Annotated in this window: 51 protein-coding genes (2 of these 51 running past the window's edge); 34 read left to right on the top strand and 17 right to left on the bottom strand. The window is 71.7% G+C overall.

Features of this window, described 5'->3' with window-relative positions:
• Nucleotides 1-298 carry the 3' portion of a VOC family protein gene (locus ABZ898_RS24315; RefSeq protein ID WP_361662604.1) on the top strand. The gene continues 95 nt to the left of window position 1, outside the view, so only the last 298 of its 393 coding nucleotides appear in the window; its start codon lies beyond the left edge, outside the window; its stop codon occupies nucleotides 296-298.
• Between the two features lie 65 nt (nucleotides 299-363).
• On the opposite strand, the gene ABZ898_RS24310 is transcribed toward ABZ898_RS24315, so the two are convergent.
• The 4 genes from ABZ898_RS24310 to ABZ898_RS24295 form a co-directional block, all read right to left on the bottom strand.
• A complete protein-coding gene (locus tag ABZ898_RS24310) occupies nucleotides 364-669 on the bottom strand; it encodes a DUF4235 domain-containing protein (RefSeq protein ID WP_361662601.1) in 306 nt (101 codons plus the stop codon).
• 28 nt (nucleotides 670-697) lie between these two features.
• Entirely contained in the window at nucleotides 698-1,714 is a 1,017-nt protein-coding gene (locus ABZ898_RS24305) for a glutathione S-transferase C-terminal domain-containing protein (RefSeq protein WP_361662598.1), read from the bottom strand.
• A 136-nt stretch (nucleotides 1,715-1,850) separates the two neighbouring features.
• Nucleotides 1,851-3,578, bottom strand: a complete 1,728-nt coding sequence (locus ABZ898_RS24300; protein ID WP_361662660.1) for an ABC transporter ATP-binding protein — start codon at nucleotides 3,576-3,578, stop codon at nucleotides 1,851-1,853.
• 369 nt (nucleotides 3,579-3,947) lie between these two features.
• Nucleotides 3,948-4,736, bottom strand: a complete 789-nt coding sequence (locus ABZ898_RS24295; protein ID WP_361662595.1) for a hypothetical protein — start codon at nucleotides 4,734-4,736, stop codon at nucleotides 3,948-3,950.
• Nucleotides 4,737-4,819: 83 nt separating this feature from the next.
• Between ABZ898_RS24295 and ABZ898_RS24290 the strand changes: the two genes are divergently transcribed.
• The gene (locus tag ABZ898_RS24290; RefSeq protein WP_361662592.1) at nucleotides 4,820-5,731 is read left to right on the top strand and encodes an aminoglycoside phosphotransferase family protein; all 912 of its coding nucleotides are present in this window, start codon (nucleotides 4,820-4,822) and stop codon (nucleotides 5,729-5,731) included.
• Nucleotides 5,732-5,782: 51 nt separating this feature from the next.
• Here ABZ898_RS24290 and ABZ898_RS24285 read toward each other — a convergent pair whose 3' ends face one another.
• The 3 genes from ABZ898_RS24285 to ABZ898_RS24275 form a co-directional block, all read right to left on the bottom strand.
• On the bottom strand, nucleotides 5,783-7,210 hold the full coding sequence (locus ABZ898_RS24285) for an alkaline phosphatase family protein (protein WP_361662589.1): 1,428 nt from the start codon (nucleotides 7,208-7,210) through the stop codon (nucleotides 5,783-5,785).
• Between the two features lie 265 nt (nucleotides 7,211-7,475).
• Nucleotides 7,476-9,617: a family 16 glycoside hydrolase gene (locus ABZ898_RS24280; protein WP_361662657.1), complete on the bottom strand. Its 2,142-nt coding sequence runs from the start codon at nucleotides 9,615-9,617 to the stop codon at nucleotides 7,476-7,478.
• Nucleotides 9,618-9,667: 50 nt separating this feature from the next.
• Nucleotides 9,668-11,929, bottom strand: a complete 2,262-nt coding sequence (locus ABZ898_RS24275; protein WP_361662587.1) for a ThuA domain-containing protein — start codon at nucleotides 11,927-11,929, stop codon at nucleotides 9,668-9,670.
• Between ABZ898_RS24275 and ABZ898_RS24270 the strand changes: the two genes are divergently transcribed.
• The 18 genes from ABZ898_RS24270 (at nucleotide 11,916) to ABZ898_RS24185 (ending at nucleotide 33,080) form a co-directional block, all read left to right on the top strand.
• On the top strand, nucleotides 11,916-12,128 hold the full coding sequence (locus ABZ898_RS24270) for a hypothetical protein (RefSeq protein WP_361662584.1): 213 nt from the start codon (nucleotides 11,916-11,918) through the stop codon (nucleotides 12,126-12,128). The genes ABZ898_RS24275 and ABZ898_RS24270 overlap by 14 nt on opposite strands.
• A 218-nt stretch (nucleotides 12,129-12,346) precedes the next feature.
• Nucleotides 12,347-13,318: a multicopper oxidase domain-containing protein gene (locus ABZ898_RS24265; RefSeq protein ID WP_361662654.1), complete on the top strand. Its 972-nt coding sequence runs from the start codon at nucleotides 12,347-12,349 to the stop codon at nucleotides 13,316-13,318.
• A 156-nt stretch (nucleotides 13,319-13,474) separates the two neighbouring features.
• Nucleotides 13,475-14,656 (top strand): ROK family transcriptional regulator, encoded by a 1,182-nt coding sequence (locus ABZ898_RS24260; RefSeq protein ID WP_361662581.1) that lies wholly within the window; start codon nucleotides 13,475-13,477, stop codon nucleotides 14,654-14,656.
• Between the two features lie 136 nt (nucleotides 14,657-14,792).
• Entirely contained in the window at nucleotides 14,793-16,310 is a 1,518-nt protein-coding gene (locus tag ABZ898_RS24255) for a sugar ABC transporter ATP-binding protein (RefSeq protein WP_361662578.1), read from the top strand.
• A complete protein-coding gene (locus ABZ898_RS24250; RefSeq protein WP_361662575.1) occupies nucleotides 16,307-17,326 on the top strand; it encodes an ABC transporter permease in 1,020 nt (339 codons plus the stop codon). The genes ABZ898_RS24255 and ABZ898_RS24250 overlap by 4 nt, the downstream gene beginning before the upstream one ends.
• Nucleotides 17,327-17,343: 17 nt before the next feature.
• Nucleotides 17,344-18,396 (top strand): substrate-binding domain-containing protein, encoded by a 1,053-nt coding sequence (locus ABZ898_RS24245; RefSeq protein ID WP_361662572.1) that lies wholly within the window; start codon nucleotides 17,344-17,346, stop codon nucleotides 18,394-18,396.
• Nucleotides 18,397-18,457: 61 nt separating this feature from the next.
• Nucleotides 18,458-19,672, top strand: a complete 1,215-nt coding sequence (locus tag ABZ898_RS24240; protein WP_361662569.1) for a Gfo/Idh/MocA family oxidoreductase — start codon at nucleotides 18,458-18,460, stop codon at nucleotides 19,670-19,672.
• A 14-nt stretch (nucleotides 19,673-19,686) separates the two neighbouring features.
• Nucleotides 19,687-20,685 carry a sugar phosphate isomerase/epimerase family protein gene (locus ABZ898_RS24235; RefSeq protein WP_361662566.1) on the top strand — a complete coding sequence of 333 codons (999 nt, stop codon included), beginning with the start codon at nucleotides 19,687-19,689 and terminating at the stop codon, nucleotides 20,683-20,685.
• A 76-nt stretch (nucleotides 20,686-20,761) separates the two neighbouring features.
• Entirely contained in the window at nucleotides 20,762-23,260 is a 2,499-nt protein-coding gene (locus ABZ898_RS24230; protein WP_361662563.1) for a PQQ-dependent sugar dehydrogenase, read from the top strand.
• A 15-nt stretch (nucleotides 23,261-23,275) separates the two neighbouring features.
• Nucleotides 23,276-24,622: a ThuA domain-containing protein gene (locus ABZ898_RS24225; RefSeq protein ID WP_361662560.1), complete on the top strand. Its 1,347-nt coding sequence runs from the start codon at nucleotides 23,276-23,278 to the stop codon at nucleotides 24,620-24,622.
• A gap of 109 nt (nucleotides 24,623-24,731) precedes the next feature.
• Complete coding sequence (locus ABZ898_RS24220; RefSeq protein WP_361662557.1) at nucleotides 24,732-25,862, top strand: inositol-3-phosphate synthase; 1,131 nt, start codon at nucleotides 24,732-24,734, stop codon at nucleotides 25,860-25,862.
• 116 nt (nucleotides 25,863-25,978) lie between these two features.
• Complete coding sequence (locus ABZ898_RS24215; RefSeq protein ID WP_361662651.1) at nucleotides 25,979-26,848, top strand: SCO3242 family prenyltransferase; 870 nt, start codon at nucleotides 25,979-25,981, stop codon at nucleotides 26,846-26,848.
• On the top strand, nucleotides 26,845-27,768 hold the full coding sequence (locus ABZ898_RS24210) for a sugar phosphate isomerase/epimerase family protein (RefSeq protein ID WP_361662554.1): 924 nt from the start codon (nucleotides 26,845-26,847) through the stop codon (nucleotides 27,766-27,768). Before ABZ898_RS24215 ends, ABZ898_RS24210 begins: the two co-directional genes overlap by 4 nt.
• Nucleotides 27,765-28,460: an EboA domain-containing protein gene (locus ABZ898_RS24205; protein WP_361662551.1), complete on the top strand. Its 696-nt coding sequence runs from the start codon at nucleotides 27,765-27,767 to the stop codon at nucleotides 28,458-28,460. Before ABZ898_RS24210 ends, ABZ898_RS24205 begins: the two co-directional genes overlap by 4 nt.
• A complete protein-coding gene (locus tag ABZ898_RS24200; protein WP_361662548.1) occupies nucleotides 28,460-29,347 on the top strand; it encodes a TatD family hydrolase in 888 nt (295 codons plus the stop codon). Before ABZ898_RS24205 ends, ABZ898_RS24200 begins: the two co-directional genes overlap by 1 nt.
• Nucleotides 29,348-29,350: 3 nt before the next feature.
• Nucleotides 29,351-30,520 carry a metabolite traffic protein EboE gene (gene eboE / locus ABZ898_RS24195; protein ID WP_361662545.1) on the top strand — a complete coding sequence of 390 codons (1,170 nt, stop codon included), beginning with the start codon at nucleotides 29,351-29,353 and terminating at the stop codon, nucleotides 30,518-30,520.
• Between the two features lie 29 nt (nucleotides 30,521-30,549).
• Nucleotides 30,550-31,950 carry a nucleotide pyrophosphatase/phosphodiesterase family protein gene (locus ABZ898_RS24190; protein WP_361662648.1) on the top strand — a complete coding sequence of 467 codons (1,401 nt, stop codon included), beginning with the start codon at nucleotides 30,550-30,552 and terminating at the stop codon, nucleotides 31,948-31,950.
• 89 nt (nucleotides 31,951-32,039) lie between these two features.
• Nucleotides 32,040-33,080, top strand: a complete 1,041-nt coding sequence (locus ABZ898_RS24185) for a sugar phosphate isomerase/epimerase (RefSeq protein WP_361662542.1) — start codon at nucleotides 32,040-32,042, stop codon at nucleotides 33,078-33,080.
• Between the two features lie 80 nt (nucleotides 33,081-33,160).
• On the opposite strand, the gene ABZ898_RS24180 is transcribed toward ABZ898_RS24185, so the two are convergent.
• Entirely contained in the window at nucleotides 33,161-34,108 is a 948-nt protein-coding gene (locus ABZ898_RS24180; protein WP_361662539.1) for a hypothetical protein, read from the bottom strand.
• A gap of 243 nt (nucleotides 34,109-34,351) precedes the next feature.
• Here ABZ898_RS24180 and ABZ898_RS24175 point away from each other — a divergent pair, with 243 nt between their 5' ends.
• Complete coding sequence (locus ABZ898_RS24175) at nucleotides 34,352-36,685, top strand: LPXTG cell wall anchor domain-containing protein (RefSeq protein WP_361662536.1); 2,334 nt, start codon at nucleotides 34,352-34,354, stop codon at nucleotides 36,683-36,685.
• Between the two features lie 101 nt (nucleotides 36,686-36,786).
• Here the strand turns inward: ABZ898_RS24175 and ABZ898_RS24170 are convergent, their stop codons facing one another.
• A complete protein-coding gene (locus ABZ898_RS24170; protein ID WP_361662533.1) occupies nucleotides 36,787-39,348 on the bottom strand; it encodes a hypothetical protein in 2,562 nt (853 codons plus the stop codon).
• A gap of 370 nt (nucleotides 39,349-39,718) precedes the next feature.
• Between ABZ898_RS24170 and ABZ898_RS24165 the strand changes: the two genes are divergently transcribed.
• The 4 genes from ABZ898_RS24165 to ABZ898_RS24150 all read left to right on the top strand — a co-directional run bounded on the left by ABZ898_RS24165 (nucleotide 39,719) and on the right by ABZ898_RS24150 (nucleotide 43,424).
• A complete protein-coding gene (locus tag ABZ898_RS24165) occupies nucleotides 39,719-39,922 on the top strand; it encodes a cold-shock protein (RefSeq protein ID WP_161147263.1) in 204 nt (67 codons plus the stop codon).
• A gap of 188 nt (nucleotides 39,923-40,110) precedes the next feature.
• Complete coding sequence (locus ABZ898_RS24160; RefSeq protein WP_361662529.1) at nucleotides 40,111-42,231, top strand: helix-turn-helix transcriptional regulator; 2,121 nt, start codon at nucleotides 40,111-40,113, stop codon at nucleotides 42,229-42,231.
• Between the two features lie 9 nt (nucleotides 42,232-42,240).
• Nucleotides 42,241-42,831, top strand: a complete 591-nt coding sequence (locus ABZ898_RS24155) for an XRE family transcriptional regulator (RefSeq protein ID WP_361662526.1) — start codon at nucleotides 42,241-42,243, stop codon at nucleotides 42,829-42,831.
• Between the two features lie 131 nt (nucleotides 42,832-42,962).
• Nucleotides 42,963-43,424, top strand: coding sequence for a calmodulin-binding protein (locus tag ABZ898_RS24150; protein ID WP_361662523.1), 462 nt, complete (start codon nucleotides 42,963-42,965; stop codon nucleotides 43,422-43,424).
• Between the two features lie 205 nt (nucleotides 43,425-43,629).
• On the opposite strand, the gene ABZ898_RS24145 is transcribed toward ABZ898_RS24150, so the two are convergent.
• On the bottom strand, nucleotides 43,630-44,547 hold the full coding sequence (locus ABZ898_RS24145) for an NADP-dependent oxidoreductase (RefSeq protein ID WP_361662520.1): 918 nt from the start codon (nucleotides 44,545-44,547) through the stop codon (nucleotides 43,630-43,632).
• A gap of 216 nt (nucleotides 44,548-44,763) precedes the next feature.
• Between ABZ898_RS24145 and ABZ898_RS24140 the strand changes: the two genes are divergently transcribed.
• Complete coding sequence (locus ABZ898_RS24140; protein WP_361662518.1) at nucleotides 44,764-45,075, top strand: hypothetical protein; 312 nt, start codon at nucleotides 44,764-44,766, stop codon at nucleotides 45,073-45,075.
• Nucleotides 45,076-45,596: 521 nt separating this feature from the next.
• Here ABZ898_RS24140 and ABZ898_RS24135 read toward each other — a convergent pair.
• Together ABZ898_RS24135 and ABZ898_RS24130 are read right to left on the bottom strand one after the other, a co-directional pair.
• On the bottom strand, nucleotides 45,597-45,923 hold the full coding sequence (locus tag ABZ898_RS24135; protein ID WP_361662515.1) for a hypothetical protein: 327 nt from the start codon (nucleotides 45,921-45,923) through the stop codon (nucleotides 45,597-45,599).
• Nucleotides 45,924-46,254: 331 nt separating this feature from the next.
• Nucleotides 46,255-46,398 (bottom strand): hypothetical protein, encoded by a 144-nt coding sequence (locus ABZ898_RS24130; RefSeq protein ID WP_361662512.1) that lies wholly within the window; start codon nucleotides 46,396-46,398, stop codon nucleotides 46,255-46,257.
• 484 nt (nucleotides 46,399-46,882) lie between these two features.
• Here ABZ898_RS24130 and ABZ898_RS24125 point away from each other — a divergent pair, with 484 nt between their 5' ends.
• Both ABZ898_RS24125 and ABZ898_RS24120 read left to right on the top strand, forming a co-directional pair.
• Nucleotides 46,883-47,704: an aldo/keto reductase gene (locus ABZ898_RS24125; RefSeq protein WP_361662509.1), complete on the top strand. Its 822-nt coding sequence runs from the start codon at nucleotides 46,883-46,885 to the stop codon at nucleotides 47,702-47,704.
• A gap of 38 nt (nucleotides 47,705-47,742) precedes the next feature.
• Nucleotides 47,743-48,753, top strand: coding sequence for an aldo/keto reductase (locus tag ABZ898_RS24120; RefSeq protein WP_361662507.1), 1,011 nt, complete (start codon nucleotides 47,743-47,745; stop codon nucleotides 48,751-48,753).
• A gap of 92 nt (nucleotides 48,754-48,845) precedes the next feature.
• On the opposite strand, the gene ABZ898_RS24115 is transcribed toward ABZ898_RS24120, so the two are convergent.
• A complete protein-coding gene (locus tag ABZ898_RS24115) occupies nucleotides 48,846-50,099 on the bottom strand; it encodes an FAD-dependent monooxygenase (RefSeq protein ID WP_361662505.1) in 1,254 nt (417 codons plus the stop codon).
• Between the two features lie 80 nt (nucleotides 50,100-50,179).
• Between ABZ898_RS24115 and ABZ898_RS24110 the strand changes: the two genes are divergently transcribed.
• Nucleotides 50,180-50,752, top strand: coding sequence for a TetR/AcrR family transcriptional regulator C-terminal domain-containing protein (locus ABZ898_RS24110; RefSeq protein ID WP_361662645.1), 573 nt, complete (start codon nucleotides 50,180-50,182; stop codon nucleotides 50,750-50,752).
• 17 nt (nucleotides 50,753-50,769) lie between these two features.
• Here ABZ898_RS24110 and ABZ898_RS24105 read toward each other — a convergent pair whose 3' ends face one another.
• Nucleotides 50,770-51,384 (bottom strand): hypothetical protein, encoded by a 615-nt coding sequence (locus ABZ898_RS24105; protein ID WP_361662502.1) that lies wholly within the window; start codon nucleotides 51,382-51,384, stop codon nucleotides 50,770-50,772.
• A gap of 128 nt (nucleotides 51,385-51,512) precedes the next feature.
• On the opposite strand from ABZ898_RS24105, the gene ABZ898_RS24100 reads away from it, so the two are divergent.
• Nucleotides 51,513-51,998, top strand: a complete 486-nt coding sequence (locus ABZ898_RS24100) for a DUF427 domain-containing protein (RefSeq protein ID WP_361662499.1) — start codon at nucleotides 51,513-51,515, stop codon at nucleotides 51,996-51,998.
• A gap of 131 nt (nucleotides 51,999-52,129) precedes the next feature.
• Here the strand turns inward: ABZ898_RS24100 and ABZ898_RS24095 are convergent, their stop codons facing one another.
• Nucleotides 52,130-52,870: a class I SAM-dependent methyltransferase gene (locus tag ABZ898_RS24095; protein ID WP_361662497.1), complete on the bottom strand. Its 741-nt coding sequence runs from the start codon at nucleotides 52,868-52,870 to the stop codon at nucleotides 52,130-52,132.
• Nucleotides 52,871-52,970: 100 nt separating this feature from the next.
• Between ABZ898_RS24095 and ABZ898_RS24090 the strand changes: the two genes are divergently transcribed.
• Complete coding sequence (locus ABZ898_RS24090; protein ID WP_361662495.1) at nucleotides 52,971-53,507, top strand: GNAT family N-acetyltransferase; 537 nt, start codon at nucleotides 52,971-52,973, stop codon at nucleotides 53,505-53,507.
• A gap of 25 nt (nucleotides 53,508-53,532) precedes the next feature.
• On the opposite strand, the gene ABZ898_RS24085 is transcribed toward ABZ898_RS24090, so the two are convergent.
• Nucleotides 53,533-54,606 (bottom strand): hypothetical protein, encoded by a 1,074-nt coding sequence (locus ABZ898_RS24085; RefSeq protein WP_361662492.1) that lies wholly within the window; start codon nucleotides 54,604-54,606, stop codon nucleotides 53,533-53,535.
• Nucleotides 54,607-54,753: 147 nt separating this feature from the next.
• Between ABZ898_RS24085 and ABZ898_RS24080 the strand changes: the two genes are divergently transcribed.
• Together ABZ898_RS24080 and ABZ898_RS24075 are read left to right on the top strand one after the other, a co-directional pair.
• Entirely contained in the window at nucleotides 54,754-55,383 is a 630-nt protein-coding gene (locus tag ABZ898_RS24080) for a class I SAM-dependent methyltransferase (protein WP_361662489.1), read from the top strand.
• A gap of 151 nt (nucleotides 55,384-55,534) precedes the next feature.
• Entirely contained in the window at nucleotides 55,535-56,128 is a 594-nt protein-coding gene (locus tag ABZ898_RS24075) for a YdeI/OmpD-associated family protein (protein WP_361662642.1), read from the top strand.
• A gap of 58 nt (nucleotides 56,129-56,186) precedes the next feature.
• Here ABZ898_RS24075 and ABZ898_RS24070 read toward each other — a convergent pair whose 3' ends face one another.
• Nucleotides 56,187-56,600, bottom strand: coding sequence for a hypothetical protein (locus ABZ898_RS24070; protein WP_361662486.1), 414 nt, complete (start codon nucleotides 56,598-56,600; stop codon nucleotides 56,187-56,189).
• A gap of 159 nt (nucleotides 56,601-56,759) precedes the next feature.
• Here ABZ898_RS24070 and ABZ898_RS24065 point away from each other — a divergent pair, with 159 nt between their 5' ends.
• Nucleotides 56,760-56,908 carry the 5' end (the start) of a hypothetical protein gene (locus tag ABZ898_RS24065; RefSeq protein WP_361662483.1) on the top strand. Its footprint extends 919 nt past the window's final position, so 149 of the gene's 1,068 nt are visible here — the first part of the coding sequence; the start codon lies at nucleotides 56,760-56,762; its stop codon lies beyond the right edge, outside the window.

Below are 56,908 nucleotides of genomic sequence, written 5' to 3'. Positions count from 1 at the left end.
CGTCGCCTCCGCCAACCTGGTGCAGATCCGCGGTGCGGACGGCTTCCGCATCGCCTTCCGCCGCGATGTCAACGCCACGCCCCCGAGCTGGCCACGCCCGGAGAACTCCCTGCAGGCCCACGTCGAGTTCATGGTGGAGGACCTGGACGCCGTCGAGCGGCGGATCGTCTCGCTCGGGGGCCGGCCGCTGGAGACCCGGGACGCCGTCGGCCCGCACGAGGAGCGCGGCTACGCCGATCCGGCGGGCCACTCCTTCACGGTGCGGGTGGACCCGCCCACCGCGCCCAAGCAGGGCTGAGCCGGGGACGAGGACCGGGGGTGAGAGCACGCCGATACGCCCCTCACCCCCGGTCCTCGTCCGCTTCAGTCCCGGCCGCCCTTGTCCGCCACGGGCCACACACCCGTCGACCGCTCGATGGCCTTGGCCCCGGTCCGGTCCACGGCACTGCGGACCACCGCGAAGATCGCGCCCTGCACGGCGGCGGCGAGCAGGATCTCGCCCCAGCCGCGGTCCCGGTCCAGCGCGTCGGGCGCGTCCTCCTCGTGCCGTATCGCCATCCACGCCTTGCGGAAGGCCAGTCCGGCCAGCGCGCCGCCGGCCCAGCTCATCACGAAGCCGGCCGGCTTGTAGGTGAGCGCGAGTTTTTTCTTGGTCTTGTTCTTCGCCATGTCACGCTTCTTCCTCGTACAGCCGCCCTCATGCAGGCCGTCCCGCCGCGCTCACCAGCTCGTGCGGGGCGACCGGGCCGGGGGCCGTCCCCTCGCCGAACGGCCGGCCGCCCAGCTCCTCGCGGTGGTGCGGGCTCAGCCAGCCGGACAGGTCCGGCCCGAGCGGCACGATCCCGGTCGGATTGATCCCGGAGTGCACCTGGTAGTAGTGCCGCTTGATGTGGTCGAAGTCGACCGTGTCCCCGAAGCCCGGCGTCTGGAACAGGTCCCGCGCGTACGCCCACAGCACCGGGTTCTCCGCCAGCTTCCACAGATTGCACTTGAAGTGGCCGTGGTAGACCGGGTCGAAGCGGACCAGCGTGGTGAACAGCCGGATGTCCGCCTCGGTGATCGTGTCCCCGACCAGATAGCGCCGCCCCGCCAGCCGCTCTGCCAGCGCCTCCAGCCGCCGGAACAGCCGGGCGAACGCCCGGTCGTAGTCCTCCTGGCCGGAGGCGAACCCGGCCCGGTACACCCCGTTGTTGACGTCGTCGTAGACCTCGGCCATCACCTCGTCGATCTCGTCCCGCAGGGCCTGCGGGTACAGCTCCGGCGCGCCCTCGCGGTGCAGGGCCGTCCACTCGGTGGCCAGGTCCAGGGTGAGCTGCTGGTAGTCGTTGGTGACCAGCTCGCCGCTCGGCACGTCCACGATCGCCGGCACGCTCACCCCGCCGGGCGCGCCCGGCTCCCGCTTCTCGTACGCCTCCGCGAGGTACCGGATGCCGAGCACCGGGTCCCGGCCGCCGGGGTCCAGCGTGAACCGCCAGCTGCGGTCGTCCTGGACCGGGTCGGTGATCGCCATGGGCAGCGCCCGCTCCAGCCCGAGCAGACGGCGTGAGATCACCGCCCGGCTCGCCCACGGGCAGGCCCGCGAGACCACCAGCCGGTAGCGTCCCGACTCCACCGGCCAGCCGTCCCGCCCGTCGGCGGTGATCCGGTCCGTGAAGTGGCTCCGGGACCGCTTGAACTTCTTGTGACCGTAGGCGCTGTTGCCGTCGCCACCCATGTCGCCTCCTCGCCGCGCGGCACCCGGCCGCGCGATGTCCGCGCCACGCCCGCGGGACCCGCGTGACGCGTGCTTCACGTTCCGCCTGACGCGTTCCCCCTTTTCGCCGGGGGACCCCTGCCGGCCACCGGCCGCCTCACCTGTCCTGGGACAGGCGCAGCAGGTCGGCGAAGGTGCCGCCGGCGTGGACGAGATCGTCGTACGTCCCCTGCTCGGTGATGCGGCCCTGGTCCATGACGACGACCCGGTCCGCGATCCTGGTGTTCTCCAGCCGGTGCGTGATCACGATCGTGATCCGGTCGGCGGAGATGGCCTTGATGTGCTCGAAGATGGCGTGCTCGCCACGCGGGTCCATCTGGGACGTGGGCTCGTCCAGGATCAGCAGCGGCGGACGGCGGTACAGCGCCCGGGAGCAGGCGAGCCGCTGCCACTGGCCGCCGGACAGCTCGGTGCCGCCGAAGATCTCGCGGGCCAGGAGGGTGTCCAGACCGGCGGGCAACTCCTCCACGGTCGGGCGCATGCCGACCGCGTCCACCGCGTCCCAGACCGGGCCGTCGTCATGGCTGCGGGGCTGGCCGAGGGTGACGTTCTCCCGGACCCGCAGCGGCCACTGGGCGAAGATCTGCGGCACCAGACCGGTGTGGTCCCAGACGGACGCCGGGTCGGCGGCGGCGAGATCGGTGCCGTTCCAGACCACCCGGCCCTTGTCCGCCAGGTAGATGCCGGTGATCAGCCGGGTCAGCGTGCTCTTGCCGGAGCCGTTGACGCCGACGACCGCGAGGATCTCGCCGCGCCGCAGCGCCAGGGAGACACCGTCCACGGCGGGCCGGTCCTTGCCCGGATACCGGTAGCTGACCTCCTCCAGCCGGATCTCCTCCACCGGCGCCTGGACCGCCACGCCTCCGCGCCGGGGCGCCCGCTCCGCGGCGTGGTCGAAGAACGCCTGCATGTCACCGAGGTAGAGGCTCGTGTGGAAGACGGCCGCGCCCTCCACGACGAGCTGCGACAGCGCGGACAGCGCCGTCTGCACCGCGACGACCGCCGTGGCGGCGACCGCGGGGGCGACCCGGCCGGTGACGGCCAGCCAGGCGAGCATCCCCCAGGTCGCGGTCAGGAAGAGACCACCGGCGAGGGAGGAGAGCAGCGAGATCCACAGCGTCCTCGGGGCCGCGGCGAGGGTGCGCCGGTCCACCCGCTCGGACAGGGCCCGGTACCAGTACAGGAGGTAGTCGGTCATGCCGTTGGCGCGGACCTCGTCACCGTACTTCGGGGTCGTCGCCCACCAGCGGGTCATCCCCCGGACGTTGCGGTCGGCGATGTTGGCGTAGTGGATGTCGTAGTCCACCCGCGCGGTCAGCACCGCGCCGACGGCGGCCGGGGCGACGGCCAGCAGGAGCAGCGGCAGCACCAGCGGGTTGAGCACGGTGACGACCGCGCCCGCGGTGACCATCCTGATCAGGGCCGACATGAAGCGCTGGGCGTCCATCACCATCACCTGGGTGCGTGTCACGCCCATCTCGGCGGCTTCCTGCCGGTCGGAGAAGCCGTCCACCGCGCACGCCGCCGCCTCCACCCGGCAGACGGCACCGACCAGGGTGGTGTCCATGGCGGTCGTCAGCGGGGGCGTGACGCGGCGCTCGGCATAACGGGCGACGGCCAGCGCGGTGCGGGCCGCGGCACTCGCGCAGGCGACGACGACCAGAGCGGGCAGGGCCGCCCGCAGCCGGTCCGCCACCTCGCCCGCGCCGAGGAGCGCGCCCATGGCCCCGGCCGTGGCGGTCAGCAGGACGGCGGCCGACGCCCCGGTCGTCGCCTGGCAGCCGAGCAGCAGCAGGACGGCACGACGGTCGACGGCCCAGGCCATGGCCGCGATCCGGCCCAGCACACGCGGGAGTTGGGCGCACAGGCCACGGAAACTGGCCTCGCCGAGCGGGTTGACGGAGTAGTGGCCGGAGTAGGTGATCTCGGCCGGGGCGGGTGGTGGGACGGTACGGGACGATGAGCTCAACTGCGCGTCTCCCTGCGTGACGGAATCCGGTGGACGATGCGGGTACCGGGGTCAACGACAGGGAGCGGGATATCGAACACACGTGTTTCGGCCGCAGCGGAGTCCGTATCGGGAGGCGTGATTCCGGGAGACCGGGAATCACGTCGTAGGACTCACCGCGTCGCGCTCATGCGCGGCGCTGTCCGAATCGCCGCGGCCGATACGCGTGTGACGGATGAGTTCCGTTCAGTCCTTCAGGCGCTCACGGTCACCCATGATCACCATGGGCCGGTCGGCGGGGTCGAGGGTGCGCAGCAGGGTCTTCATGCCGGCCTCCGGGACGGTCACACACGCCGACGTGCCGTCACCGTGGTCCAGGTGCAGCCAGATGCCGCCGCCCTTCTCCACCCCTTCGGGCCGGCTCCAGTCGTAGGGCGGGGTGCCCGCGAGCCGGTTGTAGTTGATGGCGATGACGTGGTCGAAGTCGTGCGCGTGCGCCTCGTCGTCCTGGTCCACCGAGGCCGCGTAGGCGTTGTCGTCGTACCAGTACGGCAGTTTGCTGCCGGGGCCGCGCAGGGTGCCTCCGGCGTCGGTGAGGGAGAAGAGGCCCACCGGCGAGCGCTCGTCGTCGAGCTGATGGTCGGTCGTCCAGCCCCGGCGGCCGTTGTGCGAGGGCCAGCTCGCGGACTGCTTCCAGCGGGCGCCCTGCTTCTCGTACAGCACCGTGAGTCCCTCGGCGGAGTCCCGGTCGTCGCCGTAGACGACCACGAGCTGCCGGGTGGCCGCCGGGATCTGGCTGCCCATCCGCTTCCCGACACCGGGGACGCCCGTACCGGCGTCCGGGGAGGAGGAGCCGGACACGGCGGGGTTGCCGTTGCCCGCGGCACCGCCGGAACGGGACTTCTGGCCGGAGTCGCCGCAGGACGTGGTCACCGCCAGCAGGACACCGCACAGGGCGGCCGCGGATATGGCGTGCCGGGTGCCACCGTGCCGCGCGTATCGGGGATGGGACGGGGAGTCAGTGGAGTTCCGCATGATCAGAATCCTGTGGCGCGACCGGCGGGGCGCGCATCCCGGACCGGCATCCGGCCTAAGCGTCCCCTGTACCGTGGCTCCCCATGACAGTCACCGGGACGGACATCACGGCGGAGCTGATCCGGGACCTGCTGCGCGAGCAGCACCCCGACCTGGCGGGCCGCCCGCTGAAACTCGGCGCGCTCGGCTGGGACAACCAGGTGTGGCGGCTCGGCGACGACCTCGCCGTCCGCATGCCCTGGGCGACGGAGTCGGCGGACGGCCTGCTGCGCAAGGAACACGCCTGGCTGCCCTCGCTCGCCGACGGCCTGCCCCTTCCCGTCCCCGTCCCGCAGCGGCTCGGCGAGCCGAGCGCACGCTTCCCGCGCCCGTGGCTCGTCACCACCTGGGTGCCGGGCGAGCCGGCCGACCGCGCCCCCGCGAGCCGTCCGGACCTGGCGGCCGACGCCCTCGCCGCCTTCCTGACCGCCTTTCACCGCCCCGCCCCCGACGAGGCACCGGCGGGCAGGGACCGCGGGGGCCGGCTGGCCGACACCGCTGACGGTCTCACCGGTGCGCTCGCATGGGCCGCCGGACTCGGCCTGGTCCAGGACCCGGACGCGGTCCGCGCCGTCTGGGAGGACGCCGCCGCCGCGCCCGAGTGGACCGGCCCACGCCTCTGGCTCCACGGCGACCTCCACCCCGCCAACGTCCTCACCACCGACGGCACCTTCTCCGGCGTCATCGACTTCGGCGACCTCTTCGCGGGCGACCCGGCCTTCGACCTCGCCTCGGCGTGGATTCTGCTCCCGGACGGCGCCCTCGACCGCTTCCACGCCGCCTACCGCCCGGCGCCCGACCCCGCGACCCTGCGCCGCGCCCGCGGCTGGGCGGTCCTGCGCGCCCTGGCCGGCATCCGGATCGGCCACGCGGGCGACCAGGGCCTCCCCGGCGGCAAGCCGACATGGGGGCCGCCGGGGAGGGCTGCGCTGCGCAGGCTCACCGCGTCGCTCTGAACGCCGTCCGGGTCTGAGCCGCCAGGTGGCACAGGCCCCTTCGGTCCGCCGTCACACGTGCGGCCTGCGGCCGTGCTCCTGCCGGGGGAAGGTCTGGTCCGCCCCGGGCAGCGTGGGCTTCGGCAGCGTCGCCACCTCCTCCTTCGCCTTCTCGAGCTGCTCCGCCGTGTCGTCCGGCAGGCGCGGCGGGCGTGGGCGGCCGGAGCGGAAGCGGAACGCGCTGGTGAGGTCGCCGAAGGTGCTGCGGCGCCACTCGCTGATGTTGGGCTCCTCCACCCCGGTGAAGTGCTCCAGGAACCGCAGCGCCGAGGTGTGGTCGAAGGCCTCGGAGGCCACCCAGCCGCCCACGGTCCAGGGCGAGACGACGATCGCCGGCACGCGGAAGCCGCCCCCGATGGGCAGCCCCTGCACGAACTCGTCCGGCGTCCCCGCGGGCGGCACCGGCGGCGGCACGTGGTCGAACAGGCCGTCGTTCTCGTCGTAGTTGAGGATGAACGCGGTCTTGCGCCACACCTTCGGGTTGGACGCGATCGCCTCGATCTTGGAGGCGACGAAGTCGGCGCCGGCCGCCGGGAGATAGTCGGGGTGCTCCGACTGGAAGCTGGTCGGCATGATCCAGGACACCGCCGGGAGGCGGTCGTTGCGGGCGTCGTCCTCGAAGGTGCCCTCGGGCTGCGGGCGCACCCCGCGCTCGTACAGCTCTGAGCCGGGGGCGGCGTTCCTGAACGCGGCGAACTGCTCCAGCATGTTGCAGCCGTAGTCGTCGTCCTGCTGGTACACCTTCCAGCTCACCCCGGCCGCCTGGAGCCGCTCGGCGTAGGTCGTCCAGCGGTACGGCTGCGGCGCGGAGTTCCTGATGACCGGGCCGCCCCGCGTGCCGCCGGGGTCGAGCGAACCGGTCATCCACATCAGCCGGTTGGGCCAGGTCGGCCCGAACACCGAGCAGAAGTAGTTGTCGCAGACGGTGAAGGTCTCGGCGAGCGCGAACTGGAACGGGATGTCCTCGCGCGTGTAGTAGCCCATCACATAGGGGCCGTTGACGCCGTCGGCGGCACGGTGGGCGGGCAGCCACTGGTCCATCCTGCCGCCGTTCCACGCCTGGTGCTGCACGGACCAGGCATGGCTGGTGGAGGGGATGGCCTGGGCGCTGGAGGAGTGGGTGTCGAGGTGGAAGGGCAGCAGGTAGCCCTTGGGGTTCTGCGCGTCGGGCTGGTAGAAGACGCTGCGTCCGTCGTCCAGCTTCAGGGCGTGGGGGTCGGCGAAGCCCCGGACCCCGGAGAGGGTGCCGAAGTAGTGGTCGAACGACCGGTTCTCCTGCATCAGCAGGACGACGTGCTCGATGTCGCGCAGTGAACCGCCCGGGGGCGGTCCGGCGGCGACGGCCTTCTGGACGCTCGGCGGCAGCAGGGACAGCGCCGCGGCGCCGCCCAGCGCGCCCGCGGCCGATCCCAGGACTCTACGACGGGTCAACTCGGCCATGGCTGTCCCTTCTCGAGCGCGCGCGGCGCTCCTGCGGAGTGTCGGTCCACCCGGCCCGAAGGCCGGTCCGCCGGTCACTCTCCGCCCGTTCCGGCGGGACGCGTCAGGGGAAGGCGGTGAACATGTGGCCAACGCGCGGGAACGGCTTGACCAGGTCATGACCTTCAACTCCCGTACATCACACGGCAGTTGCCAAACGTTTAAAGAGCGCGACGGAAAGGGCCCCCACCGCGGGTGCGGTGAGGGCCCTTCGCTCTCCCGTGGCCTACAACTCCTTGATGCGGATGTCGCGGTACGAGATCACGTCCGTCGTGCTGTGCACCTGGAGCCCGATGTAACCCGTCGCGTAGCGCCGGCCGTCGGTGCCGGGGTCACCCGCGCGGGGCGGGGTGAAGACCTGGCCGCCGACGTTGTCGAACTCGTTGATGACGACGCCGTTGCGCAGGACCGTGAAGTGCTGGCCCTCCGCGCGGATCTCGTAGTCGTTCCAGGTGCCCTTCGGGGTGACCCCCGCACCGCCCAGGCCCACCCGGTCGAAGCCGTAGACCGAGCCGGTCTTGTACATGTCGCCGGTCGGGCTGTCGAGGATCTGGATCTCGTGCCCGTAGTTGATGGCGACCCACTCCGGCCGGGACTCCTCGGGGTGGTTGTGGACGTTCGGGAACCGGATGAAGACACCGCCGTTGGCGTTGCCCGTGCCCGGGGCGTCGTCGCGGAAGCGGAGCTTGAGCGAGAAGTCGCCGTACTTGCGCTCCGGGAACCACAGCATGCCCATGCCCGGCACGGTCGTGCTGCTGGTGATGGCGCCGTCGCCGGTCAGCGCGAACCTGCCGCCGCCGACCTGCTCCCACCTGGCCAGGGACGACTCGGTGCCGTCGAACAGATCGCGGTACCCGGTCGTCTGGCCGGGCTTGCCGATCTTCGACTGCTTGGCCGCCTTGGTGATCTTGTTGAACTCGCGCTGGTCGATGACACCGTCCGCCAGGAGCCCGTCGAGCACGCCGTCGACGTGCTTGAGGAACAGGGCCTGTGACGACCAGTCCTTCTCGTCCTCGATCAGCTCGTTGATGGTGCACCGGGCGCGGGTCATCCGGTTCGGCACGCCCGTGTCGACGGTGCCGACGATGACCGTCAGCCGCTCGTCGTACTCGGGGCAGGAGGGCGCCGGGACCCCGCCGCCCTGGGCGACGGTGAAGGTGACGCTCTTGGCCGCGGAGGTGTTCCCGGCCTTGTCCGTCGCCCGGTAGGCCACCGTGTGGAAGCCGAGCCGGTCCACGACCACGGCGGCCGCGTACTCCAGGTAGGGGCCGCCGTCGAGGGAGTACTCGACACGGGCCACCCCGGACGCGGAGTCGGAGGCGTTGACGGTCACCTTGGCGCTGGTCACGTACGCGCCGTTCGCGTTCCTGGTGCCGCTGATCGTCGCCGAGGTCTCCGGCGCGGCCGTGTCCTCGGCCGGCGGGGCCACGACCTTGAAGGCCACGGACTTCTCGGCCGCAGCGTTCCCCGCCTTGTCCGTCGCGCGGTAGCGCACGGTGTGCGAGCCGACCGCGTGCACCATCACCGGCGCGGTGTACGACTGCCAGGCGCCGTCCGCGCCGAGCGCGTACTCGACGGTGTTGACGCCCGACCCGGTGTCGGAGGCGGTCACGGTCACCGTGGCCATCGTCAGGTAGTTGCCGTCGGCGTCCTTCTCGCCGCTCACCGTCGCGGAGGTCTCCGGGGCGGTGGTGTCGTCCGTCGGCGGGGCGACCACACTGAAGGTCACGGACTTCTCGGCGGCCACGTTGCCCGCCTGGTCGGTGGCGCGGTAGCGCAGGGTGTGCGAGCCGACCTGGTCGACGACCACCGGCGCGGTGTACGCCTGCCACGGACCGTCGGCGCCGGCCGCGTACTCGATCGACTTCACCCCGGAGGCGTCGTCCGTGGCGGAGACGGTCACCGTGGCCGAACCCACGTAGGCTCCGTCGGCGTTCTTCTGCCCCTCTACCTTCGCCGAGGCCACCGGCGCGTTGGTGTCCTCGCCGCCGGGCTCGGTCACCGTGAGGATGCCCTGCATCTGGCTGTGGCCGGGAATGCTGCAGAAGTAGCGGTACCGGCCGGGCGTCAGCGTCACGTCGACGGTGTGTTTGCCCCCGCTGTCGTCGCCGGGGTTGGCCAGGATGTTCACCGGCACGTCGTGGTTGTACTCGGGGTCCGACACGTCGAAGGTCAGTGTGTGCGGCATGCCGATGTCGTTGCCGGTCGCGGTGCTGTTCTCGAAGACGAGGGTCGCCGCACCGGCCACCGCCGTCGTCGGGAAACTCGTGTACTGGTCGGTGCGGGAACTCGTCGTCCACGTCAGCACCTGGGCCGCCGCCCGGTCGCCGTCCCGTCCGTACGCGGTCGTCGCGGTGAGCCCCAGCATCAGCAGCAGCGCGCCCAGCAGCGCGGTGTACAGGCGCAGAGGTCGATGTCTCACTGTGCCGCCTTCCTGGCCAGATCCTTCGCGGCGGGAGTGGCCTCGCCGCCCGTGTACGTCACGCGCCACAGCGCGGACTGAGAGTCGGAGGTGAAGAAGCCGCGCCCGTAGTCCAGGACGTAGAGCGAGCCGTCCGGCGCGAACTTCCAGTCCATCAGGTTGCGGATGCCGCCCTGCCCGACCGGGATGATCTTCTTCAGCGACTCCGCCGTCACCGGCAGGCCGCCCTTGCCGACCGTCTTGGGGTCGGTCAGCACCGCGTGGCGCGGGTTGTCCGCGTCGTAGAAGTCACCGACGAACCACTTGCCGTCCCAGTACCGCGGCCACGCGTTCGCGCCGGCCGTCGCCGCGTCGTAGCGGTAGACCGGGCCGTCCATGGTGGCCTGGCCGCCGCCCTTGAGCCACGGCAGCAGATAGGTGGCCTCCTCGTTCTTGTAGCTGGGCACGCCCGTCGCGTCGCGCGGGAAGTCCGGGGCGCCCCCCTGCGGGGAGTACCAGATCGTGTTCCCGGTGACGGGCGGCAGGTTCACCAGGCCGTCGTTGTTCGGGGACTCGTTCTTCGGGGCGTTGCAGTCGTACCAGCCCAGCGGCTTCGCCGGGTCGGGCAGGTTGCGGTCGCGGTAGGGCTGCTTGTTGCCCATGCAGAACGGCCAGCCGTGATTGCCCGCCTTGGTGATCGCGGCGAACGTGTCGTACTTCGCCGGGCCCCAGGTGGTGCTGGGCGCGCCCGCGTCGGGGCCGACCCAGCCCGCGTAGAGGATGTCGGTCTTCTTGTCGACGGAGATCCGCGCCGGGTTGCGCACGCCCATCACGTAGATCTCGCCGCGGGTCTTCCCGCCGCCCTCGTCCTGCTCCCTGCCGGTGAAGAGGTTGCCCTCGGGCAGGGTGTACGTGCCGTCCGGCTCCGGGTGGATGCGCAGGATCTTGCCGTTGAGGTTGTGGGTGTTGCCCGCGGTGCGGCGGGCGTCCGCGAAGGACAGGCCCTTGTAGTTGGGCTGCGGGTTGTTGCCCGAGTAACCGTCGCTGAATCCGGACGAGTTGTTGTCGCCGGTGGCGATGTACAGGTTGCCCTTGGAGTCCCAGGCCATCCCGCCGCCCGCGTGGCAGCAACTGTGCACCTGGACGGGCCACTTCAGCAGGACCTTCTCCGAGGCCAGGTCGAGCTTGTTCGTGGTGCGGTCCAACGTAAAGCGGGAGACGCGGCGTTCGGCGATCTGCTTGTCGCGGTCCAGGCCGGAGTGCGGCGTGTAGTGCAGGTAGACCCAGCCGTTGGACGCGAAGCCGGGGTCCAGCTCGATGCCGAGCAACCCCTCCTCGACCTTGATGAGTTCGTCGCCGCCGCCCTTGTTGCCGAAGACGGTCAGGGCGCCCGCGAGCGTGACCTTCTTCGTGGCGGGGTCGTAGACGTGGATCTGGCCGGTGCCCTTGCCGATGTCGGGGTTGTTCCAGTCGGTGACCACCGGCGCGCCGTTCACGCCGCCGCCCCGGCCGATGTAGAGCACCCGCCCGTCCGGCGCGACGACCATGCCGTGCGGTTCGCCGATCTGGTCCTGCTGGCCGGGCTGGTTGGGCTGAGTGACGCGTACGGCCGAGTAGTTGGCGTCGATGGTCGCCTTGCAGTCGGCACGCGAGAGCCGGGTGGTCCACAGCAGCGCGCCCCGCAGGTGGTCGCGGAAGTCGGTCTCCGCGAACGACTCCACCGTGCCGCCCATCCCCGTGTAGAAGGACCGGCCGCCGGAGTAGTCCCGGCACCAGGACACCGGGTGGTCGACGCCGTTCGCCCCGGTTCCGGGCCGGTAGCTGCTCTCCCTGACCTTGGCGACGGTGTGCACCTTGCCGGTCGGGTTGCTCGTCCAGTTGAGCCACTTGTCGGGCCGCTTCCACTCCAGCGGCAGGTCCTTCGTGGCCGGATGACTCCGGTCGGGGATCTCCACGGTGGCCCGCTGGACGGTCGTGGGGCTGGAAGCCGCCGGGCGGGCGCCGATCAGACCGGTGAACCAGTCGGAGTACGGCTCGGTCCTGGCCGCGTCGTGGATGCCGAGGAAGCCGCCCCCGGCCTTCAGGTACGCCTCCAGGCCGGCTTCCTGCTCAGGGTCGAGGACGTCGCCGCCACCGGTCAGGAAGACCACCGCGTTGAAGGTGCCGAGCCGTTTCTCATTGGTGAAGACCGAGGCGTCGTCCGTCGCCACGGTCTTGAAACGCTGGTCGGCGGGACCGGACAGGCCGATGGACTCGACGGCCTCGATGCCCGCGTCCACGGTCGGCGACTCCTCGGTGGCCGAGGCGTGGAAGACCAGCACTTTCACGTTCTGGCCGCCCGGCGGCGACGGGAGCGACGACGCCCTCGGCTCGGGTAACGGCCTGGCCGTCGCGGCGGTTCCGCCGCTCAGCAGGGATGCCGCCAGGGTTCCGGCCGCCAGGGCCGCCGCCGCTGCCCGCCGGGATCTCGACCGGTGATGTGGTGCGCTCTGCATGGGTCACCCACCCTCCGTGGTCTCAGCAACAGCGCCAGAAGCTAGACGCCTTTCAACCACCCGCCAATAGCTACGGACGGAATCTCACCAACTTTGTCCTGGGTGTGGATAAACGGGATGAGCGGCTCTACCGTGACCGTCCCCAGGGGGCTCTCGCGCCCCGACCGTCTCCTTCACAGCAATGGAGAGACCGGTATGGCTCTGGACAGAAGGACTTTCGGGCGACGGATGCTGGCCGGGAGCGTGGTGGCCGCCACCGGCACGGCGACGCTGTCGGTGGCCTCCGCCCCCTCCGCCGCGGAACCGGCCCCGCCCACGGCCCCGGCGGGCGGCCAGGTGCGCCACCTCAAGCTCTACGCCGAGAAACTGCCGGGCGGCCAGCTCGGATACGGCCTGGAGAAGGGCAAGGCGACCGTGCCGGGCCCGCTCATCGAACTCGTCGAGGGCGACACCCTGCACATCGAGTTCGAGAACGCCACCGACGCGGACGCGAGCCTCCACGTGCACGGCGTCGACTACGACATCGCCAACGACGGCACCCGCATGACGGGCAGTCACGTCGAGCCGGGCGGCACCCGCACCTACACCTGGCGCACCCACGCGCCGGGCCGCCGCAAGGACGGCACCTGGCAGGCGGGCAGCGCCGGCTACTGGCACTACCACGACCACGTCGTGGGCACCGACCACGGGACCGGCGGCATCCGCAAGGGCCTGTACGGCCCGGTCGTCGTGCGCAGGAAGGGCGACATCCTGCCGGACAAGCAGTTCACGATCGTCTTCAACGACATGACGATCAACAACAGGACCGCCGGTGAGACCCCGGACTTCGAGGCCACGGTGGGCGACCGGGTCGAGATCATCATGATCACGCACGGCGAGTACTACCACACCTTCCACATGCACGGTCACCGCTGGGCCGACAACCGCACGGGCCTGCTGACCGGCCCCGACGATCCCAGTCGCGTCATCGACAACAAGATCACCGGCCCGGCGGACTCCTTCGGCTTCCAGGTCGTCGCCGGGGAACACGTCGGCGCGGGCGCGTGGATGTACCACTGCCACGTCCAGAGCCACTCCGACATGGGGATGGCCGGCCTGTTCCTGGTGGCGAAGCCCGACGGCACCGTGCCGGGCCACACCGGCCACCATTCCGCGGCCCACCACGCCCACTGACGTCCGTGTCCGCCCCCGACCTTTGTCCTGTGAGTGGAGAAAGTGGGTACGAATTCCCGCGCTACTTCTTCCCAGTCCCGGCAGCCGCTGCTACGTTCCCCCCGGACGAACGCGACGGACGGCCTGCACCGAGGCGGGGAGGGACTCGTGAGACGCATGACGGCACGACCCGCCAACGCCCACCAGGCCCGCCTGCTGCGCCTGTTGCGCGACGAGGGACCCAACTCCCGTGCCCAGCTCGGCGACCGGGTCGACCTCTCCCGCTCCAAGCTGGCCGTCGAGGTGGACCGCCTCCTGCAGACGGGGCTGATCGTGGCCGACGGCCTCGCCGCCTCGCGCGGCGGACGCCGCTCCCACAATCTGCGGCTCGCCCCCAACCTGCGCTTCCTCGGCATCGACATCGGCGCCACCTCGGTCGACGTCGCCGTCACCAACGCGGAACTGGAAGTGCTGGGCCACGTCAACGAGCCCCTGGACGTGCGCGAGGGACCGGTCGCGGTCTTCGAACACGTCCTGGCGATGGCGGCCAAGCTCCGCTCCTCCGGGCTGGCGGAAGGCTTCGACGGCGCCGGCATCGGTGTCCCGGGCCCCGTCCGCTTCCCGGAAGGCGTGCCGGTAGCGCCGCCGATCATGCCGGGCTGGGACGGCTTCCCCGTGCGGGAGGCGCTCAGCCAGGAACTCGGCTGCCCGGTCATGGTCGACAACGACGTCAACCTGATGGCGCTGGGGGAGCAGCACGCCGGGGTCGCCCGCTCCGTCGGCGACTTCCTCTGCGTCAAGATCGGCACCGGCATCGGCTGCGGCATCGTCGTCGGCGGCCAGGTCTACCGGGGGTCCACCGGCAGCGCGGGCGACATCGGGCACATCCAGGCCGTGCCCGACGGCCGGGCCTGCGCCTGCGGCAACCGGGGCTGCCTGGAGGCCCACTTCAGCGGCGCCGCGCTTGCCCGCGACGCCCTGGAGGCGGCCGGCCAGGGACTCTCGGCCGAACTCGCCTCCCGCCTGGAGCGGCACGGCACGCTGAGCGCCGTCGACATCGCCGCCGCGGCCGCCGCGGGGGACACCGTCTCGCTCGACCTCATCCGTGAGGGCGGCACGCGTACCGGCCAGGTCATCGCGGGCCTGGTCAGCTTCTTCAACCCCGGTCTCGTGGTCATCGGCGGCGGGGTGACCGGCCTCGGCCACACCCTGCTCGCCGCGATCCGCACCCAGGTCTACCGCCAGTCGCTGCCCCTGGCGACCGGCAACCTCCCCATCGTGCTGGGCGAGCTGGGCCAGAACGCCGGAGTCATCGGCGGCGCCCGCCTCATCAGCGACCACCTGTTCTCCCCAGCGTGACCACGCCGTAAGGCACCACCCGCCGGACGGCCGCAGGAAACAGCGCCACCGCACCGCTCTGCTCTGCCCAGGTCCGCCCGACCCCGTCGGCGTACCGCCCTGAAACAGGCCCGCACGCCCGCCGAGGGGAACACACATGGCACCAGAACCACCACTGCTCAGCATGACCGGCATCACCAAGGCGTTCCCCGGCGTCCGGGCACTCGACGGTGTCGACCTCGACGTCCAGGAGGGCGAGGTCCACTGCCTGCTCGGCCAGAACGGCGCGGGCAAGTCCACCCTCATCAAGGTCCTGGCCGGCGCCCACCAGCCCGACACCGGCACCGTCCAGTGGCGCGGCGAACCCGTCACCCTCCGCTCGCCCATGGCCGCCATGCGCCTCGGGATCGCCACCATCTACCAGGAACTCGACCTGGTGGAGCACCTGTCGGTCGCCGAGAACATCCACCTCGGCCACGAGCCCACCAGGGCCGGGTTCGTCCTGCGGCGGCGGACGGCACGCGACTCGACGGCCGCGCTGCTGCGCCGGCTCGGCCACACCGAGATCCAGCCGGGCCGCCTGGTGGGGGAGTTGTCCGCGGCGCAGCAGCAGATCGTCTCCATGGCACGGGCGTTGTCCCATGACGTACGGCTCATCGTGATGGACGAGCCCTCGGCCGCGCTCGACCCCGACGAGGTCGACAACCTCTTCCGCGTGGTCACCGGGCTCACCGCCGAGGGAGTCGCGGTCGTCTACATCTCCCACCGGCTGGACGAGATCCGCCGCATCGGCGACCGCGTGACCGTGCTCAAGGACGGCCGGGCGGTGGCACGCGGCCTGCCCGCGAAGACCACCCCGACCCGCGAGGTCGTCACCCTGATGACGGGCCGCGACGTCGAGTACGTCTTCCCCGAGCGGCCTGCCCGACCGGCTTCCGAGGAACCGGTGCTGGAGGTCAGGGGACTCGCTCGCGGCGGGGAGTTCGCCCCGCTCGACCTCGTGGTGCGGCCCGGCGAGATCGTCGGGATCGCCGGACTCGTCGGCTCCGGACGCTCCGAGATCCTGGAGACGGTCTACGGCGCCCGCAGGCCCGACACCGGACACGTCCTCGTCGACGGCCGCCCCGTCCGCCCCGGCAGCGTACGCGCCGCCGTCCGCGCCGGGATCGGGCTGGCCCCCGAGGAACGCAAGGCGCAGGCGCTGCTCATGCTGGAGTCCGTCACCCGCAACGTCTCGGTGTCCTCCCTGGCCCGCTTCGCCCGCGCGGGGTGGATCGACCGGGGCGCCGAACTGGGCGCCGCGCGCGCCGCCACCCGCGACCTCTCCCTGCGCCCGGACAACCCGTCCGTGCCCGTCCGCACCCTCTCCGGCGGCAACCAGCAGAAGGCCGTCCTGGCCCGCTGGCTGCTGCGCGGCTGCCGGGTGCTGCTGCTCGACGAGCCGACCCGCGGTGTCGACGTCGGCGCCCGCGCCGAGCTGTACGCCGTGGTGCGCCGCCTCGCCGACGAGGGCCTCGCCGTGCTGCTGGTCTCCAGCGAGGTGCCCGAGGTGCTCGGCCTCGCCGACCGTGTCCTGGTGCTGAGGGAGGGCCGGGTCGTGCACGAGGCGCCCGCCCGCGAACTCGACGAGCACCGCGTACTCGACCTCGTCATGGAAGGAAGCCCGGCGTCATGACGCAGCCCGTCTCCCCGCCCCGGTACGACAGCGGCAAGGCGCCCGCGGCCGCACGGCCCCCCGCCTGGCGCATCCTCGCGGCCCGCGCCGACGTGCGCACCCTGTCCCTGCTCGGAGTCCTCGCCGTCCTCGTCCTGATCGGCGGCATCACCAAGCCGGACGAGTTCCTCGACACCCGCAACCTCCAGCTCGTCCTCACCCAGGCGTCGGTCATCGGTGTCGTCACCGTCGGCATGACCTTCGTCATCACCTCCGGCGGCATCGACCTCTCCGTCGGCGCGATCGTCGCCCTCGCCTCGGTGTGGGCGACCACGGTGGCGACCCAGGAGTACGGCTTCGCCGGCATCCTCTTCACGGCGGTCGCCGTCGGCGTGGGCTGCGGACTGGTCAACGGCCTCCTCGTCGCCTACGGAGGCATGGTCCCGTTCATCGCCACCCTCGCCATGCTCGCCTCGGCGCGCGGACTCGCCCTCCAGATCACCGACGGACGCACCCAGATCGTCTCCGTCGACTCCGTGCTGAGCCTCGGCGAGCGCGACGCCTACGTCCTCGGCATCCCGCCGCTGGTCCTGGTCTTCGCCGTCGTCACCGTCATCGGCTGGCTCGTGCTGAACCGCACCACCTTCGGCCGCCGCACGGTCGCTGTCGGAGGCAACGCGGAGGCGGCCCGCCTCGCCGGCATCGACGTACGCCGCCAGCGCCTCTACCTCTACCTGCTCTCCGGACTGTGCTGCGGCATCGCGGCCTTCCTCCTGATCATCCTGGCCGGATCGGGCCAGAACACCAACGGCAACCTCTACGAACTCGACGCCATCGCCGCCGCGATCATCGGCGGCACCCTGCTCAGCGGCGGCCGGGGCACCATCACCGGCTCGGTGCTGGGTGTGCTGATCTTCACCACGATCACCGACATCTTCGCCCTGAACAACCTGCAGAGCGACGTCCAGCAGATCGCCAAGGGCGCGATCATCGTCGCCGCCGTGCTGGTCCAGCGCCGTACCGCGAGCACCTCCTGAGGAAAGGGTTCACCGCCATGCGACCCACCGCACCGACATCGCACACCAGCCGCAGAGGACTGCTCTTCGGGACCGCCGCCGTCGGCGCCGGGGCCTTCCTCGCCGGATGCACGAGCAACGAGCCGAAGGACGAGAAGACGGGCGCCGAGGACCGGCCCGCCGACGACAAGCCCGGCAAGCACGTCACCATCGGCTTCGCCGGCCCCCAGGCCGACCACGGCTGGCTCAACGCCATCAACGACAACGCCAAGCGCCGCGCCCGCACCTACTCCGACGTCACCCTGGAGATCACCGAGGGCTCCAACGACACTGCCGCGCAGATCGGGCAGATCGAGACCCTCATCAACAAGAAGGTCGACGTCCTGGTGGTGCTGCCCGCCGACGGCAAGGCCCTCACCCAGGTCGGCCTGAAGGCGATGCGCGCGGGCATCCCGGTCGTCAACCTCGACCGTGTCTTCAACACCCCGCAGGCGTACCGCTGCTGGATCGGCGGCGACAACTACGGCATGGGCCTCAACGCCGGGCACTACATCGGCGAGAAGCTCAAGGACACCCCGGACGCCCGGGTCGTCGAGCTGGCCGGCCTCGACAACCTGGAGCTGACCAAGCAGCGCACCAAGGGCTTCGACGACGCCCTCAGGAACTACCCCAACATCCGCAAGGTGGCCCGCCAGGCGGCCGACTTCACCGTCGAGTCCGGCCAGGCCAAGATGGCTCAGCTCCTCCAGGCGCAGAAGAAGTTCGACGCCCTGTGGAACCACGACGACGACCAGGGCGTGGGCGCGCTGCGCGCGGTGGAGCAGGCGGGCCGTGACGGCTTCCTCATGGTCGGCGGCGCCGGGGCGCTCTCCGCGTTCCAGGCCATCCAGCGGGACGACGGCGTGCTGAAGGCGACCGTCCTGTACCCGCCCACCATGTCCGCCTCCGCCATCGACCTCGCCCGCGCCCTCGGCCAGGGCAAGGGCGTGGGCGGCATGGCCGAGTACGAGATCCCGGCGTCCGTCACGCTCTACTCCGCCGTGGTCGACAAGGACAACGTCGCCCGGTACATGCCCACCGGCTTCCGGTGACGGGCCCCCGCCCCACCCGGGCGGCACCGCCCCGTACCAGGACGAGGAGAGGACCCACCGCATGGCACAGCCGCAGAGTTCAGCAGGGGAGCAGCCCGGGCACCCCGGCGCCGACGGCGCCCGTCCGGGCCCCGGGAGCAGGCCGCCGTTGCGCGTCGGGATGGTCGGGTACGCCTTCATGGGCGCCGCCCACTCCCAGGGTTGGCGCACGGCGGGCCGGGTCTTCGACCTGCCGCGCCAACCCGTCCTGTCCGTGCTGTGCGGCCGGGACGGACCGGCCGTGCGCGCCGCGGCCGACCGGCACGGCTGGTCCTCCACCGAGACCGACTGGCGTGCGCTGATCGCCCGCGACGACGTCGACCTCGTCGACATCTGCACACCCGGCGACAGCCATGCCGAGATCGCGCTCGCCGCCCTGGCGGCCGGCAAACACGTGTTGTGCGAGAAGCCGCTCGCCAACACCGTCGAGGAGGCGGAGGCCATGGCGCGGGCCGCCGAAGAGGCGTACGCCAACGGCCAGTTGGCCATGGTCGGCTTCAACTACCGCCGGGTCCCCGCCATCGCCCAGGCCCGGCGCATGATCACCGAGGGGCGGCTCGGGACCCTGCGGCACGTCCGGGTGAGCTATCTCCAGGACTGGCTGGTGGACCCGGAGTTCCCGCTGACCTGGCGGCTGCGCAAGGAGGCGGCCGGCTCCGGCGCCCTCGGTGACCTGGGCGCCCATGTCATCGACGTCGCCCAGTACCTGGCGGGGGAGAAGCTCGCCGGGGTCTCCGCGCTCACCGAGACCTTCGTACGCCGGCGCCCCCTGCCCACGGGCGGTCCGGGGCAGGTCACCGTGGACGACGCGGCCGTCTTCACGGGCCGGTTCGCCTCCGGGGCGCTGGCCTCCTTCGAGGCGACGCGGTACGCCACCGGACGCAAGAACGCCCTGCGGATCGAGCTGAACGGCGAACGGGGTTCCCTCGCCTTCGACCTGGAGCGGCTCAACGAGCTCTCCTTCCACGACGGCACCGAGCCGGGCGCGCACGCGGGGTTCCGCCGCATCCTGGTGACCGAGCCCGACCACCCCTACCTGGACGCCTGGTGGCCGCCGGGCCACGGCCTCGGCTACGAGCACACCTTCGTCCACCAGGCCCGCGACCTCGTGCACGCCATCGCCGAGGGGCACGTCCCGGTTCCCTCGTTCGCCGACGGCCTGGAGGTGCAGCGCGTGCTGGCCGCCGTCGAGGAGAGCGCCGCGAAGAACTCCGTCTACACCCCGATCGCGTTCTGAGGAGGCCCCGGCCGATGCCCCGCACCTTCACCCTGTTCACCGGCCAGTGGGCCGACCTCCCGCTGGAGGAAGTCTGCCGCCTCGCCCGCGACTTCGGCTACGACGGACTCGAACTCGCCTGCTGGGGCGATCATTTCGAGGTCGACAAGGCGCTCGCGGACCCCGGCTACCTCGCCTCCCGGCACGCCCTGCTCGACAAGTACGGCCTGAAGTGCTGGGCGGTCTCCAACCACCTGGTCGGCCAGGCGGTGTGCGACGCCATCATCGACGAACGCCACCAGGCGATCCTGCCCGCCCGGATCTGGGGCGACGGCGACGCCGAGGGCGTACGCCGGCGGGCCGCCGCCGAGATCGCGGACACCGCCCGGGCGGCGGCCGCCTTCGGCGTCGACACCGTGATCGGGTTCACCGGCTCCGCCATCTGGCACCTCGTCGCCATGTTCCCGCCCGCCCCCGAGGCGATGATCGAGCGGGGCTACACCGACTTCGCCGAGCGCTGGAACCCGATCCTGGACGTCTTCGACGCCGAGGGCGTGCGGTTCGCGCACGAGGTCCACCCCAGCGAGATCGCCTACGACTACTGGACGACCCGCCGCGCCCTCGAAGCGATCGGACACCGGCCCGCGTTCGGCCTCAACTTCGACCCCTCCCACTTCGTGTGGCAGGACCTCGACCCCGTCGGCTTCCTGTGGGACTTCCGCGACCGGATCTACCACGTGGACTGCAAGGAGGCCCGCAAACGCCTGGACGGCCGCAACGGCCGGCTCGGCTCCCACCTGCCCTGGGGCGACCCGCGCCGCGGCTGGGACTTCGTCTCGGCCGGACACGGCGACGTCCCCTGGGAGGACGTGTTCCGGATGCTGGCCTCCATCGGCTACCAGGGACCGGTCTCCGTCGAGTGGGAGGACGCCGGCATGGACCGGCTCCAGGGCGCCCCCGAGGCCCTGGCCCGCCTCAAGGCGTACGACTTCGACCCGCCGTCGGCCTCGTTCGACGCGGCCTTCGGCCACTGATCCCGCGCCGGGACGACGGCGCGTCCCGGCGCGCACCCCACCCGCCCCGTACAACTGGCTTCTTCTGGAGGCATTCGTGCACGGGAACGTCCGCCCCACCGGTACCCCCACCAGACCACCGCGCCCCCGGTGGCCCCGCCTGCGCACCGCCGTCGCCCTCACCTGCGGGGCACTCCTCCTCGGCGCCGTACCCGCCCTCACCGGCACCGGCGCGGCCGCCGCCGGCCGGCAGGACACGGCCGCCGCCGAGGACTTCCAGCAGGTCACCCTCGCCCGCGGCGCGGCGGAGGTCGGTGAGCCCATGAGCCTCGCCGTCCTGCCCGACCGCTCCGTCCTGCACACCTCCCGGGACGGCGAACTCCGCCTCACCGACGCCGCCGGCACCACCCGCACCGCGGGCAGGCTGGCCGTCTACTCCCACGACGAGGAGGGGCTGCAGGGCGTCGGCGTGGACCCGCGCTTCACCGACAACCGGTTCGTCTACCTCTACTACGCGCCCCCGATGGACACCCCCTCCGGCGACGCCCCCGAGACCGGCACCGCCGCCGACTTCGCCCCCTTCGACGGCGTCAACCGGCTCTCCCGCTTCGTCCTCAGGACCGACGGCACCCTGGACACCGCCAGCGAGAAGAAGATCCTGGAGGTGCCCACCTCGCGCGGCATCTGCTGCCACGTCGGCGGGGACATCGACTTCGACAAGGACGGCAACCTCTACCTGTCGACCGGCGACGACTCCAACCCCTTCCAGTCCGACGGCTACACGCCCATCGACGAACGCGGCGACCGCAACCCCGCCTTCGACGCCCAGCGCACCTCCGGCAACACCAACGACCTGCGCGGCAAGATCCTCCGGATCAAGGTGGACGCCGACGGCACCTACACCGTGCCCGACGGCAACCTCTTCGCCCCCGGCACCGCGAAGACCCGCCCCGAGATCTACGCCATGGGCTTCCGCAACCCGTTCCGCTTCAGTGTCGACAAGGAGACCGGCGTCCTCTACGTCGGCGACTACGGCCCCGACGCCGCCACCGCCGACCCCGCCCGAGGCCCCGGCGGCCAGGTCGAGTTCGCCCGGGTGACCGGCCCCGGCAACTTCGGCTGGCCCTACTGCACCGGCAAGAACGACGCCTACGTCGACTTCGACTTCGCCACCCGGACCTCCGGCGCGGCCTTCGACTGCGCGGCCCCGAAGAACACCTCCCCCCACAACACCGGCCTGACCGACCTGCCCCCGGCCCAGGCGGCCTGGCTGCCCTACGACGGCGCGTCCGTACCGGAACTGGGCGACGGCTCCGAATCCCCGATGGGCGGACCCGTCTACCACTACGACCCCCAGCTCGACTCGCCCGTGAAGTTCCCCGAGGCGTACGACGGGAACTTCTTCGCCGGTGAGTTCGGCCGCCGCTGGATCAAGCGCGTCGAGACCGGCACGGACGGCGCCGTGCGGTCGATCAACGCCTTCCCCTGGACCGGCACCCAGGTGATGGACATGGCCTTCGGCCCCGACGGCGCGCTGTACGTCCTGGACTACGGCACCGCCTGGTTCGGCGGCGACGAGAACTCCGCCCTGTACCGCATCGAGAACGCCACCGACGGCCACTCCCCGGTCGCCGTGGCCGCCGCCGACAAGACGTCCGGGCAGGCCGCGCTCAAGGTCCGCTTCTCCTCCGCGGGCAGCACCGACCAGGACGGCGACGCCCTCACCTACCGATGGGACTTCGGCGACGGCTCCACCTCCACCGCCGCGAACCCCACCCACACCTACCGGCAGAACGGCACCTACACCGCCACCCTGACCGCCAAGGACCCCTCCGGCCGCACCGGCAGCGCCGGCGTCCGGATCGTCGTCGGCAACACCGCTCCCACCGTGACCCTCCAACTCCCGCAGGACGGACAGTTGTTCAGCTTCGGTGACGCCGTCCCGTTCAAGGTGAGGGTCACCGACCCCGAGGACGGACAGAACATCGACTGCTCCAAGGTCACCGTCCACTTCATCCTCGGCCACGACACCCACGGCCACCCGCTGACCTCCGCCAAGGGCTGCTCCGGCACCATCCAGACCAGCGCCGACGGCGGACACGACGAGAACGAGGACATCTTCGGCGTGTTCGACGCCGAGTACACCGACAACGGAGGCGGCGGCCAGGCCCCGCTCACCTCCCACGACCAGAACGTCACCCAGCCCCGCCACCGCCAGGCCGAGCACTACACCTCCTCCTCCGGCGTCACCCCGCAGTCCAAGGACACCGCCCACGGCGGCAAGACCGTCGGCGACATCCACAACGGCGACTGGATCGCCTTCACCCCCTACGCGCTCGGCAACGCCAAGAAGATCACCGCGCGCGTCTCCTCCGGAGGCATCGGCGGCACCCTGGAGATCCGCTCCGGATCGCCCACCGGTCCCCTCCTCGGCAAGGCCACCGTGCCGGTGACCGGCGGCTGGGACACCTTCCAGGACGTCAGCGCCGTCCTGTCCGGCGCCCCCAAGACCACCACCACGCTCCACCTGCTGTTCAGGGGCGGCGCCACCCGCGCCCTGTTCGACCTGGACGACTTCACCTTCACCACCGGCTGAGCGGAGGGCACCCCCATGCGCACCACACGCCTGCTCACCACCACGGCGGTGGCGGCCGCGCTGCTGCTCGGCTGCGCCACCGGCCCGGCCACCGCTAAGCCCACCGCCGGGCCCGCGGCCACCGGACGGGTCCTGGTCTTCTCCAAGACCGCCGGATTCCGCCACGACTCCATCGCGGACGGCATCGCCGCCGTCCGCCAGCTCGGCGGCACCGACGGCCTCACGGTCGACGCCACCGAGGACGCGGGCGCCTTCACCACCCGCAACCTGCGCCGCTACGACGCCGTCGTCTTCCTCTCCACCACCGGCGACGTCCTGAACCCCGCCCAGCAGCGCGCCTTCGAGGGCTACATCCGCCAGGGCGGCGGCTACATCGGCGTCCACGCGGCCGCCGACACCGAGTACGACTGGCCGTTCTACGGCGGTCTCGCCGGGGCGTACTTCGCCTCGCACCCGGCCGTCCAGCCCGCCACGGTCGTGGCCGAGGACCACGCCCACCCCGCCACCGCCGGCCTGCCCGACCGGTGGGAGCGCACCGACGAGTGGTACAACTACCGCTCCAGCCCGCGCGACCGCGTCCACGTCCTGGCCTCGCTGGACGAGAGCACCTACTCCGGCGGCACCATGAACGGCGACCACCCGATCGCCTGGTGCCAGGAGTACCAGGGCGGCCGCGCCTTCTACACCGGCGGCGGTCACACCAGGGAGTCCTTCGCCGACCCCGCCTTCCGGGCCCACCTGCTGGGCGGCCTGCGCTGGGCGACCGGCGCCGTCCAGGCCGACTGCCGCCCGGAGAACGGCTACCGCCCCCTCTTCGACGGCAGCGCCGCCTCCCTGGAGGGCTGGCGGCAGGCGGGGCCCGGCTCCTTCACCCTCGCCGACGACGGGACGCTGACCTCGTCGGGCGGCATGGGCCTGCTCTGGTACGCCGCCTCCGGTCTCTCCTCGTACTCCCTGAAGCTCGACTGGAAGATCACCGGGGACGGCAACTCGGGCGTGTTCGTCGGCTTCCCGCCCTCGGACGACCCCTGGTCGGCCGTGGACAACGGCTACGAGGTCCAGATCGACGCCACCGACGTACCGGAGAAGACCACCGGCTCCGTGTACGGCTTCCAGTCCGCCGACCTGGCCGCCCGCGACCGCGCGCTGAACCCGCCGGGGGAGTGGAACACCTACGAGATCCGCGTGGAGGGCGAACGCCTGCGCATCTGGCTCAACGGCGTCCCGGTCAACGACTTCACCAACACCGACCCCGCCCGCAGCCTGCGCGACGGCCACATCGGCATCCAGAACCACGGGGACGGCGACCTGGTGTCCTTCCGTGACGTCCGCATCAGGGAACTGCCGGTGAGCGGACGCTGAAGCGGCGGCGGGCGGGAGACGCCGTACTCCCGCCCGCCGTCTCCCCGGCGGCGGCCCGCCCGCGGCCAGGTGCCCATCCGTGACGCGTACGTCCACAAGGAGGCCGAGCATGTCTACGTCCCGTCCCGCCGGCGTGTGGCTCATCGGCGCCCGAGGCTCGGTGGCGACCACCGTGGTCGCGGGCTGCGCCGCGATGTCCGCCGGGCTGCACCCGCCCACCGGAATGCTCACGGAGACTCCCCTCTTCGCCGACTGCGGCCTGCCCGGCCTGTCCTCCCTGGTCTTCGGCGGCCACGACACGCTGGACTGCCCGCTGCCGAAACGGGCCGAGGAACTCGTCGCGGGCGGCGTCCTGCCGCACGGTCTCCCCGGCGCCGTGGCCGCCGAACTCGCCGCCGCCGACGACGAGATCGCCCCCGGCGGCCCGCTCCCGCACGACGACCGTGACGAGGACGGACTGATCGAGGCGTTCGCCGCCGACATCCGCGACTTCACCGCCCGCCGCGCCCCGGCCGGGACGGTGGTCGTCAACGTGGCCTCCACCGAACCCGCCGCCGACGGCGAAACCCTCCCGCCCAGCTCCCTGTACGCGGCGGCGGCCCTGCGCGCCGGCTGCCCCTACGTCAACTTCACCCCGTCCACCGGCCTCCACCACCCCGCCCTGGCGACGGCGGCGGCCCGCAGCGGACTCCCGTACGCCGGCCGGGACGGCAAGACCGGCCAGACCCTCCTGCGCTCGGTGCTCGGCCCGATGTTCGCGCAGCGCGCCCTCGCGGTACGGGCCTGGTCGGGCACCAACCTGCTGGGCGGCGGCGACGGCGCCGCCCTGGCCGACCCCGCCGCGGCCGCCGCCAAGAACGCGGGCAAGGAACGGGTCCTGGCCGACACCCTCGGCGCGCCGGTGCAGGGCGAGGTGCACATCGACGACGTACCCGCCCTCGGCGACTGGAAGACCGCCTGGGACCACATCGCCTTCGACGGCTTCCTCGGCACCCGCATGATCCTCCAGACCATCTGGCAGGGCTGCGACTCGGCGCTCGCCGCCCCCCTGGTGCTCGACCTGGCCCGGCTGACCCTGCGCGCCCGCGAGGCGGGCCTGTCCGGCCCGCTCACCGACCTGGGCTTCTACTTCAAGGACCCGCTGGGCGACGGCCCGTCCTCCCTGAGCGGGCAGTACGCGGCCCTGACCGGACTCGCCGCCCGCTTCCGCACCGGCGGCCGCGCCGCGGAGGCCCGGTGAAGGCGCCCCGGGGCACGGCGACCGTGCCGGGGGAGCGACCGTGCGCCGGCCGGCCCCCGCATCCCGGCGGCCCTTCCGGCCGGGGCGGGGCGAGCCGGGCCGGCGCCTGGGCCGAACTGCTGCGCCTGCCCGCCCTGTTCACCGTCCCCGGTGACGTCCTGGCCGGGGCGGCCACGGTCCACGGCCGCCCCGGCCCCCGCACCCTGTACGCCATCGGCTCCTCCCTGTGCCTGTACGAGGCCGGGATGGCCCTCAACGACTGGGCCGACCGCGCCGAGGACGCCCTCGAACGCCCCCACCGCCCCGTGCCCTCCGGCCGGGTCCGCCCCGCCGCCGCGCTCACCGCGGCCTGCGCCCTGACCGCCACCGGCCTCGCGCTCGCCGCGAGGGCCGGCCGCCCCGCGCTCGCCGTCGCCGCACCCCTGGCCGCGACCGTCTGGGCGTACGACCTGGGCCTCAAACGCACCCCGGCCGGTCCTGTCGCCATGGCGGCCGCCCGGGCGCTGGACCTCCTGCTCGGCGCCGCCGCCACGGCGGGCCGGGTCCGGCCCGCCCTCCCCTCCGCCGCACTCCTCGGCACCCACACCCTCGCCCTCACCACCGTCTCCCGCCACGAGACCCAGGGCGGCGCACCCCTCACCCCCCTGACCGCCCTCGCCACCACCGGCGCCCTCACCCGCCTCCTGACCCGGACCCCGCCCGGCACGACCCCGCCCGGCACGGCGACGCCCACCGGGACCCTCGGACCTGCCCTGCGCGTGGCCGGCGCCCTCGCCTACGCCGCCACCGCCGCCCGCCCCTACTTCCACGCCGCCCTCAACCCGTCACCCCCGCTCACCCAGAGAGCCGTCGGCGGCGGCATCCGCGCCACCATCCCGCTCCAGGCCGCGCTCTGCGCCCGCTCAGGCGCCCCGGTCAGCGCGCTCGCCACCGCGGCCCTGTCCCCGCTGGCCGCACGGTTCGCGAAGAAGGTGAGCGTGACATGACGCCCAGGACCGCACCCCTCACCACCGGCCCCGCCCCGGCCGCACCCGCCCCCGCCACCCTCCGCTTCGGGTACGGCACCAACGGCCTGGCCGACCTCCGCCTGGACGACGCCCTGGCCCTGCTCGCCGACCTCGGCTACGACGGCGTGGGCCTGACCCTCGACCACATGCACCTCGACCCGCTGGCCCCCGATCTCGCCGCCCGTACCCGGCGGGTGGCCCGCCGGCTGACCGCGCTCGGCCTCCAGGTCACCGTGGAGACCGGAGCCCGCTACGTCCTCGACCCGCGCCGCAAACACGGCCCCTCCCTCCTCGACCCCGACCCCGCCGACCGGGCCCGCCGCGCCGACCTGCTGATCCGGGCCGTGCACGTCGCCACCGAGCTCGGCGCCCACGCCGTCCACTGCTTCAGCGGCACCCTCCCGCCCGGCACGGACCCCGGGACGGCCTGGGACCGGCTGGCCGGGACCCTCACCCCGGTCCTCGAAGCCGCCGACGCCGCCGGCATCCCCCTGGCCGTCGAACCCGAACCCGGCCACCTCCTCGGCGACCTCGCCGGCTTCCACCGCCTGCGCCACGCCCTCGGTGACCCCGCCCACCTGGGGCTCACCCTGGACATCGGCCACTGCGAGTGCCTCGAACCCCTTCCGCCCGCCGACTGCGTCCGCGCCGCCGCGCCCTGGCTGCGGCACGTCCAGCTCGAGGACATGCGCCGAGGACGGCACGAACACCTGCCCCTCGGAGACGGCGACATCGACTTCCCCGCCGTCCTGGCCGCCCTGGCGGACACCGGCTACCAGGGACTCACCGTCGTCGAACTGCCCCGCCACTCCCACGCGGGGCCCCACTTCGCCGAGACCTCCCTGCCCTTCCTCAGAGCGGCGGCGCCCCGCACACCCACCGAAGGGAGCAGCGCATGACCCGCCCGCACCCCACCGAGGCACCCGGCGACACCCCTCCCGGCGAAGCTCCCCCACCCGTGCCGGACGACCTGCGCACCCGCCTCACACCCCCCGCCCGCGACTGGCTGGACCGCGCCCTGACCGAAGCCGGAGACACCGCAGGCTCTCAGAACGGCACGCCCGCATGGGAGTTACGCCTCGCCGAAGCCGGCCGCCGCTGCGGCACCGCCCACGCCGACGCCGCCCGCGCCCTCATCCTGCGCGCGGCACGCGCCACCCCGGCCGACCTCGCCCGCGTCTACCACCGGGGCACCGCCGACGAACGCCGCGCCGTCCTGCACGCCCTGCCCGGCCTCGTACCGGGACCCGACGCCCTCCCCCTCGTCGAGGACGCCCTGCGCACCAACGACACCCGGCTCCTCGCGGCCGCCGTCGGCCCCTACACCGCCCGCCATCTGGCACCGCACCTGTGGCGGCACGCGGTCCTGAAGTGCCTGTTCACCGGCGTGCCCGTCGCACGCATCGACCGGCTCGCCGATCGCGCCCGGGGCGACGCCGAACTCGCCCGCATGCTGGCCGACTTCGCCGCCGAGCGCACCGCCGCGGGCCGCCCCGTACCCGAGGACCTGCGCCGCGTGCTCGCCCTGACCGAACCGGCCGCGCCGCCGCACACCGCCCACGAGGACGCCCCCCACGGCAAGGAGTCCTGATGCGCCTCTTCGACCCCCACATCCACATGTCCTCGCGCACCACCGACGACTACGAGGCCATGCGTGCGGCGGGTGTCCGCGCCGTCGTCGAGCCCGCCTTCTGGCTCGGCCAGCCCCGCACCTCCACCGCCTCCTTCCTCGACTACTTCGACTCCCTCCTGGGCTGGGAGCCCTTCCGCGCCGCCCAGTACGGCATCGCCCACCACTGCACGATCGCCCTGAACCCCAAGGAGGCCAACGACCCCCGCTGCACCCCCGTCCTGGACGAACTGCCCCGCTATCTCGTCAAGGACCGGGTCGTCGCCGTCGGCGAGATCGGCTACGACTCGATGACACCGGCCGAGGACACCGCGCTCGCCGCCCAGCTCCAGCTCGCCGCCGACCACGGCCTGCCCGCCCTCGTCCACACCCCCCACCGCGACAAGGCCGCCGGGCTGCGCCGCACCCTCGACGCCGTCGGTGAGTCCGCGCTCGCCCCGGAACACGTCCTGCTCGACCACCTCAACGAGACCACCGTCAAAGAGGCCAAGGACAGCGGCTGCTGGCTCGGCTTCTCCGTCTATCCCGACACCAAGATGGACGAGGAACGCATGGTCGCCGTCCTGCGCGCGTACGGCCCCGAGCAGGTCCTCGTCAACTCCGCCGCCGACTGGGGCAGAAGCGACCCCCTCAAGACCCGCAAGGTGGCCGACCTGATGCTGGCCGGGGGATTCACCGAGGACGACGTCGACCGCGTCCTGTGGCGCAACCCCGTCGCCTTCTACGGCCTCAGCGGACGCCTGGAACTCGACGTCGCCGCGACCGACGCCACCCACGAGGGCAACTCCATCCTCCGCGGCGCCCCCAAGGACACCGCCCCCGACGCCGTACCGGCCGGACAGGAGTGACCCGTGCGCTTCCGCCACCCCGACGGCTCCCTCGTCCACCTCGCCTACTGCACCAACGTCCATCCGGCCGAGACCCTCGACGCCGTCGTCGCCCAGCTGCGCGACCACTGCGAACCCGTCCGCCGCCGCCTGGGCCGCGACCGCCTCGGCATCGGACTCTGGCTCGCCAAGGACGCCGCCCTGGCCCTGGAGAGCGACCCCGGCGCCCTCGCCGCGCTGCGCGGCGAACTCGACCGGCGCGGCCTGGAGGTCGTCACCCTCAACGGCTTCCCCTACGAGGGATTCGGCTCCCAGCAGGTCAAGTACCGCGTCTACAAGCCGGACTGGGCCGATCCGGAACGGCTGCGGCACACCACCGCGCTCGCCCGCATCCTCGCCGGCCTGCTGCCCGACGACATCCACGAGGGCAGCATCTCCACCCTGCCGCTCGCCTGGCGCACCGTCGCCACACCGGACCGCATGCGGACGGCCCGCACCGCCCTGCGCACCCTCGGCGAACGCCTCGACGCCCTGGCCGACCTGACCGGCCGCTCCCTCCGCGTCGGCCTCGAACCCGAACCCGGATGCGTCGTCGAGACCACCGCCGACGCCCTCACCCCCCTCACCGACATCGCCCACCCCCGCATCGGCATCTGCGTCGACACCTGCCACCTCGCCACCTCCTTCGAAGATCCGCACACCGCCCTGGACGCCCTCGCCGAGGCGGGTGTCCCCGTCGTCAAATCCCAGCTCTCCGCCGCCCTGCACGCCGAGCACCCCCACCGCCCGGACGTCCGCGAGGCTCTCGCCGCCTTCGCCGAACCCCGGTTCCTGCACCAGACCCGCACCCTCACCGCCACCGGCCGCCACGGCGCCGACGACCTCGGCGACGCCCTCCAGGACCGGTCCCTGCCCGACAGCGCGCCGTGGCGCACCCACGTCCACGTCCCCCTGCACGCGGCCCCCGCCGCGCCCCTCACCTCCACCCTCCCCGTCCTCGCCACCGCCCTGACCCGGCTCGTCGGCGGCCCGCACCCGCTCACCCGGCACCTCGAGGTCGAGACCTACACCTGGCACGCCCTCCCCGCCGAGCTGAGACCCCGCACCCGCGCCCAGCTCACCGACGGCATCGCCGCCGAACTCGCCCTCGCCCGCGACCTCCTCACCGACCTCGGCCTGAAGGAGCTGCCATGACCGGCCGAACGCCGGACCCGGCGCCGTCCATGTCCCCGTCGCCGTCCGCCCCCGCCTGTCCCGTGCCGCTGCTCGTCATGGACGTCGTCGGTCTCACCCCACACCTCCTCGCGCACATGCCCCGCCTCCGTGCCCTCGCCGGCCAGGGATCGCGGGCCCACCTCGGCACCGTCCTGCCCGCCGTGACCTGCGCGGCCCAGTCCACGTTCCTGACCGGCACGATGCCCTCCGAACACGGCATCGTCGGCAACGGCTGGTACTTCCGCGAGCTGGGCGACGTCCTGCTGTGGCGCCAGCACAACGGCCTCGTCGCCGGGGACAAGCTCTGGGACGCCGCACGCCGCGCCCACCCCGGCTACACGGTCGCCAACATCTGCTGGTGGTACGCCATGGGCGCCGCCACCGACTTCACCGTCACCCCCCGCCCCGTCTACTACGCCGACGGCCGCAAGGAACCCGACTGCTACACCCGCCCTCCCGAGCTGCACGACGAACTCACCGCGAAGTTCGGCACCTTCCCCCTCTTCCAGTTCTGGGGCCCGGGCGCGGGCCTCGCCTCCAGCCGCTGGATCATCGAGGCGACCCGCCACATCCAGCGCACCCGCCGTCCCGACCTGACCCTCTGCTACCTCCCTCACCTCGACTACGACCTCCAGCGCTACGGCCCCGACGACCCGCGCTCCCTCAGCGCGGCCGCCGAGCTGGACGCCGCACTCGCCCCCCTCCTGGACGACGCCCGCACCGAGGGCCGCACCGTCGTCGTGCTGTCCGAGTACGGCATCACGCGCGCCGACCGCCCCGTCGACATCAACCGGGCCCTGCGCCGCGCCGGGCTGCTGGAGGTCCATGAGCAGGACGGCATGGAGTATCTGGACCCGATGGTCTCGCGGGCCTTCGCGGTCGCCGACCACCAGATCGCCCATGTCTACGTCCGGCGCCCCGAGGACCTCGACGCCACCCGGGCCGCCCTCACCGGCCTGCCCGGCCTCGCCCAGCTCCTGGACGACGAGGGCAAGAAGGCCCACCACCTCGACCACCCGCGCTCGGGCGAACTCGTCGCCGTGGCGGAGCCGGACGCCTGGTTCACGTACTACTACTGGCTCGACGACGCCCGCGCACCCGACTTCGCACGCCTCGTCGAGATCCACCGCAAACCCGGCTACGACCCCGTCGAACTCTTCATGGACCCCCTCGACCCCTACGTCAAGGTCAAGGCCGCGACGGCGCTGGCCCGCAAGAAGCTCGGCCTGCGCTACCGCATGGCGGTCGTGCCCCTGGACCCGTCACCTATCCGGGGCAGCCACGGACGCCTTCCCGCGAGCGACGACGACGGTCCGCTCCTCATCTGCTCCACCCCCCGTGCCGTCGGCGACCGCCTCGCGGCCACCGATGTGAAATCACTCCTGCTCCGGCTCGCCGGCCTCACCTGACGAGCCCTCACCGCACCCCTTGGCTGCGGCTGGTTCCCAGTGAAGCACTCACCACTGACAACGCCCTCCCACACCCTGGAGTTCCCCGCATGAGCCGCATTTCGCGCAATGACCCCGAACTCACCCACCGCCTCAGCAGAAGGGGCATGCTGGGCGTCGCCGCGGGCGCCACGGCCGCCGCGCTGTTGGGCGCCGCCGCTCCCGCCTCGGCCGCCACGACCGCCCCCGCGGCCTCCACCGCCGGCCGTGGCCGCCCCGTCCTGCCCCCCGGCCGCCTGGGCATACAGCTCTACAGCCTGCGCGACAAGGTCTCCACCCTCGGCTTCGCCCCCGTCTTCGCCGAGCTGGAGAAGTACGGCTACGACGAGATCGAGTTCGCCGGGTACACCCAGGGATCGGCGGGCCCCATCACCCTGGCCGCCCTCAGGCGCCTGGCCAGGGACCACGGCCTGAACCCGATCGGCAGCCACGTCGGCTACTACTCCGACGACCCGAACGCCTACACCTTCGCCCAGAACCTCGACCGGGTCCTCGACGACGCCCAGGCCCTCGGCCTGAAGCACATCGGCACGGCCTCCGGACCCTTCCGCTACGGCTCGACCGTCGACGCCTGGAAGCGCGCCGCGCAGGAGTTCAACACCTACGGCGCGGCCGCCAGGGCCCGGGGCATGAAGTTCTACCAGCACAACCACTCCGACGAGTTCGCCTTCGCGAGCGACAACCCCCGGGTCCGCCTCTACGACGTCCTGCTGGCCGAGACCGACCCCGGCCTCGTCCACCTGGAGATGGACATCTACTGGGCCTACGCCGGCCAGTTCCGCTTCTCCAAGCGCCCCGACGGCACCCCGGCCCCCTTCGACCCCCTCGACTACGTCCTGGCCGCCCCCCACCGTTACCCCCTCTTCCACGTCAAGGACGGCGTGAGCGACCCCACGAACGAGTTCGGCTACCGCATGACGGACGTCGGCGACGGCGACATCGACTACCAGCGCTTCATCTCCACCGTCACCCACCTGCGCGGCGGCCGCCAGGCGCACCACTGGCAGGCCGAGCACGACAACCCCGCCGACTCGCTCGGCTTCGCCCGCCGCTCCAGCGCCTACCTGCACTCCCTGCGCGAGAAGTGCTGACCTGACACCGTGAACGTCCCTTCGCCGGGCGGGTCCGGCACCGGTCCGCACCGAGTCCTGACCCGCCCGGCCTTCGGCCCTCAGGCCGGGATGTCGCCGACGATCCGGCCGAGGCGGTATCCGGTGGCGTACCTGATGAGTCCGCGCAGCGCGTCGAACGGGTCGCAGGGCCTCGCCCGCCGCCGGTGCGGCTGGTGGGTGAAGGGAATGCCGGACCAGGGGTTGTCAGGGTGATGGTGACTGCCGGGCGGCGCCTGGGGATCGACCGTCCAGTACACCCAGACGCTGTCACGGTGCAGACGGACGACCTCCCCCAGATACCAGGCGGCGTTGCGCAGGAACGGCCCCTCCCGGTCGGCGTCGAAATCGGCCAGAGTGCGGTAGCGGGCCCGGACCTGCCGCTCCAACGCGTCCAGACTCGCCGGGGAGAAGTCCCACTCCCCGGCCTCGCCCGCCTGCCCGGCCCCGCTCATGCCCCGGACCCAGGCCGCGTGCGCGGCCTCCCGGTCGAGGAGCCAGCGCCGTAGCAGGTCAGGGACCGGCTGAGGCCCGATCGGGTCCAGGGGCGAGTGCTCCTTCACCGGCTGCCAGTCAGGACGGCTCCGGCGCAGCCCGTCCACCGCCTCGGCGAGCACGCCGTACTCGCGCTCGAAGACCTCGCCGGACCGCTCGGCGAGCGCGACGTCGACGAGAGTGGCCACGGACAGCGCGGGCAGTTCCAGGGCGGGATCGGGGCGGACCAGGGGATCACCGTCGGGGCCCTCGGCGCCGGGGTCGATGTCCCAACGGCCCCCGCACACGTCCATGAGGACTTCGCCGAGGTAGGGGAGCGCGGCGCGCCGGAAGCCGGCGTCGGAACCGGCGTCGAGCAGCGCCGCCTCCAGCGCGGGCAGCGACGCGGGGCTGTAGTCGAAGGGAAAACCGTCCGGCAGATGGACCTGTTCGAGCCGTGCCGCCAGGACCTGCATGTCGTCCAGCCACCGGCCGAGGAGCTCTTCACGGGTGGGAGAGGCGGGAGTCGGGGTCATGGCCGAAAAGCCTAGGGCGCGCGGGGTCCGAGGTGCCAACTGCCCTTGAAGATGGTGTGGTTGTTGTGCGACACGCCTGTGCTCCCGCTGTGCGTGACGACGCGTCAGGGCTAGGGTGCCCGGCGGGACGGTGGCGACGACGGGGGCCTGCCACCGCCCGTTCGACTTCACCTCGCCCCTTCGCGCCCGCCGACCGCGGGCCCGGAGGGGCTCGTATCAGCGCCCCCTTTCGAGGGACACACCATGGATTCTGCGATACGGGTACGCGGCCGGGCCTGGCCGCGCACCGCGGCCGTCGTGCTCGGCGCGACCCTGCTGGCCGCCGGTCCGCTGCCCGGCCTGAACGGTGACGCCGACGCCGCGCCGCCCAAGCCGATGCTGGGCCGCTGCATGGACAAGTACGGCACCAGCCCGACACCGCCGCCCACGTACAGACTGCCCGGCTACAAGCCGGCCGGGCCGAACCAGTGGAAGACACCCAACGCCGAGGACCGCTTCTACTCCTACGACAATCTCGCCAAGGGCTTCGAAGCGCTCACCGACCCCGGTCTCATCGATCTGCCCGAGGGCGACAGCCCCAAGAACTACCCGTGGGGCAGCGCGGAGAACGCCGTGGCGACCTGGAAGGAGAAGCAGGCCGGCAGCAAGCCGTACACGGGCTCCTTCAACGAGTGGCTCAACAACGTCTACTCCCGCAACGAGGGCAACAACAAGCGCGGCAACGCCTTCGAGTCCGAGGTCGTGAAGTACCTCGACCTCGGCGGCGTCGACTGGATCTGCCAGAAGAACCTCCGCGACCTCAACCCCGGCCTGCACAAGGAGCTCGAACGGGCCCTGGGCAAGGACGTGATGAAGGACGGCCGGGTCTTCGACGCCGTCAACCAGCGCACCCGCACCGTCTACGAGATCAAGTCCGGCGTCGGCTACGACGCCCGCCAGCTCAAGATCGACGCCGAACTCGTGCGCCGGGGCTGGAAGGTCGTCTACATCAACGGCCAGGAGCCCGACGCCAAGACGGTGCAGAAGTACGACGCCGCCAAGGTGAAGTACTACCGGCACGCCGCCACGCCGAACCCCCGGTTCAGCGTGGGGACGTACACGCCGCGCAACACCCAGCTGATGACGCCCGACCCCAACCGGCCCTCCTTCGGCTCCGGCGCCGACATGGCCCGCAGGTCCGCCGCGACCCCCGAGGACGCCCGCCGCCAGATCGAGCGGGCCCGCGGACTGGTCAGCCAGCCCGGCAACAGCCTGCGCGCCCCCGGCGGTGTCGACTTCTCCACCCTCGACATCTCCTACATCGGGCAGACGGACACCGGGAACCTCTCCTACGCCTTCAGCGCCAAGAACGCCGACGAGGAGGCCGCGCCCGGCTACGGCGGCAAGGAGCGGGCTCAGCTCATCTCGGACGCCTTCTTCACCTGGCTCGCCCTCACGCCGGACCACTTCTGGGTCAACCTGAACCCCGACGACCCGGACACCATCATGAAGGCGCCGTTCGACAAGACCGACGCCGGACGGGTCCTGCTCGAGGCCGACATGGAGATGAAGCGCGACTTCGGCCGCGCCGAGGACCCCAAGACGGAGGCCGGGAAGAAGTTCTGGGACGGCATCACACGGGTCGACGGCAAGCCCTGCATGGGCTCCACCCGCAACTGGATCGTCCCCATGAAGGCCCAGGTCCGCATCGAGACGGACGGCGCCTACATCCTGGACGCGCCGCTGGAGGTCAAGACGGTCGCCCAGGACTACAGCACCCCCGGACCGGGTGGCGGCATGCCGTGCACCCTGACCAAGGAGCAGACCGAGCACAACATGGACGTCTACCGGCAGACCCTGCTGCCGGTGGTCCAGAAGCAGGTCAACGAGGCTCCCAAGTACGCCGATCTGCGCCGCGTCTACAAGGCCCGCGTCGCCGCCGAGTACGTCCGCCAGACCGTCGCGGCCGACCCCAAGGCGTTCGGCGGCTCCTTCAGCAAGATCATCAACAGTGACCGGGTCACCCGCTGGCCGCTGCGCGGCAAGAACGCCGACTGGGACAAGAAGACCGTCTGGCGGGAGATGAAGCGCTCCTTCACGGAGGGCGACTTCAAGTACGAGATCCCGGTCGACGGACAGGTCTGGGTCTACACCGTCGGCGGAGTGGACCTCACCAAGCAGCCGCAGCAGAAGGTGAGCAAGGCCCGCTTCGTGGCCGAGAAGCCCAACCTGCCCTCGGTGACCAAGGGTTCACGCAACGAGGCCCTCGGCTACCAGGCCACCGGCACCACGGTGATGGGCGGCGACAACAGCGGCCGCCGAGGCGGCGGCACCCCCACCTCCTCGCCGAAGCCCACCCCGTCCCACAGCCCCACCGGCAAGCCCACCCCGGCCCCGAGCACCCCGGCACCCAGCCGCACCCCGGCCCCGGCCCCGTCCGGCAACGGGGGCCACAACCCGCCCCCCGCCGCCGGTGACCAGAGCGGCAGCATGGCCGACACCGGCACCCAGGCACTGACCCTGGCCGGCATCACCGCGGCCCTCCTGGCAGCGGGCACCATCCTGTTCCGCATCAAGCGCAGGCGCACCGGCAACTGATCCTCATGGACGACGCCGGTCCGGACACCCAGTTCATGGATGTCCGGGCCGGCGTCGCCGCGGTTCAGGACGCCGGTCCAACCCCCCCTGGACCCGGGCGCTCAGGTCCTGACCGTCAGGTACTGCCACCCGCCCCACGTGCTCAGGCTGGCGGTGTCCTTCGTGCCGTGGACGTACTCCGAGCGCACCCGGAACTTCTGGTTCACCGCGCCGGAGAGGCTCAGCTTCGCCGCCACGGTGCTCTTGGAGTCGAGGGTGAAGCAGCCCGAGGTGCTGAGGGTGTGCCAGGCGCCGCTGTAGTACTGCTGGACCTGGAAGTGCACGCACTGGCCGGGCTTGTCCGGGGACACGGTCGTCGTCACCGTGGGCCGTACCGTGTGGTGGTAGACGCGGTACGTCGTGCCGCTGTAGGTGGTGGTCGTGTAGTAGCCGCTCAGGGCCTGGGCCACCTTCGCCTGGGCGCTGACGGCGCGGGTGGCCGTGGCCGGGGCGTAGCGGTGGTCGCCCGCGTAGGACGCGGTGAACGTCGTGCCCGTGGTGACCTTGTACGTGGCCGTCAGGTTGCCCTTGCCGTCCACGGTGCCCGTCTTGACCAGCGTCTTCTTGCCGCCCACGGGTGTGGCGTACAGCGAGACCGTACGGCCGTTGTACGTCGTGCCCAGGTGGGCGGTGACGGTCGCTGTCGCGCCGTAGGCGTAGGTCGAGGCGTTGGCCGTCACGGACAGGCTCGTCGCGGCGCGCGAGACCTGGACGACCGCGGAGGCCGTGGCCGCGCGGTGGTCGGTGTCGCCCGCGTAGCTGACCGTGTAGGTGTTGGCGCCGCCGGTGGACGGGGTGTCCTTGACGGTGATCGTGCCGTTCGCCGCCACGGGAGCCTTCCACGTCACGGGCGTCGTGGAGTGCGCCGCGTCCGTCCGGCTCACGGTGACCGTCTCGCCCCCGGCGTACGGCCCGTCGCCCAGCACGGCGCCGAAGCTCAGCGCCGCACCGCGCGGGGCGGACGCGGGCGCCTTGAGGGTGAGGGTCGGGGCGTAGGGGGAGATGACGGTGCTGACGTCGTTCGAGCCGGGCTGGTGCGTGGCATCCCCCTCGAACGACAGGCGGTAGGTGAACCAGCCCGCCGCCCCCGGATCGTCCGTGACCGTGAACCGGCCGGTGGCCGGGTCGACCGGGGCGGCGGGGAGCCGCGTCGACTCGTGGGTGTCCTCGTTCGTCCGGGTCACCAGGACGCTGTCGCCCTGGGCGAAGGGCCCGCGGCTCAGGTCGGTCGAGACCGTGCCGGTGAAGGCCACCTCGTGCGGCGTCGCCGAGGTGAACTCCGGGTACGGGACAGTGGTTCCGAGCCGGGGCAGTCCCAGCCGCAGCGAGGTGGTCGCGGGCCGGTGCGTCGCGTCCCCGGCGTAGGACACCTGGTAGGTGTAGGTGCCCTCGTCCTGGCGGGTGTCGGTGACGGCGAACGAGCCGTCCGCGCCGACGGTGGCGTCCGGCAGGTCGGTGCCGTCACGGGTGACCTTCAGCGTGGCCCCGGCGGGCACGATGCCGCGGCCGCCCACCGTGCCGCGCAGCGTGAACTGCTGCGTGGGGATCGGGTACGGCATCGGGGCGGTCAGGGACAGCTCGGTGTCCGTGAGCTTGGCGTCGCCCAGGACATTGAGGGAGTAGGTCCCGTCCTTCCGGGTGACGGCGTAGAGCGTGTGCCCGTCGCCGCCCCAGGCGAGGCCGTCGCGGGTGACGGTGCCGGCCGGGAAGGCGAAGTGGTTCTCGGCGACCTGGCCGGACCCGTAGACGTAGGCGCCCGCACCCGTGCCCGCGGTGGCGCCGAGCGCCATCGTGCCGTCGGAGTCGAGCGCGACGGAGCCGGGGGAGGAACCCACCCCGCCGGTGAAGTACACGTACGGCCTGGCGGCACTGAGGTCGGCCGTGCTGTAGACGTACACGGCGGGCGACTGCGGGACGAGCAGCCTGGTGCCGTCCGCGGTGACCTGGACGGGTCCCGTCGCGCCGCCGCCGAGGCCCATGTCCACCTTCAGCGAGGGCTCGCCGGAGGAGACGTCGTAGGTGGCGATGCGGATCATCGAGGGCAGGTCCTCCTGCACCGCGAGCACCCCGCCGCCCGTACTGAGCAGAGGAGCGGCCGACGTACGCGGCATGACGGGCTGCGGGGTCGGCGCGGGGTCGTCGGCGGAGGGGTCCACCGAGCCCACGGTGCCCTTGCCGTCGTCCGTCGTGTAGCCGTACCAGACCTTGCCGCCGGCCACGGCGACGGAGACCGGGGCGCTCCCGGTGCCGGTGCCGACGCGGCGAGTCTCGGTGAGCGTCGCCGTGTCGATGGCGGCGATCGCGTCGCCGTCGGTCAGGGCCGCGTACAGCGTCCGGCCGTCGGCGGACAGCGCGAGGCCGTCGGCGCCCTGCTCGTCGTCGATGGTGGCGACGGGGGCACCGGACAGGTCGGTCACCACGATGCCGGTCGTGCCGGCGCCCTGGCTGAAGAAGAGGTGCTGGTGATCACTGTCGACGACCATATGGGCGTAGTGCGACAACGGCAGCGTGGCCGTGCCCATGCCGTCGGCCCGGGCGGCGGGACCGGTCAGTCCGACGGTGGCGGTGGTCAGCCCCGCGACGACGGATATCGCCGCCGCGAGCGAGACCTGCTTGAGGCGCATGGTGCTCCTGGAGAGAGGGAGGGGGAGCGGCGGCCGCACCAGCACGCCGGTCGCAGGCATGACAATGCGGAGCCGCACAGGCGTGAGACCCCTGACCTCCCCGTTTGGTTGCACCGCCGGGCCGCGGATTTCGGGGCGCTCGCACCGCTCCCGCCGGGCCGCCACGGGCGATGCGCTTGCGACGAGCCGGTGAATCGTGGCCGTTGCTCTCTGGTAAGAGCCTGTCTCGCCGTGTAGCGTCGCTTTCAGATGTCGTGTTTCGCAGTCCCTGCCCACGCTCCGGCGTGGGCGTTTTGCTGTGCGGTGCGGGCACAGGGCATCACGTTCGGGTCCGCGCGGTGCGGGTCCGACATCGACCGGAAGGCTCAGCATGACCAGCGGTACCGTCAAGTGGTTCAACGCCGAAAAGGGCTTCGGCTTCATCTCTCAGGACGGCGGCGGCCCGGACGTCTTCGCGCACTACTCCAACATCAACTCTTCCGGCTTCCGTGAGCTCCAGGAGGGCCAGAAGGTGACGTTCGACGTCACCCAGGGTCAGAAGGGCCCCCAGGCGGAGAACATCACCGTCGCCTGACCTTCATGCGTGGAACGGGCCTTGGAGCATCTCCGGGGCCCGTTCCGCATGTGAGGGGCTTTCCGTACGGCCGTCCACCGCACCGGCACGCCGCACGCATCCTGCCTCGAGCACCCCTGAAAGGGTTAAGCGGCAAGGCTAATTCGAGGGATAAGTGCTGCTAGGTTGGGGTGCGGAGGTGAGGCCGGGTGGTGTCACAGGAGGAACTGTTCGCCGCGGTGGACGCGCTGGCCGCCGAGGACCCGCAACTGCCGCCGCCCGCCGAGCGCGCCCGGCTGCGGGAGGCCGCGGGCATCACACAGGCCCGCCTCGCCCAGGTCCTGAAGACCACACCCCAGACCGTCAAGAACTGGGAGAACGGCAGGACGGAGCCACGCCCCCCGCGCCTGGAGGCGTACCAGCGACTGCTGGAGGCGTGGTCGGCGAAGCACCCCGCGCCCGGCACCCCCGTTCAGCCGCCCGCCGTTCCGGTACCGCTCACCGCGTCCGCCGCGACGCCGGCGGCTCCGTCCGTCCCCGCCCGCGTCTCCGAGGCGCAGGAGCCACCCGCGCAGCCCTCCGCCGAACCGGACACCACCCCTGCCCCGCCGCCCGCGCGCTCGGCCCGCACGCACCGTCCGGCCGCCCGCAGGACGACCACGACAACCGCCGAGGACCCGCGTCACGCGTACGGGCCCCTCCTGGTCCTGGACGCGGACGGCACCGCCTACGGCCAGAACGGCCTGGTGCTGGAGTGCCCGGCGCGCACGGTGCCCCAGCTCGTGGAGTGGACCCTCGCCCAGCCGGTCGGCGCCCCGCCGCTGAACCGGAACGGGCAGCCGTCCGACCCGCTGGTGGTACTGACCGCGCGGGCAGCCGTCCGCCTCGGCCTGCCGGAGCGGCTGGAGGGCCACGAGCAGCGCGCCGGCCTGCGCCTGCCCGACGACCACCCCCTCGTCAAGCAGATCGCGCGGGCCAAATGGAAACTGACCCGGCGTGGATTCGGCCCGTGGGCGCGCGTCTACCGCCCGGCCAAGGCGGGGCAGCGTCAGTGCGTCCAACTCGCCGTGCTGTCCTGGGGTGCCCTCGACGAGCGTTCCTGGCCGGGCCTGTCGGCCGCGGAGCCGGAGGAGATCGCCGCCGCGCTCACCGCGTACGCCGCCCGCGTACTGACCCCGCGCGGCGGTACGGCGGTCAACGGGCTGGAGCTGATGACCGCCCTCCGCCCGCCGACCCGCGCCGCACGGGACGAGTCCGGCAACGGCTGGGTCTCCGCCCACGTCCCCGGTTCGCTGGGCACGCAGCCGGTCGACCCGGCCCCGCCCGAGGCCACCCCGGAGCATCCCCTCGCCCAGGGCTGGGAGAAGGGGTTCCTGCGCGAGGAGGTGTACGACTGGGTCCGCGACCTGGACACCGTCACCACCGAGGCCGCCATGCCGTTCGCCATCGGCCTGGACGTCAACGCCGCGTTCCTTGCGGCCGCCTCCCGCACGCCGGTCGGCCTGTGCGCCCCGGTCCACGTCGACCGGCCCGCGTTCGACAAGAAGGTGCCCGGCTCGTGGCTGGTCGACCTCTCCCACATCGAGCTGGACCCCCGGCTGCCCTCGCCGTTCACCCCCTCCGGGGAACGGCCGGCCGGACCGGCCTGGTACCAGACGCACACCGTCGCCTACGCCGTCGAACTCGGCCACAACGTCAACGTCTACGAGGCGTACGTACGTCCGGAGGCGGGCGCCTACCTGGACCCGTGGCACGACCGGCTCAGGGCCGCGCTGCTGGACACCATGGCGGACCTCGGCGTGACGCCGGGCATGGACGACACCGCGTTCCTCGCGGCGATGGAGCAGGCACGCCACGGCGACCCGGGCGCCCGCGCGGTCCTCGCCGCCGTCAAGGCGACCGCCAAGGGCGGCATCGGCAAACTCCAGTCCCGCGCCCGCGGCCTCACCTACGTACGCGGTGAGCGCTGGCCGGAGCTGGAACGCCCGACCTGGCGCCCGGACATCCGCGCCGCCATCATCAGCAAGGCGCGCGTGAACATGCACCGCAAGATGCGCGCCATGGCGGGCGTGGGCCTGTTCCCGCTCGGCGTGCTGTCCGACTGCGTGGTCTACCCGGCCCCGACCGAGAGCCCGCTGGACCTCCTGCCGTACAGCGAGAGCGGCAAGCCGCTCCCCGGCGCGTTCCGCCTCGGCGTCGCCCCCGGCCTGGTCAAGCTGGAGGGCGTCCAGACGACGGAGTGGGCCATCGACCTCATCGAACAAGGCGGCAACCCCGCCCAGCTCATCAAGGGCGGCGGCCACGACGCCGTACTGCACGGGGGAGAGTAGAAGACACCCATGCCACGCCGGATCCGCCCGCAGACAGGCCCCGCCGACGACGCCCTGATCGGCCAGGCCATCGAACGCGCCAGCCGCGAGACCTACACCACCACGCCGCCCCGCACTCTCCAGGGCCAGATCAACTACCTGCTGCGGAAGCTGGGTACCGCCCGTGCGGTCGCCGCCGAGATCGGGGTCACCGCCGACTCGGTCAACCGCTACCGCCGGGGCGCCCGCAAGCACCCGCCGTCCCACGTCCAGAGCCGTATCGACGAGGCGGTCCGCTCCCGCTGGCAGCCCCGCGTCCAGGAACGCGCCCGCCGCCGCGCCGCCCAACAGACCGGCATGACCGTCGAGTTCCGCGCCACCTTCGGCTACACGGCCCCGATCGGCACCACCGACGAGGCCCGCGAACGCCTGCTCACCCTCCACCTGCCGGCCCCCTGGGCGAGCCGCCTGCTCGACGCGCAGTACGGGCGCACCACCGAGAGCCCCAACGAGGTCCTGGCGCAGGCCGCACTCGACCTCTACTTCCAGGAACGCGGCACCCGCGCCCGGCGCCTGGACGTCGAGATCACCGGCATCGACTACATCGCCGCCCGGTTCTGACGGGGGCCCGCACGGCAGCCGGGCGCGACGCGAACTCGGACATAAGCGTCAAACCCCACGATCGCTGCTTGAATACTCTCCGTAGTCGTCCGTGATCAGCGCGGCGACCGAACCGAGGAGAGAGATCACTCATGCGACGCGCGTTCATGAAGGCCGCCGGCGCGGCCGCCGCCGGTGTACTGGCCTTCGTCGCGGCCCCGCCCTCGCAGGCGCTCACGCCGGGCCGGCAGACCAGCGCGGCGGCGGAGAGCCCCGCGTACTTCGTGATGACGGACGTCTCGCGGGAAGAGTTCGTCATCAAGCTGACGGAGAGTGACGACATCAAGCACGCCCGGGACCTCGTCAGCGGCGAGACCCGCGAGCGTCCCCACGTGCTGACCCGGATCGTCAAGCGGCAGGCTCCCCACAACCCGCGCTGGAGCTACAGCAACAACCCCGAGGCGACCGACTTCTTCGACGTGGCCATCGAAGTCTGCGACGCGACCATCCCCTACGTCGAGGACCACCTCGACGAGGCCGGCGGCGCCTTCCTGCCGGGCCTCGTCTGGTGCGACTGGAGCTCGCGGCTGGTCCGGGAGGTCCCGGCCCCGTAGGCAGTCGGCTCGGTGCATCCTGCGGTGCGCGTCCTGCTCGGAGATCAGGAGTTGCCGTATTCGGACCAGGTTGGCGGTCGAAACGCCAACCTGGCTGCGGGCATGCCCGAACCCTCGCCGAGCGCCTCGGGGTCCTCGATGAGGTTTCCCGCAGCCCGAGGGCTGTGTTCGCTGTGGGCTCCCCGCGCCTTCGGGCGGCTCCGCGTCAGGAGACGTGCAGGACGATCTTTCCGGTCGTGCGCCCCTCCTGGCTGAGCCGCCATGCCTGGGCGGCCTCCGCCAGCGGCAGTTCCCGGTCGATGTGGACCGTGAGCTTCCCGGCGTCCGCGAGGTCGCTCAGTTTCGTCAGCCCGGCGTGGTCGGGACGCGCGAAGGCATAACGGCCGCCCCGCTCACGGACCGCCGGGTCGGCGATGGACACCACCCTGGACGGGGACTTGGTCACCTTCAGGGACACAGCGGTGGCCTCGCCGCCGTAGAAGTCCATGGACGCGTCCACCCCTCCGGGGGCCAGCGCCCGCACGCGCTCGACGAGCCCCTCTCCGTACGTCACGGGCTCCGCGCCCAGCGAGCGCAGGTAGTCGGCCTTGGCCTCGCTCGCCGTACCGATGACGCGGACCCCCGCGGCCGCCGCGATCTGGAGGGCGAAGGAACCGACGCCGCCCGCCGCGTTGTTCACCAGGACCGTGTCCCCCTTCGTGACGTCCGCCGCCTCCAGCGACTGCAGGGCGGTCAGGCCCGCCAGCGGCAGTCCTCCCGCCTGCTGCCAGGTGAGCGAGTCGGGCTTACGGGCGACCGACCGGACCGGCGCCGGCACCAGCTCGGCGTACGTACCGTGCTGCGCCGTGTCCGTCCGTGCGTAGGCGATCACCTCGTCGCCGGGCGCGAACTCCGTCACGGCAGGACCGACCCGCTCCACGACTCCGGACAGATCCCAGCCGGGAGTCAGCGGGAGGTAGGTGTACAGGATGGGATCGAGGCGGCCTGCCGCCACTTTCCAGTCCACCGGGTTCACTCCGGCGTAATTGACGCGTACGAGGACGGTGTCCGGACCGACCTTCGGCTCGGGCTGCTCGCTGACCTGTGGTGCGTCGCCGAACGCGGCGACGGTGACTGCCTTCATGCCGGGTCCAACGACACGCACACCGACATCACTTCCGCCCCGGCCGGTTCCGGGACGGAAATTCACGCGGGTGCCGCATCGGGAGTCGTCCATGGACGACTTCACGAAGTCGCGGGGGCGAGCACATCGCCGCCCGCAGGATCGCCAGGCTCTACCAGTCCTACGACTTGCTCGTCTCCCACCGCGTCCGGCCCCACCCGTGAACTGGCCGCATTCATGGCCCAGTTGAACGTGCTCACCACCGTCATCGACGCGGCGTCCGCCGCCCAGGCGGCGGACCGCCCACTGGCCCCCGAAATACCGGAGGCGGTACGGCGCATGGCCGACGCGACAACGGCGGCCCGCGTCCGGGTCAGTCGCGGAGCACCGCCTCCCTCGCGGACCGAGGTCCGCCACTTGGCGAGGGAGGGCTACACCCTCGCGGCCGCCCCCGCCACCCACCCCGCAGGACCGAACCCGGCACACGGCGTCCTGGAACCGTCTCGGCAGGAGGTGGCGGCGGCCAGAGGAATCTCGGCGCCCCGCTGACCGGATCGGGCATGCGCATCACCTCACTGCCGACGGGCGGCCGGAACAACGCGGCGCGTCGGCGCATGCTTCCCGCGCACACTCCCGCGAGTCCGCGCGGCCTGCGCACGCAGGGGAGTGGTCGGCTGGGAGTACGTGCAGAACCACCCGCGCAAGCAGTCTGATCTGAAGTCGCGGCAGCACCCTGGCCGGTGTGCGCGCCCGCCGCGCGAAGGTCTCCCGGGCGCGGATCAGCTCTTTATCGCGCGTGGGATCGGGCTCGATCCGGTACGCGGGTATGCCGTGGCCGTGGCTGTCGACGGCGTCGAGTCCCACCAGGGCGAGACCCAGTGCCAGGCCCGGAGTCGCCTCCAGCCGCCTGCGCCGTGCCCTGTCACCCTGAAGCGTCACCTCCAGATACCGGAGGGCCGCCAGAACCGGCTGTGTCTCAGGACGGTCGAGCATGTCACCGCTTCCCTCTGTCGGCAGGCTGCCCCGGCTTCTCACCCGGCACGCCCGTCCGATGATCGCCATGGATGCCGTCAGCGCTGTCGTGCCCGGCGCCGGAGAGGAGGTCGTTCCGGAAACGGACTCAGTTCGGGGAGGCAACTCTCGGCGCTGCTGGGCCAGGTGACCGCATCATGGATGTGCCGGCAACCCGATGGCGACTGTTCCGCGACGCGGGCCAGATGCTCACGCGTGAGGTCGGCGCCGCCGAAAGTGAGCCGCCCGCAGGCGCAGGGGTCCACGCGCATCGCCGTTTGGACGACCGTGTCGAGGGACAGCGCCGAGGCGACGGATTCGACGGCGACGAAACCGAAGTCGAATGCGATCTTGAAATCGCGATGACGTTTCTCCTCGGAGAACAAGCGGCTTCCAGCCAATGGCATATGCGCTGCTCTGCACTTTGCCAGAGAGCATTGATTCCCATGCATGCACCCCACAACAGGAATACGTCCTGGCGGTCACTGTTCGAGCGGCTGGATCACACAAATGCATTCACGCGCACTTCGCCAATATTGATAGTGCATTTAATGCCCGCCGCGCGTGTCTGCGTGAATAGGAAGAATTTCGAGTTTCCGGCGTGAAGAATGTGTGCATTTCGTGCTCGACCCGGTCGGGGGGGCATACCCCGTGGGCTTGCGCAGCGCAAGAGGCACGTCGTCGCCGGATCGGCACCTGGCGATGCCGCTCCGCGGGTCACTTCAGCCCGAGCGCGTCCCCGGTCGACGTCTTCCGCGAGGTGGTCGTGGAGCCGGGGTAGTACCAGCGCCAGTTGCCCGCCGAGGTGACAGTCACCTTGGCGGTCAGCTTTCCGGCGTCGCCCGTCTTTACGGTCTTCACTGTGCTGTACTGCGCGGCACCCTTCTTCCTGAATTGGAGCTGGACCTGCTGACCGGTGAATCCGTGGTACTTCCGGTCCTCCCAGTTGGCCCGCGACAGCGCGCCGGCGAGGGTCGCCGTGCTGCCCTCGGAGACTTCTTGGCGCAGGAGGTGTCGGTCCAGTCCGCGTAGCCGATACCGGTGGAGGGGCTGAACGTGCTGACCCGCGTCAGCCCCTTCACGCCCGAGTTGTCCTTGATGGTGATGGTGATCGGGTGCCGCATCGCCATCGACGTTCCCGCGACGACGTTGCCGCCGCCATTGACGACCGCCTTCACGACCCGTACGTCGCCACGCCCCTCCGTGTGCGCCTCGGGAGGCCGGTTGCGGCCGTGCCGGACGCGGGCGTGCGTACGCCGCTATACGGCGTTTGCAATTAGCCCGCGCATGCAATTAATGTCGGACCGTACCGCCCACGACAGCAGCAAGAAGAGGTGGACCACCCATGACCATCCCGAACGTCACCCTCAACAACGGCGTGCGGATGCCCCAGCTCGGCTTCGGCGTCTTCCAGGTTCCCGACGACGAGACCGCCGCCGCCGTCGGCCACGCCCTCCAGGCCGGCTACCGGAGCATCGACACCGCCGCGATCTACGGCAACGAGCGCGGCACGGGCCGCGCGATCGCCGAGTCCGGGATCGCCCGCGACGAGCTGTTCGTCACCACCAAGCTGTGGAACGACGACCAGGGCCACGACAGCACCCTCGCCGCCTTCGACGCCTCGCTGGACAAGCTCGGCCTCGACCACGTCGACCTGTACCTCGTGCACTGGCCCACCCCGGCCCGTGACCGCTACCTCGACTCCTGGCGCGCCCTGGAGCGGATCCTCGCCGAGGGCCGCGCCCGCGCCATCGGCGTCTCCAACTTCCAGGTGCCCCACCTGCGCCGCCTCATGGACCACAGCGGCATCGTCCCGGCCGTCAACCAGATCGAGCTGCACCCCGCGCTCCAGCAGGCCGAGCTGCGCGCCTTCCACGCCGAGCACGGCATCGCCACCGAGGCATGGAGCCCGCTGGCGCAGGGCGCGGTCCTCGGTGACGAGGCGATCGTCGCGGCCGCGAAGCGGCATGGAGTCAGCCCCGCCCAGGTGGTGATCCGCTGGCACCTGCAGACCGGCAACGTCGTGATCCCGAAGTCCGTCACGCCCGAGCGCATCCGCCAGAACCTCGACGTGTTCGGCTTCGAGCTGGCCGACGACGAGCTCGCCGCCATCGCCGCCCTCGACCGCGGCCTGCGCACGGGTCCGGACCCCGACACCCTCAACTGAGCCCCGGGCCGTGGTTCCTTCCACCCGAAAGACCTGACATGAGCATCCGTCATCTGCTGCCGGGCCCCGTCGGCTTCGGCGCGGCCCCGCTGGGCAACATGTTCCGCTCCCTCACGGACGAGGAGGCGCGGACCACCCTGCGGGCCGCCTGGGACCACGGCATCCGGTACTTCGACACCGCCCCCGTGTACGGGGCGGGCCTCGCGGAGACCCGCCTCGGCGAGTTCCTGTCGCAGTACGACCGTTCCGAGTACGTCCTGTCGACCAAGGTCGGCCGCCTGATCCTGGACGAGTTCGAGGAACCGTCCACCCGCGAACTGGGCGAGAAGGGCAACCTGTTCCAGTACGGTCTGCCCAACAAGATCCACAACGACTACAGCGCGGACGCGACGCTGCGCTCCGTCGAGGACAGCCTGAAGCGGCTGCGCACCGACCGCCTCGACATCGTCTGGGTGCACTCCGTCGCGCAGGACTTCTACGGCGACGACTGGATCGCCCGCTTCGAAGAAGCGCGCACCGGCGCCTTCCGCGCCCTGACCCGGCTGCGGGAGGAGGGTGTCATCAAGGCGTGGGGCCTCGGCGTCAACCGGGTCGAACCCCTGGAACTGACCCTCGACCTCGCCGAGCCCACCCCGGACGCCTTCCTGCTGGCCGGCCGCTACACGCTGCTCGACCACGAACGCGCCCTCCAGCGGCTCCTGCCCGCCGCCCTCCGGCACGACGTGGACCTCGTCGTCGGCGGCCCGTACAGCTCGGGCATCCTCGTCGGCGGCAGCCACTACGAGTACGGCGAGGCCCCGGCCGAGATCGTCGCGAAGGTGGAGCGGATCACCGCCCTCGCACGCGAACACGGCATCGGCGTCAAGTCCGCGGCACTCCAGTTCGTCCTCGCCCACCCGGCCGTCGCCGCCGTCGTCCCGGGCGCCAGCAGGCCCAGCCGCATCACGGAAGACCTCGCCGCCCTCGACCAGCCCGTCCCCGCCCCCTTCTGGCAGGCGCTCCGCACGGAGGGCATCGTCTCGACCGGGGCGCCGGTACCGCAGAGCTGATCGGGACGACGACCTCGGCCGCCCCGCCCTCTTCGCGCTTGCTGTGCACGTCCGGGGTCGTCACGGAACGGGACCCACGTCACCGGCAATTGTCACCGGCGACCGGCTTCCATGGATTCGTAGACCGGCAACCGCCAGGCACCGCCGCGGTCTTCCTTCGAGTACCGCGCGACAAGGTCCGGGATGCGGAGGAAGCAGGCCACCGCGGTGGCGTTCTGGAAGGCGCTGACGGCGCGCTTGCTCAGGGGCAGCCCCACGCGCAGGATGCGCGGGTTGACCTCGGCCTGGATCTCGTCGACGAAGGGCCGCAGGACGCGGTCATAGTTCGCCAGGGCGGTCGCCAGGTCGTCCGTGGTCCGGTTGATCTCACCGGCCAGGACGTACGCGCCGATCAGGCCGCCCGAGATGCCCATGCCGCTGTACGGAGAGGCGCAGTGCGCGGCGTCGCCGGCCAGGACGACGCGCCCCTTGGACCAGGTGCCGGTGCGCACCTGGACGATCTCCTGGGAGTAGAAGAACGGGCTCGTCCTCATGCCCTCGACGAAACGGCCGGTCTGCCAGCCGGCGTCGGCGAACCTGTCGGCCCAGAACTTCCGCTGCTGCTCGACAGGCGCGCGGTGGATCGCGGAGGCTTCCGCCGACTCCTCGCGCAGTACGAAGTACGCCTGGGTCTCGGTCGCGTTGTGACTGCGCCGCATGATCTGGCGGCCTCCCGGCACCATGTAGGTGTCGCGGATGTTGCTGTCCGAGGCGATGCGCGGCACGAACCAGTAGGCCATGTGGATACCGACGCGCCAGTACGGGTCGACGCCCTCCGGCAGCAGCGCCCGCCGTATGCGCGAGCCCTGTCCGTCGGCACCTACCAGCAGGTCGTACTCACCGGAGGACCCGTCCGAGAAGTGGGCGGTGACGCGGTGCTCGTCCTGGTCGAAGCCGTCGACGCTCTTGCCGAAGACGTACTCGGTGTCGTCTCTGGTCGCCCGGTGCAGGATGCGCACCAGGTCGCCGCGCATGATCTCGTACTCCGAGGTGAGGGTCTGGCGGCCCCGGCCGGACGCGTTGGCCATGATCGTCGCCTTCGGCCTCCCGCGTGAGTCCACGAAGGCCACCCCCGCCTCGTCCACGAGGTGACCGCGCACGGTCTCCAGCAGTCCCATGCGGCGGACCGCCTCGATGCCCTGGCCGCGCAGATCGACCTGTGCTCCGGCGGCGCGCAGCGCGGGGAAGCGCTCCACGACCGTCACCTGGTGGCCGCCACGGCTGAGCCAGAAGGCCAGTGCCTGCCCGGCGATGCCGCCCCCGGCGACCAGAACCCGCAGCGAGCGCCTCGCGCCCCTGTTCGTCACGCCCGACCACCTCAAAATCTATCAGTGATTGAATCCTCTCCAGAGTCTTCTATCACCGATAGAATGTCAACGTGACCAAGATGAACCGTGAGACCGTCGTCGCCGAGGCGCTCGATCTGCTCGACGAGGTGGGCCTGGACACGGTCAGCACCCGGCGGCTGGCCAAACGGCTGGGCGTCGAGCAGCCCTCGCTCTACTACCACTTCCGGACCAAGGGGGATCTCCTCGCGGCCATGGCCGCGGCAGCGATGGCCCCGCATGCCGACGCCCCGCTTCCGTCGCCCGAGGACGACTGGCGCGCGTGGTTCCTCGCGAACTCACGCAGCTTCCGTCGCACCCTGCTGCGACACCGGGACGGCGCACGACTCCACGCCGGCAGCACCCCGACCGGTGACCTCGACCGCATCCGGCACAAGATGGCCTTCCTCGTCGCCTCCGGCCTCCCCGAGCGGGACGCGCAGATGGCGATGCTGGCCACCGGCAGATTCACGGTCGGCTGCGTACTGGAGGAACAGGCGGAACAGGCGGACACGGGATCAACGGACGGCCAGGACCTGCCGCCCGACGTCCCGGCCCTCGACCACGAAGCCGCCTTCGAGGCGGGCCTCGCCCTCATCCTGGACGGCCTGGCGCAGCGGACCCTCCCCGGCTAGGCGAGCCGTCGACGCCGTCACATCAGGGGGTTGTGCAGATCAAGAACTTCGCCGAGGTAGATGCGAGAAGCGCCCTCTGTCCGTACGGCAGAGACACGGATGCGCTCGCCGGGCAGCAGGGCCAGGAGCATCAGAGGTCCGGGCACGCGGTGGGTGGAGAGTGCCGCTGTCCCGGCTGAGGCCGGTGCGACGCGTTCGACCTCGATGAGGTCGACTTCGCTGCCCACCAGGAGTTCCGCGACCTGTACGAGTTCCCCCTCGTCACCGTCCGGGCCGCGCCCGGTGTGGACCAGGGACTCGGACGCCCCGATCACGGAGACGGGCGCCCCGGCCAAGGCGTGCTCGACGACGGCGGGGTCCGCCAGATCCACTCCGAGGATGCTCCCGTTGAGATGGTCGCAATGCTCCCAGAACCCGTCGTGCTGCCGTACGGAGTAGTACAACTCCTCGGCCAGCAGACCGTCGTTCCTCCGATGCAGAAGCAGGACGAACCCGAGGCTGCCGCTGACCCAGACATCGGCGACGACGGGAGCACCGCTGAGAACGGTCAGGCGATCCGCCCTTGCTTGTCGAGTGGTCGAGCCTTGACGTTGCAGGGCTGCGCCCGCGATGTCAGCCAGTGGTTCTCTCATGACCCCGTTGCCTTCTCGATGCGTTGTACGCCCACGTGCCTTCCGTCGCAAGCGCACGCCCGTCCCGTGCCTCGACCGGTATCCACCGTTGCCTGGCGCGGGCCGGGGCGTGGTCGCAGGATGGAACCATGTCCGATCACCCGCCGCCCCGGACCGAGTCCGTCTGGGACTACCCCCGGCCTCCCGCGATCCGGCCCGACAGCCGACGCGTCCGCGTGGAGTGCGCCGGCGTCGAAGTGGCCGACACGCGGCGGGCCCTGCGCGTGCTGGAGACCTCGCACCCGCCCGTCTTCTACCTCCCTGCCGAGGACGTGAACACCGACCTGCTGGTTCCAGCCCGTGGGAGTACGTGGTGCGAGTGGAAGGGGCGGGCGGTGTACTGGGACCTGGCGATCGGCCCCTACATCCGCAGGCGCGCCGCCTGGAGCTACCCCAGTCCCACGGGCGGCTACGAACGTCTCACCGACCACTTCGCCGTCTATCCCGAGTCAGTCGACCTGTGCACGGTCGACGGCGAGGTCGTGCGCGCGCAGGAGGGTGACTTCTATGGCGGCTGGGTCACCGCCGAGATCGAGGGTCCGTTCAAGGGCGGCCCGGGTACGGCGCTGTGGTGAGCCACTGGTCCGGGCGCGGGCTGGGCACGCTCGGGGCGGGTGCCCACGGGGATGGCTGTGCGACCGAGGCGGCAGGCCGTGCGCAGTCGATTTCGGGGAGCTGAAAGCCCTGTTCGAACCGACAGATGCGCTCACGGCTTGTGGGTCACCCAGAGGAGTTCCGCCGGCCAGCGGTGTGCCCAGTCGGGCGGGTCGGTCTCGTTGTAGCCGTTGGGTGTTCCGGGTTCGGGCCGCGGCTCGATGAGGTCGTCGATGACGAGACCCGCGCCGCGCAGGACCCTGACCCAGTCGCCGTAGGTGAGTTGATAACTGGTCGCGCCATCGCCCTCGGCGATCGTGTCCAGCCCGAAGTAGTCCTGCCGAAGCGTTGTGGTCACGCGGCTGGCGGCCTCGTCGTAGCAAGCCTCGAACCACGGGCTGGCGACGTTGAACACCAGACGTCCGCCTCGGCGCAGGACGCGTGCGGCCTCCGGGACGGCGCGATGTGGCGGTGCCCAGCTCAGCCCGCCGAAGTCGCAGAACGCCAGGTCGAAGCTCTCGGCGGCGAAGGGGAGCTGTTCGGCGGCACCTTGCACCAGCGGATAGCGAGCCGCTCCCATCGCCTGTTCCGCTGCCGCGAGTTGGGCGTCGGACAGGTCCAGTCCGACCACGGCGGCACCCTCGGCCGTGAGCGCCCTGGACCACTGGCCGGCGCCGCAGCCGAGTTCGAGGACACGCTTGCCGGTGACATCGCCCAGGGCGCGCAGGTGCGCGTCGGGGATGGAGTACATGCCCCACAACCGGGGCGCGGCGCCGATCTGCGGATCGTGCTCGTGCTGGTAGGCGCTGCTGATCCGGTTCCAGAGCCGCCGATTGGCGGGGATGCTGTCCACGGGCCGACTCCAGCACCGTCTGCCGTGAGCGGTCAACATGATTGGCGCACTGGTGAGTGGCGGGGAACCCTCGCAGGTGCTCGGCACCTACCATCGGGAGATGCTGACTCCCGCCCTGTACACGAGCGACGGCCACCCCCGCTCCGACATCGTCATGGCCGAGCTGAGCCTCACCGACGAGGCCACAGCGGCGGCGGTTCACCGTATCGGTCGGCACGCCTACGCGGTCGAGGCCGAGTTGATCCGCTTCGACGGCATCCCGGCCCTGCTTGAGAGCCTGGAAGAGATGCGGGCCCAGCCGCTGCGGTGGCTCGGGGCGATGGCCGAGGGCGAGATCACCGCGTTCGTCGCCTGGCGGGACCTGCCCGAGAACCTCATCGACATCGAGCGCGTGTGCGTCGATCCCCGATGGTTCCGCCGCGGCCTGGCCGCGGCCCTGCTAAGGCATCTCCTGACCGACCTCGCTCCCGGACGCGACGCGCTGGTGAGCACCGGCGCCGACAACCGTCCAGCCGTCGCCCTGTACGAACGCCTGGGCTTCTCCCGTATCGACACCATCGAACCCGCCCCCGGCCTCCGGCTGGCCCGGTTCAGGCTGACCCGTCGGACCGACGGGGTCGGAACGATGCCGTGGTGACGTGGACGTACCGGACCCCGACCCCTCACTGGATCAGGTCGGTGTGCGGATGCCCGGGCGACGTCGGGCAGACGTAGATCTGCATGTTGTCCGTGCTGCCCACCTCCACCTGCGTCGGCTGTGAGGGGTTCTGGCCCGCGTAGGAGGAGCCGGTGGCGGCGGCCTGGTCCTCCTGCGGCGCCCAACTGTGACCGTCGCCGCCGTCCCACTCCCAGGAAGCGATCGTCAGCAGCGGCACCATCCGTGCCTCGCACACCGCGCAGTAGCGGGGGTTGGGGTCGGTACGGCCCCAAGGGGGCCAGCCGCCGACCTTCCAGCCGGGTGCGTCGCCCAGGTGAACGGAGTAGAAGTCACGCGGAGACTCCTCGTAGGAGCTGTCCACAGCGGTTCCGGCCGCCTGCCATCTGTCCCAGTCCTCCAGCATCCCCTGCAGCTCCGGGCTCAGATCCAGGATGTTCGGGTACTCGGTGATGGCTTCCGGCGCCAGCACGCACGTCTCCGGCACGTAACCCGGGTAGTCCGCCTCGTACGGCTCCGGTGGCGTGGCGAGGACGTCGCCCACCTCCGCGGCCGACCGCCAGAACAGTGCGGTGGCCGGCTTGTAATTCGGTTCGTGCTCATAGGGGCACCACAGAACCTGCAGCAGGTCGGCCTGCCCCGGCGGCCGCAACAGCGGTATGTCGCGCAGGAACAGCTGAGCCACGGGCAGCATCGGAACCGGGCACTCGGCGGGCAGCGGCGGGCCTGCAGCGTGCCGTTCGGCGAGCCACGCGGCATTGCGTTCCTTGAGTGCCTCCTCCTCGGGCGTGAGCACGGGAGGCGGGTCGCCAGGACGCCACCGGGACCGCAGGCGTCGCTGGAGCCGCACTTCGGCCGGCGACTTGCGGAAGCCGGTGTCCACATGTAGGTGTACGTCCTCGCAGTACGGCCACGGCTCCCCGGCCGGCCACAACAGCGGCCCGCCGACCGAACTGTCCCTGACCGAAGGCGATCCCGGACGCGGATGCAGCCGGACGGCAGGCCGCGCCAGCTGAGTCAGCTCGGGAAAGACCGCGGTCACCTCGACGGGCCGCGGGGGAGTGGTGCGTACGAATCCCATGCCGGTGATCCTGTCAGCAGCCACTGACAGTCCCGTGCCGCGATGACCCGCGTCGGCGCTCAACTGGCCGCAAGACCCGCCCAACAACTTGGTCCGGCCTGACAATGTGCGGTCCCCGACCGGCACTTGGGTGCTAGTTTCCCTGCCGTGTCGGACCACCGTGATGAGACCAGGACCGCCTACGACGGCGTCGTCGAGCTGTACGCGTCGATGTTCGCCGACGGGCTGGAGGCACGCCCGTTCGCGCGGAACATGATCGGTACGTTCGCCGAGCTCGTGCGGGGCACGGGGCACCTGCGGGTTGCCGATGTCGGATGCGGCCCCGGCCATCTGACGGCCATGCTGCACGACCTGGGGCTGGACTCCTTCGGGCTGGACCTCTCCCCGGGCATGGTCGCCCACGCCCGGCAGGCCCACCCAGGGCTGCGCTTCGATGTGGCGTCGATGGAGGAGCTGCCGGTCGAGGACGGCGTGCTCGGTGGCGTGCTGGCCCACTACTCGATGATCCACACCCCGCCCGAGGAACTGCCCGCCCTCCTCGCTGAGCAGGCGCGGGTCCTGGCACCGGGAGGTCTGCTCCTGGTGTCCCTCTTCGGGACCGAAGGCCCGCACCCCGTCCGCTTCGACCACAAGGTGGCGCCCGCCTACAGCTGGCCGGCGGAGCGGTTCGCCGACTTGCTCACCAAAGCCGGACTCGTCACGACGGCCCGGCTGCTCCACGACCCGGAGACCGAGCGAGGCTTCCTCGACACGCACCTACTGGCCCGCCGCACTTAGCGGGGTGTCTCGCCGATCGCGCCGGGCTCACGGGCGTGAAGAAGCACTCGCCGCGTCGAGCTCAAGAACTACTGGGCTCGGTTGGGCCCATTGGCGGCGACCGTTCATTGACGTGAGCCGGGTGCCCGAACGCACCACGAAGATCGGCCGGGTGTGGTTCGCTGCTGGGGTGACTTTGGACCTGGAGACCGTCGCCTTCGAATCCGCCGAGGCATTCCGGACATGGCTCGACGAGAACCACGCCGTCTCGTCCGGCATCTGGCTCAAGCTGCGTAAGAAGGGCCCCGGAATCGTCGCGCTCGACTACGCCCAGGCGCTCGACGTGGCCCTCTGCTACGGCTGGATCGACGGCCAGAAGGCCAAGTTCGACGACGAGTGGTGGCTCCAGCGCTTCACCCCGCGCAAGCCGCGCAGCAGGTGGTCCAAGGTCAACCGGGACAAGGTGACGGCCTTGATCGAGCAGGGCCGGATGCGTCCTCAGGGACAGGCCGAGATCGACCGCGCGAAGGCGGACGGCCGCTGGGACGCGGCCTACGACAGCGCGAAGACCGCCACGGTGCCGGACGACCTCGCGGCGGCCCTGACCGCCGACCCGGCCGCGGCGGCCTTCTTCGAGACACTGGACCGGCAGAACCGCTACGCGATCCTGTACCGGATCCAGGACGCCAAGAAGCCCGAGACCAGGGCGCGCCGGATAGAGAAGTTCGTGGCGATGCTGGCAAAGGGCGAGAAGCTGCACCCTTAGTCCCGCGGCGGGAACACCGCCGCCCGGCGCTTCGGACGCTGATCGTCGCGCTCGACCATCACTCGACCGTCAGCAGGAAGAAGCCCACATACAGAAGCATGAGGAGCGAGCCCACGACGGCGGCCAGCAGGAGCGTGCCGGCGACGCGGGCGCTCAACGTGCCCCAGAACTCCCTCCGCCTACCGACGGTCGTGTCGGTGCGCAGCTCGGACGGTATGTCGACGCGTCCTTCGGCGATGGCCACCGTGGCCCTGCGCACGTCCCCGGGGTGGAAGTGGTAGAAGGTCGGCTCCGCCCCCCACGTGCCCCGGCTTTCCCCGCCGAAGCGGCGGACGCGGACGTCCGCGAGGTGAGCGGCTGTAGGCAGCCAGTCCTTGCGCACCGGCCACAGCTTGGCGACCTCGGCGCTGCTGAGCCAGGGCTCCTCGTCTTCCGTGGCTTCAGGTCTCTCCGGGTCCGGCGTAGGCGGCATGCTTCCCCCTTAATGCGGCAGGCGTCGTCCCGTACATACCCATTTTCCCGCCGTCGACAGAGCGTCTGAGACGCCGCGCCTCGTTGTCAGAGCCCTGTGCCATCATGCGTACGCGTCCTGGGGGAGCGGGCCGCGGACTGCTGATCGACAGGGGTGGGGATGGGCGCGGATACGGAGCCTGACGGTTCGTCGAGGTCCGACGAGGAGTGGGACCGGTTCCTGCGCGAATCGGTGGCGGGCGTCCCCGACTCGCCCAAGGAGCCGTCCGCGCGGGCCCGCGACGTGGCGAAGCGGCTGCGCGCGGTGCC

It is taken from the genome of Streptomyces sp. NPDC046860, from assembly GCF_040645115.1.
GTDB lineage: Bacteria > Actinomycetota > Actinomycetes > Streptomycetales > Streptomycetaceae > Streptomyces.
Note: the sequence above shows the minus strand (reverse complement) of the source record. Positions and strands in the feature narration are given on the sequence as shown.

Bases quoted from the DNA above. Each gene is read 5' to 3' on its own strand.
- ABZ898_RS24305 (WP_361662598.1), bottom strand. From the start codon at position 1,714: ATGGGTGGCGACGGCAACAGCGCCTACGGTCACAAGAAGTTCAAGCGG.
- ABZ898_RS24180 (WP_361662539.1), bottom strand. From the start codon at position 34,108: ATGACCCCGACTCCCGCCTCTCCCACCCGTGAAGAGCTCCTCGGCCGG.
- ABZ898_RS24145 (WP_361662520.1), bottom strand. From the start codon at position 44,547: ATGAAGGCAGTCACCGTCGCCGCGTTCGGCGACGCACCACAGGTCAGC.
- ABZ898_RS24245 (WP_361662572.1), top strand. From the start codon at position 17,344: ATGCGACCCACCGCACCGACATCGCACACCAGCCGCAGAGGACTGCTC.
- ABZ898_RS24085 (WP_361662492.1), bottom strand. From the start codon at position 54,606: ATGGGATTCGTACGCACCACTCCCCCGCGGCCCGTCGAGGTGACCGCG.
- ABZ898_RS24210 (WP_361662554.1), top strand. From the start codon at position 26,845: ATGACGCCCAGGACCGCACCCCTCACCACCGGCCCCGCCCCGGCCGCA.
- ABZ898_RS24175 (WP_361662536.1), top strand. From the start codon at position 34,352: ATGGATTCTGCGATACGGGTACGCGGCCGGGCCTGGCCGCGCACCGCG.
- ABZ898_RS24185 (WP_361662542.1), top strand. From the start codon at position 32,040: ATGAGCCGCATTTCGCGCAATGACCCCGAACTCACCCACCGCCTCAGC.
- ABZ898_RS24310 (WP_361662601.1), bottom strand. From the start codon at position 669: ATGGCGAAGAACAAGACCAAGAAAAAACTCGCGCTCACCTACAAGCCG.
- ABZ898_RS24110 (WP_361662645.1), top strand. From the start codon at position 50,180: ATGAACCGTGAGACCGTCGTCGCCGAGGCGCTCGATCTGCTCGACGAG.
- ABZ898_RS24120 (WP_361662507.1), top strand. From the start codon at position 47,743: ATGAGCATCCGTCATCTGCTGCCGGGCCCCGTCGGCTTCGGCGCGGCC.
- ABZ898_RS24165 (WP_161147263.1), top strand. From the start codon at position 39,719: ATGACCAGCGGTACCGTCAAGTGGTTCAACGCCGAAAAGGGCTTCGGC.
- ABZ898_RS24150 (WP_361662523.1), top strand. From the start codon at position 42,963: ATGCGACGCGCGTTCATGAAGGCCGCCGGCGCGGCCGCCGCCGGTGTA.
- ABZ898_RS24255 (WP_361662578.1), top strand. From the start codon at position 14,793: ATGGCACCAGAACCACCACTGCTCAGCATGACCGGCATCACCAAGGCG.
- ABZ898_RS24250 (WP_361662575.1), top strand. From the start codon at position 16,307: ATGACGCAGCCCGTCTCCCCGCCCCGGTACGACAGCGGCAAGGCGCCC.
- ABZ898_RS24170 (WP_361662533.1), bottom strand. From the start codon at position 39,348: ATGCGCCTCAAGCAGGTCTCGCTCGCGGCGGCGATATCCGTCGTCGCG.
- ABZ898_RS24140 (WP_361662518.1), top strand. From the start codon at position 44,764: ATGGCCCAGTTGAACGTGCTCACCACCGTCATCGACGCGGCGTCCGCC.
- ABZ898_RS24155 (WP_361662526.1), top strand. From the start codon at position 42,241: ATGCCACGCCGGATCCGCCCGCAGACAGGCCCCGCCGACGACGCCCTG.
- ABZ898_RS24200 (WP_361662548.1), top strand. From the start codon at position 28,460: ATGCGCCTCTTCGACCCCCACATCCACATGTCCTCGCGCACCACCGAC.
- ABZ898_RS24270 (WP_361662584.1), top strand. From the start codon at position 11,916: ATGCCCGCGTCCACGGTCGGCGACTCCTCGGTGGCCGAGGCGTGGAAG.
- ABZ898_RS24100 (WP_361662499.1), top strand. From the start codon at position 51,513: ATGTCCGATCACCCGCCGCCCCGGACCGAGTCCGTCTGGGACTACCCC.
- ABZ898_RS24240 (WP_361662569.1), top strand. From the start codon at position 18,458: ATGGCACAGCCGCAGAGTTCAGCAGGGGAGCAGCCCGGGCACCCCGGC.
- ABZ898_RS24125 (WP_361662509.1), top strand. From the start codon at position 46,883: ATGACCATCCCGAACGTCACCCTCAACAACGGCGTGCGGATGCCCCAG.
- ABZ898_RS24280 (WP_361662657.1), bottom strand. From the start codon at position 9,617: ATGCTGGGGCTCACCGCGACGACCGCGTACGGACGGGACGGCGACCGG.
- ABZ898_RS24300 (WP_361662660.1), bottom strand. From the start codon at position 3,578: ATGGCCTGGGCCGTCGACCGTCGTGCCGTCCTGCTGCTGCTCGGCTGC.
- ABZ898_RS24285 (WP_361662589.1), bottom strand. From the start codon at position 7,210: ATGGCCGAGTTGACCCGTCGTAGAGTCCTGGGATCGGCCGCGGGCGCG.
- ABZ898_RS24295 (WP_361662595.1), bottom strand. From the start codon at position 4,736: ATGCGGAACTCCACTGACTCCCCGTCCCATCCCCGATACGCGCGGCAC.
- ABZ898_RS24235 (WP_361662566.1), top strand. From the start codon at position 19,687: ATGCCCCGCACCTTCACCCTGTTCACCGGCCAGTGGGCCGACCTCCCG.
- ABZ898_RS24190 (WP_361662648.1), top strand. From the start codon at position 30,550: ATGTCCCCGTCGCCGTCCGCCCCCGCCTGTCCCGTGCCGCTGCTCGTC.
- ABZ898_RS24290 (WP_361662592.1), top strand. From the start codon at position 4,820: ATGACAGTCACCGGGACGGACATCACGGCGGAGCTGATCCGGGACCTG.
- ABZ898_RS24090 (WP_361662495.1), top strand. From the start codon at position 52,971: ATGCTGACTCCCGCCCTGTACACGAGCGACGGCCACCCCCGCTCCGAC.
- ABZ898_RS24070 (WP_361662486.1), bottom strand. From the start codon at position 56,600: ATGCCGCCTACGCCGGACCCGGAGAGACCTGAAGCCACGGAAGACGAG.
- ABZ898_RS24105 (WP_361662502.1), bottom strand. From the start codon at position 51,384: ATGAGAGAACCACTGGCTGACATCGCGGGCGCAGCCCTGCAACGTCAA.
- ABZ898_RS24225 (WP_361662560.1), top strand. From the start codon at position 23,276: ATGCGCACCACACGCCTGCTCACCACCACGGCGGTGGCGGCCGCGCTG.
- ABZ898_RS24260 (WP_361662581.1), top strand. From the start codon at position 13,475: ATGACGGCACGACCCGCCAACGCCCACCAGGCCCGCCTGCTGCGCCTG.
- ABZ898_RS24205 (WP_361662551.1), top strand. From the start codon at position 27,765: ATGACCCGCCCGCACCCCACCGAGGCACCCGGCGACACCCCTCCCGGC.
- ABZ898_RS24220 (WP_361662557.1), top strand. From the start codon at position 24,732: ATGTCTACGTCCCGTCCCGCCGGCGTGTGGCTCATCGGCGCCCGAGGC.